The sequence below is a fragment of the Claveliimonas monacensis genome, assembly GCF_014982975.1.
Lineage (GTDB): Bacteria > Bacillota > Clostridia > Lachnospirales > Lachnospiraceae > Claveliimonas > Claveliimonas monacensis.
In genome coordinates, this window is the sequence record NZ_JADCKL010000014.1 from 1 (window position 1) to 57,671 (window position 57,671).

The following is a 57,671-nucleotide window of genomic DNA, read 5'->3' on the forward strand; positions in this document are numbered from 1 at the left end:
GCTTTCCTATCCCGTTATTTACTGTTGGCATCAGATCTTCGCTTTCGCTCGATCTGATTTCCGTTCTGAATATTTCTCTTAGAAATTTTCAGGGTCGTTGTCTATTGTTCAGTTATCAAGGTTCTTTTTTGTTTTTGCTGTCTCTCGCGAGTCAGCTTAAACATAATACCATTTGTTTTTCTCTGTGTCAATACTTTTTTTGAAGTTTTTTTCTTTTTTCTCAACACTCAATTGGTAGTATATTTATATATAGAAGAAACACAATATGTTCCATTGTTTTTCTTCCAGCTAAGGCAAACAAAAAACTACTGAGCCTCTCAGCAGTTTTTGCCTAACGGAGAAAGAGGGATTCGAACCCTCGCGCCGGTTGCCCGACCTACACCCTTAGCAGGGGCGCCTCTTCGGCCTCTTGAGTATTTCTCCAGCAGAAGTTATTATACTAAACCCCTGCTTGATTGTCAACGCATTTTTTTCTTATTCTCCAAAAACGTCTTCCGCCAGTAATATACAATGAATGCCACGGCTGTCAAAATCCATGTCACCGGGTAACTGAAAATGATCGCGTCGATAGTAGGTGATATCTCCATAGCGCCCACAAGCCACACAATCCGGAGCACGCAGATCCCAACCAGTGTGATGATCATGGGCACAAGTACATCTCCCACACCTCTCATAGCTCCTGCCAGCACTTCTATAAATACGTACACAATATACCAGGGTGTGATGAGCAGGACCATCTGGCTCCCTATTTCAATGACATTCTGATCCGACGTGAACATACGGAAAAGAGGTGTTCTCAGCGCGACCAGCACGATCACGATGACAGCTGACACGGCAAAGTCCATAAGAAGGCATATTTTTGTACTCTTTTTTACTCTTTCTCTTTTTCCTGCACCGTGGTTCTGACCTACAAATGAAGTGATGGCAATTCCAAAGGAAGTGCTGACCATCCAGAATACGGCATCCATTTTTCCAAAAGCTGACCAGGCTGCCGCCGTATCCGTTCCAAATGTATTGAGGGCCGCCTGGATGGCTATATTTGTAATGGCAAACAGGACAGACTCAACCGCAGTAGGTATCCCGAGCTTAAGCTGCGAAACAAGGATCGATCCTGTAAAGCGCATTCTTTTCCATGTGATCCGCAGCGGTCCCCTGTCTATTGCCAGCCTGATCGTGATCAGAACGGCACTGAGCGCCTGGGAAATGAAGGTAGCAATGGCAGCTCCGGCTACTCCCATATCAAGGCCAGCCACCAGTAATATATCCAGCACGATATTGGTAAGACAGCATACGATCAGATAATAGAGCGGCGTGCGCGAATTCCCTGCCGCCCGCAGTATGCTGGCTCCCATATTATATATGAAAGTAAAAGTAAGAGCCCCAAAATAGATGCGAAGATAGAGAACTGCATCCCCCATAGTCGCTTCGGGCGTATTCATCAAGGAGAGCATATGCGGCGTCAGTAAAATGCCAAGCACGGTCAGCACAATTCCCCCTGCCACAGCCAGAACATAGGCATTATGTACTGCCTTGCTGGCAGATCTTCTGTCTCTCGCCCCAAAAAAGTGTGCAATAATGACAGAGGCTCCTGAAGACAGCCCTGTAAAAAATCCCACAATGAGACTGGCGATCTGCGCTGAGGAACCTCCCACTGCTGCCAGCGCTTCTTTTCCCACAAACTGTCCTACTACCACTGTATCTACTGTATTGTAAAGTTGCTGAAAAAAGCTCCCCAGCATGATCGGAAAGAAAAAGATAAGGAGCTGTTTCCATATAACTCCCTCTGTGATCTGCCGGGAAGCATCTGTTTTTACAGACATAAAAATCCCCCATATTTTTAAATCAGATTGTAAGCCTTATGCATACTGACCGATGACCTCTTCGATCCGCCTTTTCACTTCCGCTGCGATCTCTGTGGTCTTCATATCCTTGTACTCTTCATAGTACATAGGCTTCAGAAAATGTACCTGAACTGTGACCGGGCTGATCGTATTTGTGTCAAAAGGCTTGAAAGAGTCGATGAGAGCCACCGGAACAATGGGACATTTTGCCTTTGTGGCAGATTTGAAACTGCCTCCCTTAAACTCCCCGGGATGATTGCCGTTCTTTGATCTGGTTCCCTCCGCAAAGATCAGATAATTCCGGCCCTTTTTCACTTCCTCTGTCACGTGGATGATGACCTGCATGGCCTGGCGCACGTCCTCCCTGTCCAGCATGTAAGCCTTCATACACGCAAACACCTGCTTCAAAAACTGGATGTTCGCGATCTCTTTCTTCGCTACAACGGCAAAAGGTTTTGGGCAGGCCTCGATAATGGCCAGCACGTCGTAAAGTCCCTGGTGATTGGGAAAAAACATAAAACCGTTTTCTTCGGGAATGTTTTCCACACCATAGGCCGCGATCTTCACATTTCCCCCTCTGTTCGCCCGAAGAGTAATATATTTCAGAAGGGCATACTGCTCCTCATCCGTATATTTTTCTGGGTGGGCTGCGTGATAGCAGAGTTTGCACCACGCATACGGAACGAGGAAAATGTTCCGGAAGATCATAAGTAATATCCTTTTCATCTCTGTAAGCTCCTTCTTGTGTTATTTCTGATATTCTCTGATGGCTGTCTCGTAGAGGTTATGACCCTCGCTGTCTATGACAACGATGACCGGAAAATCCTCCACCTCCAGGCGGCGGATGGCCTCTGTCCCCAGGTCATCGTAGGCGATCACCTCGGACCTTTTGATACATTTAGACAGAAGCGCGCCTGCTCCTCCCACAGCCGCAAAATAGACACATCCGTTCCTCACGATGGCGTCCATCACATCCTGTGTTCGCTTGCCTTTCCCGATCATGGCCCCAAGTCCAAGATCCAGAAGACGCGGGGTATATCTGTCCATACGGCTCGCTGTGGTCGGTCCCGCTGAGCCGATAGGGCGGCCTTCCCTTGCGGGGGAGGGCCCCATATAGTAAATGATCTGATCCTTTATCTCAAATGGAAGGTCTCTCCCCTGATCCAGGGTCTCGTCCATTCTCTTGTGAGCAGCGTCCCGGGCCGTGTAGATCGTTCCTGTAAGGTAAACGTAATCCCCGGACTTAAGGCCTGCTGCCTCCTCTTTTGTCATTGGCACATGCATATGTTTTTCCATATTTTAAGCCCTCCTATACTTCTCGCACAACATGCCGGTTTACATGACAGCATATGTTTACTGCCACCGGCAGTCCTGCAATGTGGGTCGGATACGTATTGACATTGACGGCAAAGGCTGTCGTGCTGCCTCCCAGTCCCCCTGGTCCGATCCCCAGACTGTTGACCTTCTCCAGCATCTCCTCCTCCAGCTCCCGCACCCAGGGGATGGATGAGTGAGATCCCGCCTCTCTTGTCAGAGCCTCTTTTGCCATGAGGGCGCATTTTTCAAAGGTGCCTCCCACGCCGACTCCCACCACCATGGGAGGACAGGCATTGGGACCTGCATCCTTTACGGCGGTCAGTATGGCATGTTTGACTCCCTCCAGTCCGTCTGCCGGCTTGAGCATAAAGACACGGCTCATATTTTCACTTCCAAATCCCTTGGGAGCTACTTTGATCTTCACTCTGTCTCCGCCCACGATCCTGGTATGGATGACAGCGGGTGTGTTGTCTTTTGTATTCTCCCGGAGAATGGGATCACCCACCACAGATTTGCGAAGATACCCTTCCGTGTATCCCTGGCGGACGCCTTCATTGACTGCATCCTCCAGAAGTCCTCCCTCCAGATGTACATCCTGCCCGATCTCCAGAAAGACCACAGACATACCCGTGTCCTGACAGATAGGGATCATATCCTTGGCCGCGATGTCAAGATTTTCCCTCAGCTGACCTAAGATCTGCTTTCCGAGAGGCGCCTTCTCTGTTTCCGCCGCCTTTTCCATAACAGCTTCCATATCTTTGGAAAGATAATGGTTTGCCTCTATACACATTTCTTTAATATTTTTTGTTATCTCACTTACCTGGACTGTCCTCATTGATTTCCTCCCATGTAAATAGTGTAATGGGCATCTTCTGCCCGCGCATTCCCTCACTAGTATACTGTCTTTATCCATATATTTCAATTCCAGTATTGACATTTTCCCTTCCCTGTGTTTCAATACATATATAGTTAATTACTCAAGTAACTAACCAATAAACCATAGCAGACAGCTGTAAGAGAAATATTTCTTAAATAACCGCAGAGGGAGGTGTCTATGGAGTGAATATCAATCCAGGCCAGGATAAACCTATTTTTATCCAGATCGCAGAGGGAATCGAGGACGGTATCCTCACCGGGGCTTTTCCGGAAGAGTCCCAGATTCCATCTATCACTGAATTTTCCGTAAACTATAAGATCAATCCGGCTACTGCCCTCAAGGGGATCAATCTTCTTGTGGACGAGAACATTATTTATAAGAAAAGGGGCGTTGGCATGTTTGTGGCAGAGGGAGCGGTACAGAAGCTTCGAAAGAAGAGACAGGATCAATTTTATACCAACTATATAAGCAGCCTTATAGACGAGGCCAGGAGACTGGGCATCTCAAGCGAAGATGTCATTGCCATGATCGAGAGGGGGTTTTCTAAATGAAAGGAATTGAAGTAAAAAATATATCAAAGTCATTTAAAGATACGCAGGCGCTTCGAAATGTGACCCTCACTTTTGAGGCGGAAAAGATCTACGGACTTCTGGGAAGAAATGGAGCCGGTAAATCCACTCTGCTGAATATCATCAGCAACCGCAAATATCCAAATGAGGGATATGTGTCCGTGGACGGCGTGCCCTCCGCAGAAAACGACGAAGCACTGAGGAAAATGTTTCTCATCAATGAGATGAACCTGTACCCGGAGAGCATGAAAGTAAAAGATGCCTTCAAAGTGACAAAAACATTTTATCCCTCCTTCGATGAGGCGAATGCTCTGAAACTTTCGGAAATGTTTGAACTAAATATAAAAAAGAAAATAAAAAGCCTGTCCACCGGCTATCAGTCTATCTTCAGAAATATACTGGCTCTTTCCGTAAATGTGCCCTATGTCTTTTTTGACGAGCCTGTCCTGGGGCTGGACGCCTACCACAGAGATCTCTTTTACAGGCTGCTGATCGAGAAATACAGTGAAGAGCCATTTACAGCAGTAATCTCCACCCACCTGATCGAAGAAGTGGCAAATGTCATAGAAGAAGTAATTATTATAAAAAAAGGTGAAATTTTGAAAAATCAGTCCAGAGACAGCATCCTGGAAAACAGCTGCACCGTGTCCGGAACAATCTCCCAGGTAGACTCTTATGTAGCGTCTCTCCCCGCCAAGGCAGAGGTCATTGGCTCGGATGTCATCGGAGGACTGAAGTCCGTCTACATCTGCGGCGACGACGGCGCGCGGCTGCCTGAGGGGCTGGAGAGGTCACCCATAGATCTGCAGAAGCTGTTTATCCAGCTCACCTCAATGTAATTGGATCTGAAAGGAGTGTGAAAGAGTATGAAAAAAATATTAAAATATCAGTGTTTTGACCTTGCAAAGGCGCTTGTCGTCTACTATCTTGTCATCCTGCTCATCATTTCTCTCGCCGTGATAGGGATGAATGTGGCAGGCGGCACAGAGAGGAGCGGCCTCGGATTCTCCTCCGAGTTCTTCTGTCTGATCGTGGGACTTTGCATGTTCCGGGAGTATTTCTACCTGTTTATGCAGAACGGTGTCTCCAGAAAGAAGATTTTCGCAGGCGCCTGCATGTGCCTTGTGATCCTCAGCGCTGTCATGTCCGCCATGGATGTGCTGGCTCTGTATATCCTGGAAGCGCTGCCCGCCGCCAATGTATCGTATATGACCATTTCCTCCACCCTCTACTCGGGCTATGTGAACAATGCCGGTCCTGTTTTGCGTCTGTTGGTGGAGCTGGTGATTTCCTTCCTTGTCATGTACGTCTTCTTTGTGGTAGGATATCTGATTTCCATCTGCTTTTACCGCTCTCCCAAACCCGGGAAGATCGGCATCGCAGTGGGGCTTCCTCTCCTGGTGGTCGGCGGCATGCCTGTGCTCATGGTCGCTTTCCCGGAGGTTTTTGCCAGGCTGATGTCCTTCTTCCTCTTTATCATGGGATATTCAGACACTTCCAGCGGCAATCCTTTCATCGGGATGGTGACGCTGATCGTCCTCTCCCTGGTCATCACAGGCCTCAGTTACCGGGCCGTGAAAGGCGCTCAGATCTGAGCTCTCACAAATACACACAGAAAGCCCTCCGTCAAGTGAAAGCCGGAGGGCTTTTGTGCGGTCTTATCTTCTATTCAAAATTTCTATGAAAAACCGGCATGTCTCATCGTTGCAGATCTCTGCCTGAGGACATTTCATATCCACGTGGAAGACGTGCTTCAGATCATGGGTCTCATTGTCGTAAAATCGGAACAGAAAGGGTACCTTCCGCTCCATGAGACATTCCGCCATGGCAAGAGCCTGGCTCTGTGTAAAATCACCGGAGGAGGTCATGAGGAACACAGGAGGATAGTTTCCCGTTATATGTGAAATGGAGCTGATCATATCCAGTTCTTCCTCCGTCCCTTTGCCCGGCAGATAGTCTTCCATCAGCGCCGGCGTATCTCCTCCCATGTCATTTTCTATTTTGTATACGCCGCAGTTCAGTGCCGCCGCACGGACAGAAATGCTGTCCTGTATCTGCAGCCTGCACTCTTTTTCCCATTTTTCTTTGAAAGATGCATTTGTGCAGGCAGCCAGGTAAAGCGAAAGGATATTGCCCCCCGCCGAGTCCCCCACGGCAAAGACCCTGTCCAGATCCATGCTATACGCCTTCCCATGCTCCGCCATCCATTCAAAGACCAGGTTGGTATCTTCCAGAGGGGCCGGGAATTTGTGCTCCGGCGCCAGACGATAGGAAAAATTCACCACCACAAATCCTCTCCTTGCCAGGTCCATACAGTAGAACCGATATCTCTCCTTGTCCCCGTACACCCATCCTCCGCCGTGGACGCTGACAATAACAGGAAGCAGTCCTTCCCGCCCGGCCGGACGGTACACATCCATCACCTGCATGGGATCTTCTGTCCCGTAGCGGATATCCCGGTATTTTTCCACATCTTCCGGCTCTTTAAGACCTGCGTCCCGGATATCATCTCCTGCTTTAAAGAGTTTTCTTATTTTGTCACTTGTCTCAGACATATACTCACGACCTTTTCTTTTTTATAGTATCATCTCTTCCACAGCCTGCTGTACTTCCCGGATCTGCTCCTCTGTGATCCCGTCCGTATGAAATCCCCCTGTACATACGACTACAGCATTTTGGGCTGCTGCCATTTTCTCTGCCAGATACCGGCACAGGTACTCGTCCTTGTGTCCTGTCACATTGATAACAGAGGCTGTGCTGCTGACCTTGCCGTCTCCCTTGAGGGAGGGCCGGGGGGTAGCCAGCACAGTACATCCTATATGTGGGCGATCTCCTCCTGCAAGGATGATGTGGTAATCATTTCCGATCTTTGTGATCTTTACAGTCAATTTTGTAAAGGAGAGGACTTTTTCTATGATTCTTTCTTCCATTTTCTTTTCCTCCCGCCCTAGTTTAGCTAGATTCCCTCCCAGCGGCGGTATCCCTCCGCTTCAATGCCAAAAGGCTCCACAAGTTTCGCGGCTATGTGCCGGATCATATCCTGCATACATTCCGGCTTCTGGTAGAATGTCAGCATAGGCGGAATGATGCGAACCCCCGGCATCTTTGAGAGCTCATAGAGATTTCTCAGATGAACCGGACTAAGGGGCGTCTCCCGGGCCGCCAGGACAAGAGGACGCTGCTCTTTGATCGTCACGTCTGCTGCCCGCAGGATCAGATTGTCCGCGTACCCGCTGCAGATCCCTGCCACTGTCTTCATACTGCAGGGAACAATGAGCATCCCGGCTGTCCTGTAAGATCCGCTGGCCGGACCGGCTCCTATTTCCTCCGGATCATATACCTGATCTGCCAGTCTTTCTATCTCCTCTTTTTTGCAGTCCATCTCATGTTCCAGCGTGAGCACAGCGCTCCTGCTCATAATGAGGACTGACTCATATTCCTGATCCTGCCGGATGATCTGCAGACATTCCTTCAAAATCGGAATGCCGCTGGCCCCGGTCGCAGCCACAACGATTTTTTTCTTTCTTATAACCTTATCTTGCATCTTTGGTCCATCTTTCCGGATCTACATCCATAAATCTTGCTCTCACAAACCGTTCCTTCTGGTCATAGGGAACCGTGCAGTCAAAAATGGTTTTGCAGGCAATGCCGTGATCCCTGATTCCTGGTGAACAGGAGGGGTCATTGGAGGGATCCAGCGGATGACATCTCACACCCGGTATGGTGATGATGTCCGCGTCTCCCTGGAACCTGGTGTTCATCGCCCAGAGTACGTCATTTATATCAAAACAATCCACATCCTCATCCACAATAAACACGTGTTTCAGCTCGCTGAAAGCTGAAAATGCAAGGAGGGCTGCCTGCCTCTGTCTGCCTTCATCGCTTGGTGAGAGCTTTTTGAACTGGAGGACAGCCATGTATTTTCCTCCTCCCGGCGAAGCACAGTATACATTCTGCAGCCTTCCCGGCATCGCTTTCTCGATCATACCGTAAATGCTGGCCTCTGTGGGGATGCCGGCCATGGATACATGCTCCTCGCTGGGTCCGATACAGGTCTGCATGATGGGATTTTTCCTGTGGGTCACTGCTGTCACCTTTATAAGCCAGCACTGATCGCTGGCAGGTCCGGTGTAGCCCGGGAACTCCGGCATCGCGTATCCTGTGTGGCTGTTCTGATCCTCCTGCACGCGGACATGGGGGACCACTTCTCCCTCAATGACATACTCTGCATTTGCGATGGCTTTCTCATTGACAGTCAGACATCTGCAGAGCTCTACCGGCTCATTTCTCAGCGCTCCTGCCACTGCCAGCTCATCATACCCAAGAGGGGTTGTCGGCGGTTCAAAGCAGGAACCGATCTCTATGGCAGGGTCTACTCCGATGCTGATGGAGATGGGGAGCCTCTGTCCCATCTGCTCCGCCCTCTCTGCCATGGCTCCAATGTGCCTTGCCCCCGGTGTAAAAAAGATGGAGAGCTCGTCCTTTCCCTGAATGCAGAGTCTGTGGATCGTCACATCGCTGCGCCCTGTGTCGGGGTGGGTAGCATAGCACATTCCCAGAGTGATATAGGGGCCTGCATCATCCGGCGTGTTGGTTGGCGCCGGCACTAATTTGTACAGATCAAAGTCCGGATCCTCTGCTCTGTGCACCACCTCCTGGCAGGGGGCTGATCCTTCTTTCAGGACTGGCGGTATGGGGTTGTCCACACTGTGCCAGAGCATTTTTCCAAGATCCTCCGGTCTGCCCCCAAGGAGGGCTGCCACTCTCTTTCTGCTGGCAAGCACACCGATAGCCACTCTTGCCCCCGGATGTCCTTTTACATTGTTAAAGATCATAGCCGGGCCTTCCTTGGTGGGGCGCATGACGGTCCCGCCTGCCCCCACGTGCCGGTACACGCCGGAGAGTTCCGCCATGGGCTCTACTTCCACATCTGTCTCGATGAGCTGTCCTGGCATGGATTTTAAAAGCGCAAGCGCGCTGCGAAGATCATTTACTTTATCTGCCATTGCATTTCCTCCTACTGTTCCTGTCTTTTTTCTCTCACTCTATTCTATCTTCTTTTTTGTTTCCTATCAATTCTAACTTTCTTTCCACGGAGAAACTTGTGCTGCCCTCCACACAGAAGCATTGTACTCTCTGATGGTGCGCTTTTCATCATCCTGCCGGGCTCTCCGGAAATACTGGCGAAGCTCATTTTCCACGATGCTCTCTGTGTAGAACCCGTCCGAGTAGTCCAGCTCTTCCACATGGATCTCGGCAAGGGCCGGCGCTGCATCATAAGAAGAGGTACTGATCATATATATGGCATCCGCCGCAGTCATCTTCTCCATAGTGCGGATATTATAGGAGGTTGCCAGATAATCAGGATGCAGAAATGACAGCAAAATGTATCCGAAGGAGACAGCAGCCGTCACAAACCTGAACAGCGAAAATTTTTTCTTATAGATAAAGATCACAACTCCTGTCATCATGACAAGATTCAAGATCAAAAACCAAAGTACGAGGATGCGCAGGAATGTCATATGATAGACACGGACATACATGAACATTCTGTACATGGCAGATATTGTCATGATAAATGTACATCCGCATATGACTGTCAGAATAATGTCCAGAATTCTATTTTTTTGGAATGAATATACAACTGAAATAACAAGTACAAAATTAATCATTCCTATAAACAGCAGCTGCCAGAAACCTTCCTGCGCATACCCGGCATACGTCATGCCTTCTGGAAGTCCCCCGTCATTTTTGAGAAAAAGAACGTACACCTGCACGAAGCAGTACAGAACATAGACGGCAGCGATCATGCCGGTAAATGTTATGCCTGTGACTGCTTCATAATTCCTTCTTTTTCCCTCTTTCGGGCAGCATTCGCCTGCAGCAAAGGCATAGAATACGCCGTAGATGATCAGGATCCCAAACAGGGTCATGCACACAATGACAACTACAGAACTGATATGCAGATTCTCCGGCATCTGGAATATGTTTTCAAAAATGGCCGCGAAAACCCGGTCTGAGCTTGCCAGAAGCGGAAAGATAACGATAAGCAGGACAAAAGCTATCACGATCCCCACAAGTACAGATCGCATTTTTTCTCTCTTTTCCTCTTCTTTCTCCCCTTCTCTTCCTCCTTTTTTCAGGTCCTTTAGGTTGAATATGTGGAAGGAAAAGACCACTGTTTTTATGCCCATCATCACGATCATCTTTAAGTAGGAAAAGAAGTTCCACTCTCCCTCCCCGCAGAAACATCGGACCATTCCCGCCATAAAAAGGAGCATGATCCCTGCCCAGTTAAAGACCACAAGAAATCCAGAGTCTGTCAGCACAGTGGAAATTCCAAGAAGGATGATGCCCGCCCCATATGGAAAGAATTCCCTATTGCAGGACATTCCAAGCTTCTTAAAAAAGAGGATGGCAGTACCCACTGTCATAGCTGTATGCAACACAAAAGTAATTCCATTTAGATTTTTGTAACAAAAGACTGTAAAGAGAACACCGTAGATTACACTAATTCCTGCAAAATAGCGATTATTTTCTACAAATTTCGATCTCCTTGTATCTGACCTGCTATTTTCCATATGCTCCCACCTTTCTGTTCCTCTATTTTTCTTCATCACTGTCTTTTTCTTCATCCGGCACATATTTTAAAATATCTCCCGGCTGACAGCCCAGTTCCCGGCACAGCGCGTCCAGAGTCGTAAATCTGACCGCTTTTGCCTTATTATTTTTCAATATCGAAAGATTGGCCATTGTAATATCTATTTTCTCTGCCAGCTCCTTTACACCCATTTTTCTCTGTGCCATGACCACATCTAAATCAATCACGATCGCCATGCTCCCTCACCTCCTGCTGTTTGCTCCGCATATATGTATATGCCATCTTCTTCTCCATCAAATTGTCAGATCGTTCTCCTCCTTATACCGGACCGCTTCCCCAAAGACCTGCGACAGGACCTGGCTGAACAGCGCCGCCACAAAAAAGATCACTGCGATCACCACTGCTGCGATCGTGGGTACAAAAAACATTTCCAATAAAAAGGCTGCTGTGATACAGAGACTGAACCTTGTCATCAGACGCAGGCTTTTTACATTCTCATAGACAAAACAGGATCCATTCACAACTGTCTCCATCATCTTTCGTAGCTGACTGACGATCAATATTCCGAATATTCCGGAAACTGCCAGTGTAACCAGCATGGGGATATACTGCTCCTGCAGAGTATCGTCATAATATCTTCCCGCCAGCTTCAGCGTCCAGGGAAGCGTCACAACCACAGCAATCCCTGAAAAAAACATAAAATCCAGCACTCCTTTTGTCGCTCTGATGATCTTTTCATTCCGCATACATCTATCTCTCCCTTCTCATTTTACGTTTCATTTCATTTTGTTCTTCTGCTATCTAAGAGGAATATATCATATTAAAAATCGTTTTTCAATATATATTTATCGTTTTTCAATAAATTTCAAGTTCAATTGAGCACACATTCCAACAATACAAGGGAGATGATACACAATAACACAGGTAAAACTGCAATTGGGGACGTAATATTTTTTCAAAATATTACGTCCCCAATTGCAGTTTTACCCCCTCCGTCCTATAATATCTACAAAAGGAGGTTTTTTCTATGAATACATCGATCGATATGGAGAAATTGAGGGAGGATGCCGTACATATTTTCAATTCCGGTTTTACCTGCTCTGAATCTGTCATCTATGCAATTAAGAAAAATTTTGAACTTGAGATGTCCGATGACGCCATTGCCATGAGTTCCGGATTTCCATGGGGCCTTGGAGGAGCGGGATGCATCTGCGGCGCTCTGGCCGGAGGGACCATGTGCATCGGCTACTTCTACGGACGCACAGAGCCGGGCGATCCGCGTAATCAGCTCTGCTTTAAGCTCTGCAACGAACTCCACGATTTCTTTAAAGAGAACTATGGAGCTGCCTGCTGCCGCGTGCTTACAAGAGGAATGGAGAAACAGTCACCGGAGAGAAAAGCACACTGCACAAAAATGGTTTCCGGCACAGTGGTAAAGACAGCTGAGATCATTCTGAACAACCTGAAAGACAGCAGATTTCAGGATGTCTGTTAAGTCCTCTCTTATGTACAATTTTAAGTCAGGAATATAAAAGGACTGGCACACCTCTTTCAAACAGCGTGTGCCAGTTCTTTTTATGGACTTTATTTAATTATCTGTATCATCTGTTTTCTCCGAAGACTCAGACTCTTCTTCTTCCTCTTCATCTCCCTTTCTCACCTTGGCGATGCTGGCAACTTTATCATTTTCCTGTAAATTGATCAGTTTCACACCAGAAGTTATTCTTCCAAGGATGGAGATGCTGCTGCACTTCATGCGGATCACAATGCCCTCTGTATTGATGATCATGATCTCATCATCTTCGTCCACAGCTTTGATGCCTACTACATTTCCTGTCTTCTCTGTGATCTTGTAGCATTTAACACCTTTTCCTCCTCTGTTCTGGGGAGAGAATTCTTCCATTGCTGTACGCTTGCCCATACCCTTTTCAGATACAGTCAGCAGGTGAGTTCCCTGGGAGGAAAGCTGCATGCCGATGATCTCATCGTGGTCTGTCAGATTCATGCCCCGCACGCCCATAGATGTTCTTCCTGTAGGTCTCACATCTGTCTCATGGAAGCGGATGCACTGTCCATACTTGGTAGCCAGGATAATGTCTTTCTGGTTGTCTGTATACTTCACTTCGATCAGCTCATCGTCATCCCGCAGGGTGATGGCGGCAAGTCCGGTCTTTCTCACATTCGCATACTCCTTCAGAGGAGTCTTCTTCACAAGTCCCTTTCTTGTAGCCATGAAAAGGTATTCCCCGTCACGGTACTCGTCAATTGGGATGACAGCTGTGATCTTCTCCTCCGGCTGCAGCTGGAGCAGATTAATGATAGCTGTTCCCCTGGCAGTCCTGCCTGCCTCAGGTATCTCGTATCCCTTCAACCTGTAGACGCGTCCTGTCGTAGTGAAGAACATGATATAGTGATGGGTATGTGTCATAAACAGCTCTTCCACATAGTCGGAGTCTATGGTCTGCATGCCTTTGATGCCTTTTCCTCCTCTGTGCTGGGACTTAAAGGTATCCTCAGACATGCGCTTGATATAGCCAAGTTTTGTCATGGTGATGACGACATTCTCCTTGGGAATCAGATCCTCCATGGAAATGTCAAACTCGTCAAATCCGATCTTTGTCCTTCTGTCATCTCCGTATTTATCTTTGATGACAAGGATCTCTTCTTTGATCACGCCAAGAAGGACCTTTCTGTCAGCCAGGATCGCCTTCAACTCGCCGATACGCTTCATCAGCTCATCGTACTCGTTCTCCAGCTTCTCTCTTTCCAGACCTGTCAGAGCTCTAAGACGCATATCCACAATAGCCTGGGACTGGGCGTCAGAGAGATCAAAGCGTTTCATCAATTCCGCCTTGGCATCCTGCACATTGGCAGAGCTGCGGATGATCTGGATCACTTCGTCGATGTGGTCAAGGGCGATAAGCAGTCCTTTAAGAATGTGGGCGCGCTCCTCCGCCTTATTGAGCTCGTATTTTGTGCGCCTTGTCACCACTTCTTCCTGATGCTGCAGATAGTAGTTCAGCATATCGAGAAGATTCATAACTTTCGGCTCATTGTTTACCAGTGCCAGCATGATGACACCAAAAGTATCCTGAAGCTGGGTATGTTTGTAGAGCTGGTTTAAGATCACGTTTGCGTTGGCATCTCTTCTGAGTTCAATGCACACTCTCATGCCTTCCCGGCTGGACTGATCACTGAGCTCTGTAATGCCATCGATCTTTTTATCCCGCACAAGCTCGGCGATCTTCTCGATGAGCCTTGCCTTGTTGACCATATAGGGAAGCTCTGTGACAATGATCCTGCTCTTGCCGTTTGGCATTGTCTCAATGTCTGTCACGGCCCGCACCCGGATCTTGCCCCGGCCTGTCCGGTAAGCCTCCTCAATGCCCCTTGTCCCCAGGATCGTAGCTCCTGTGGGGAAGTCAGGTCCCTTGATGATCTGCAGAATCTCCTCCATGGTGGTCGTTTCCTTGTCCGCGATCTGGTCATCGATGATCTTCACCACCGCGTCAATGACCTCCCGCAGATTGTGGGGCGGGATGTTTGTGGCCATTCCCACGGCAATACCGGATGTTCCGTTTACAAGGAGATTGGGAAATCTGGATGGCAGGACTGTCGGCTCCTTCTCTGTCTCGTCAAAGTTGGGCGTAAAATCTACCGTATCCTTGTTGATGTCCGCTGTCAGCTCCATGGAAATCTTGCTCAGTCGGGCCTCCGTGTACCTCATAGCGGCCGCGCCGTCCCCGTCCACTGAACCGAAGTTTCCGTGTCCGTCCACAAGAGGATATCTGGTAGACCAGTCCTGGGCCATATTTACCAGGGCTCCGTAGATGGAGCTGTCCCCATGGGGGTGGTATTTACCCATCGTGTCACCGACAATACGGGCACATTTTCTGTGGGGCTTGTCAGGACCGTTGTTCAGCTCGATCATGGAATACAGAATTCTCCTCTGCACCGGCTTCAGACCGTCTCTTACATCGGGAAGGGCTCTGGAAGCGATAACACTCATGGCGTACTCGATGTAAAATTTTTCCATTCTCTCCTTCAGGTCTACTTCCTGGACTTTATCAAAAATATTATCTTCCATTGTCTTCTACCTTTCTATACGTCCAGATTCTGCACGTATTTTGCGTTTTCCTCTATGAACTCCCGCCTTGGCTCTACTTTATCTCCCATCAGAGTCGTAAAAGTCAGATCCAGTTCGGACGTAGTCTCCTCGTCCATAGTCACTCTCATCAGGATGCGGTGGTGCGGATCCATGGTGGTTTCCCAGAGCTGGTCTGCATCCATCTCTCCCAGACCTTTGTAGCGCTGGATCTTGTTGTTGGTATCTCGTCCCACTTCCCGGAGAATGGAATCCAGCTCCTCATCGCTGTAGGCGTACCAGACTTTTTTATTTTTCTCCAGTTTATAGAGAGGCGGTTTCGCCAGATATACATAGCCCTGCTTGATCAGCTCCGGCATGAAGCGGTACATAAAGGTCAGAAGCAGCGTACTGATATGTGCGCCGTCCACATCCGCATCTGTCATAATGATGATCTTGTGATACCGGAGTTTGGAAATATCAAAGTCCTCGTGTATGCCTGTCCCGAAGGCTGTGATCATGGCCTTGATCTCCGCGTTGGCGTAGATCTTGTCCAGCCTTGCCTTCTCCACATTGAGGATCTTTCCGCGGAGAGGAAGGATAGCCTGTGTGGCCCGATCCCTGGCTGTCTTGGCAGATCCGCCGGCAGAATCTCCCTCCACGATATAAATCTCACAGTTGGCCGGGTCCTTGTCTGAACAGTCTGCCAGCTTACCCGGAAGAGACATGCCGTCCAGCGCTGACTTTCTTCTTGTCAGATCCCTGGCCTTTCTGGCTGCCTCCCTTGCCCTCTGGGCAAGAACGGATTTCTCCACTGTGGTCTTTGCGATCGTCGGATTCTGCTCTAAGTAGATCTCCAGCTGCTTGCTCACTACATTGTCCACAGCTCCCCTTGCCTCGCTGTTTCCAAGCTTCTGCTTTGTCTGTCCCTCAAACTGAGGCTCCTCGATCTTGACGCTGACGATGGCTGTCAGGCCTTCCCTGATATCCTCGCCGGACAGATTCGGCTCGCTGTCTTTCAGCAATTTATTTTTTCTCGCGTAATCGTTAAATGTCTTGGTCAGTGCATTCCGGAAGCCGACAATGTGGGTTCCGCCCTCCGGAGTGGTAATATTATTTACAAACCCGTAGGTATTGTCTGTGTAGGAATCGTTGTGCTGCATGGCCACTTCCACCTGCACATTGTTTACCATTCCCTCACAGTAAATGACATCCTCATAGAGAGGTGTGCTGCTCCGGTTCAGGTAGGTGACAAACTCCTTGATACCGCCCTCATAGTGGAACTCTTTTTTCACAGGTCCCTCTTCCGGCCTGTCATCTATGAGAACGATCTTCAGTCCTCTTGTCAGAAATGCCATCTCTCTGAGTCTTCTTTTCAGCACGTCAAAATCAAAGACTGTCTCCTCAAATATGGTGTCATCCGGCAGAAATGTGACTCTTGTGCCGGTCTTTTCCTCCTGGCAGTCTCCCACGATCTCCAGTTTGTTCATGACTTTTCCGCGCTCATATCTCTGTTTGTAAATCTTTCCATCATGGTAGATCTCCACTTCCAGCCAATTGGAGAGAGCGTTCACGACAGAAGCTCCCACACCGTGGAGACCGCCGGATACCTTGTATCCTCCTCCGCCGAACTTTCCTCCTGCGTGGAGCACAGTAAATACAACTTCCACAGCCGGGATGCCTGCCTTGTGGTTGATTCCAACAGGAATGCCCCGCCCATTGTCTGTGACAGTGACCGAGTTGTCCTTGTTGATCTGCACATGGATCTCATCGCAGAAACCTGCCAGAGCCTCATCCACAGAATTGTCCACAATCTCATAGACAAGATGGTGGAGTCCTCTTGCCGATGTACTTCCAATATACATTCCCGGGCGTTTTCTGACGGCCTCCAGTCCTTCCAGGATCTGGATTTCATCCGCCCCATACTCGTGCTGTACTTTTTCTGTACTCATAATCTCCTCCTAGTTTTCCATGATGACATGCCCCTGGTGGACATGAAATACTTTATTGATAGAAAATCGATGGTTTACAAATTCATCTACACCTGTACAGGTAATAAGAGCCTGTATGTCGTGAATACTGTCCAATAGATAGTTTTGCCTGTGTTTGTCAAGCTCAGACAGCACATCGTCAAGAAGCAGGATGGGCGTATCTTTTGTGAGCAGCCTCACAAGCTCTATCTCGGAAAGTTTCAGGGAGAGGGCAGCTGTCCGCTGCTGTCCCTGGGAACCGAATTTCCGGATATCGATCCCGTTTGTCATAAAACAGATATCGTCCCTGTGGGGTCCGCACCCGGTGCTCCTCATGCGAAGGTCCCTCTCCCGCCCTCTTCTCAAGGCTTCCTGGAGGGGCTCCCCCTTTGTGTCAGGCTCGTATTTTACCTCTATGTTTTCCAGGCCCCCGGTAAGTTTTCTGTGTATATCAGAAATGATATCATTCACCTGGACCATGAATTTTTTTCTGGCTTTTATGATCTTTTCACCGTAGCCTGCAAGCTGCATATCCCAGATATCAAGCGTCTCCGCAAGCGAACTGCCGCCCGACTCCTGACGGGCCAGATCCTTGAGGAGATGATTCCTCTGGTTTACAATGCGGTTATAGTTTGATAAATTGCTCAGATATACTTTATCGAGCTGCGAAAGCTCAAGATCTATAAATCTTCTTCTCTCGGAGGGTCCGTTTTTAATAATATTCAGATCCTCCGGAGAAAAGAAAACAATGTTTACGATGCCAAACAGTTCACTTGCCTTTCTTATCGGCATTTTATTGACTGCTATGCCTTTGGGACTGTTTTTCTTGAGATGCATATCGATCTGATATGGAATTCCCCTTTTCTCAATGACCGCTTCAATGTGGGACTCATCCTGCCCAAAGCGGATCATGTCCCTGTCCCTGGTTCCTCTGTGTGACTTTGTGGTCCCGCACATGTAGACAGCCTCCAGGATATTGGTCTTTCCCTGGGCATTGTTCCCGTAAAAAATATTGGTAGATCCGCAGGGCTCCAGCTTCAGAAGGTCATAATTTCTGAAGTCCTTAAGTTTTAAAGATCTAATTTTCAATTTTTATTTCTTCTCCGTTATAAGAAACGATATCTCCCGGGTAAAGCTTTTTCCCGCGCCTCGTATCTGTCTGGCCGTTTACTTTCACAAGCCCGTCCTGGATGACCTCTTTGGCCTCCACGCCGGACTCCACAAGGCCGGCCGCCTTCAGGGCCTGCCCCAGTTTAATAAATTCATCTCTGAGATGTAAACTCTGCATAAAATCACTCTCCTAGATCGCGTTAAAATTGACCGGAAGGATCAGATAGATATAACTCTCTGTCTCATCTTTGATAAAGCACGGAGCTTTTGCGTTCATAAGATAGAGATCCACTTCCTCATCGTCGATGACCCTGAGGGCATCGATGAGGAATTTCGGGTTGAATCCGATCATCAGATCTTTTCCTTCTTTTGTGATCATAATATCTTCGTTCATGGATCCAAACTGGGATTTGATCCGCAGCTCCATCACATCATCGCCGATATTGATGATAATAGGCTTTTTATCTCCCTCTTTTACCAGCAGAGTCGCCCTGTCTATACAGTTCAAAAAGTCTCTCTTGTTGATCCTTACTTTTGTCTCGTAGTCGCTGGAGAGCATCTGGTCGATCTTGAAGTACTCTCCCTCGATCAGACGGGACACGACCACGGTCCTGTCAAATTCAAATACAATATGGTTGCCGGTAAAGTACATGCTCACCTGACTCTCCGCTTCTCCGGAAAGGATCTTGCTGATCTCGGTGAGAGTCTTTCCAGGAACAACGATCTTGTGATCCTGACACTCATCCTTGAGTTCGATCCTGCGGATGGAGATGCGGTGTCCGTCCAGAGATACAACTCTGAGCATGCCGTTTGAAATTTCAAAAAGCTCCCCTGTCATCAGTTTGTTGCTCTCATTGTCTGCAATGGAGAAGATCGTCTGACGGATCACTTCTTTCAGTGTGAACTGGGAGATGGTGACGGTCTCTGTCTTTTCAATGACAGGGAGATAGGAGAAATCTTCCCCGGATCTTCCCATAATATCGAATTTGGCCTTCTCGCAGGTGATGGTCATCTGATCTTTTTCATCTGTCTCTATAACAATATCGCTGTCAGGAAGTTTGCGGACGATCTCTGAAAAGATCTTTGCGTCTATAGCGATCATTCCATGTTCTCTGATATCTCCGTCTATCTCTGTCTGAATGCCAAGTTCCATATCGTTGGCTGTCAGCTTGATAATGTCTACTGTGGCATCAATAAGTATACATTCAAGAATGGGCATTGTTGTCTTAGAAGGAACTGCTTTGGATACGATGCTGACTCCTTTTACAAGATCTGCTTTACTGCATATGATTTTCATAGCTGTGTATAACTCCTTTCGCGCGTCTGCAATAGATAAATATATAATAGATTTTCCGTCTTCTTCGTAGTAGGGCTTGGGAAAGAGTGGAAAAGCCTTCCAAAGCCAGTATTTTCAAGCCTCACACGATTTTAAAACACTGTGGAAATCATAAAATTTACATGTGGATGGGCATAGGAAAACTTTTTTGTGTTTTTGATAAAGGAATTGTTTATCTATCCTATGCACAGTCCGTCCACATAGTTTTTCACAACATTTCCACATGTTGTCCACATCCTGAAAGGATACTAAACAGGATTGATCTTTTTCTTTATTATATCAATGGTGTTGCTGAGGCTTTCGTTCTCCTTGATCTCAGCCTGTATCTTTTTGATACCGTGGTTGATGGTGGAGTGATCCTTTCCTCCAAGGACGATACCCATCACTTTCAGGGAGGCGGATGTCATGTCCCGGCACAGATACATGAATATCTGGCGGGGAATCGCGATCTCAGCGGTCCTCTTGCTGCTCTTAAGATCTGCGATGCTGATTCCGAAATGCTCGGAGACAACATCCAGGATCAGTTCCGGTGTCACCTCCCGGTTTGCCTGGGAAGAGATAATGTCCTTCAGGGCTTCAGCCGCAAGGGGGATGTCGATAGCCTCCTGGGTGTTTTGGAGCTTGTAGAGAGCGATCAGTTTGTTGAGAGATCCCTCCAGCTCACGGATGTTTGTCTTGACATTTGTGGCGATATATTCCAGTACATCGTCAGGAATATTGTATTTCTGCAGAGAATCCATCTCAATCTTCTTCTGCAGAATGGCCATCCTTGTCTCATAATCTGGTGCGGAGATGTCCGCTATCAGCCCCCACTCAAACCTGGTGCGGAGCCTTGCCTCCAGCGTCTCGATGTCCTTGGGAGGACGGTCGCTGGAGATGATGATCTGTTTTCCTGCCGTGTGCAGGTGGTTGAAGGTGTGGAAGAATTCTTCCTGGGTACTCTCTTTTCCTATGATAAACTGGATATCGTCGATCAAGAGTACGTCGTTGTTCCGATATTTATCGCGGAAATCCGACATGGAATTCTCTTTTGGGTTCTTCAGCGCCTGGATCAGTTCGTTCGTAAACGTCTCGCTGGTCACGTAAAGAACTTTTTTCTTAGGATTTTTATCCAGAATAAAATGAGCCACCGAGTGCATCAGATGGGTTTTTCCAAGTCCAACTCCTCCGTAGAGGAAAAGGGGATTGTACACTTCGCCCGGAGACTCTGCAACTGCCAGGGAGGCTGCGTGGGCGAAACTGTTGTTTCCTCCCACAACAAACGTATCAAATGTATATTTTGGGTTAAGCCCTGCCTTCTGAGCAGCAGTCTTTGTACGTTTCTTTTCAGATGCTTTTGAAGCCATCTCCATAATCTCGTCCAGGCGGTCGTCATCTTCCGACACGAAAACGACCTCAAACTCCTTTTCCGTGATCTCGGCAATGGACACCTTCAGAGGAAGCCTGTATTTTTTATCAATGTACTCAACGCTTGCATTCATATTGACAAGAATGAAAACCGTATGATCTACTACTTTATACACCTTCAGAGGTTTGATCCAGGTATTGAAGGACACGTTGAGGAGCTCGTGCTCCACTCTGAGGTGTTCTATGATTTCCGGCCATTTTTCTTCTACGATATTCATTACAAAATAACTCCTAATCTAACATACATTTCATGCATCGTATCATATGCTTATTCTTATCTATTTTACATCAAAATAAGGTATTAAGCAACGAAAAATCGGGGGGGATAAGTTTTGGAAAATGAGAAAGTGGCTAAAATAGTGCCTTTCAGCTTGGAAATCCACAGAAATTTTCCTGTTATCCACATAATTTTGAAAAGATATCCACATTTTGTTGATAACTTTTCTTCCTATATTATATGATGCCATGGGCGCAGCTGAGAGGAAAAACTTTATGAAATCATCGGTTTTGCTTGACTTCACGGAACTTATTGAATATAATCAAAACTGATGTCTAGGAAAAGAGCGGGAGTATTCCTGTGTAAAATATAAGGAGGTGGATATCTATGAAAATGACATTCCAGCCAAAAAAGAGACAGAGAGCAAAGGTTCATGGTTTCAGATCCAGAATGAGCACAGCAGGCGGAAGAAAAGTTCTTGCTGCAAGAAGAGCTAAAGGAAGAAAGAAATTATCAGCGTAGGCCGCATCTTTGTGGCCTTTTCTTCTCTTAAAATCAGGAGATGAAAATGAAATTTTCCGAATCACTGAAAAAAAACAGAGATTTTCAGCACGTCTATAAAAACGGAAGATCCCATGCCAACCGGTATCTGGTCATGTATGAACTTGACAATGGTCTGGATAAGAACAGACTGGGGATTTCCGTCAGCAAGAAGGTTGGCAACAGCATTGTCAGGCACAGGCTGACAAGATTAATACGTGAAAGTTATCGTCTGAATGAAGAATTGTTCCCATGTGGTAAAGATATAGTGGTCATAGCCAGAGTGGCAGCGAAAGGAAGAAGCTGCCGCGAGATTGAAAGTGCACTTCTGCATCTGGGGCGTCTTCACAAGATGATACAGATAAATCAATAAAGCGGAGTGATGTGTCGTGAAAAAGATTTTGATAGGTCTGGTGAAAATTTATCAGAAATATCTGTCGCCCCTCAAGGGACATTCTACATGTATCTATTTTCCTACATGCTCCCAGTATGCAGTGGAGGCAATTGAAAAGTACGGAGCGCTCAAGGGAGGGCTTCTGGCTGTCTGGAGGATACTCCGCTGTAATCCTTTTGCTAAAGGAGGCTACGATCCGGTTCCGTAGCAATGTAAAATATCAGGATAAAATGCAGGCCGGGGCGATCTGATCGTCTGATCGCGTAAACGGAGGAAAAGAAAATATGGAAGGTGTAGTATTGACAGCTGCAAACTGGCCGATCATAGGACAGATTGCGGATCTGCTCGGTATTGTCATGAATTTTATCTACGAGATATTAGATAAGATTCTTCCCTCAGATGTAGGTCTGGTGGGACTGTCGATCATCTTATACACGATACTTGTATATATGATCATGATGCCGCTTACTATCAAGCAGCAGAGAACATCCAAGATGACTGCGGTCATGAACCCTGAACTTCAGGCAATTCAGAAAAAGTATAAGAACAAAAGAGACCAGGCATCTCAGATGAAGATGCAGGAGGAAATGCAGCAGGTATATGATAAATACGGGACGTCCATGACAGGCGGATGTCTTCCCATGCTTATCCAGATGGTGCTTCTGTTCGCCCTGTACCCGGTTGTTTACCAGATGGAGGACTATGTTCCCGCAATCAAGAATGCACCGGCTGATGTACAGAAATTCCTGACCGTCCCGGATCTGTCTCTTTCACCGATGCAGCTGTTCTCTGACAGAGCACAGATTTCTGAGCAGTTTGGTGTGTCAGCAGTGGTTCTGGTCATCACAGCGATCGCTCTTCCGGCCATATCTGTTCTCACACAGTTCCTGAGTATGAAACTGTCACAGGCTCTCTCAGGACAGGCTATGGATAAGGATAATCCGATGTACAGCACAATGAGGACAATGAACATTACCATGCCTCTGTTTTCACTGTTCGTCGTTGTATCACTTCCGGCAGGTCTTGGTATTTACTGGATCATCAGTGCTGTGGTAAGATGTCTGCAGCAGGTATTTATCAATCGTCATCTGAAGAAGATCTCTGTGGATGAGCTCATTGAGAAGAATAAAGAGAAAGCCGCTAAGAAGCGGGAAAAGAGGGGCGAGAGGGCAGAGAAGATCAATGCTATGGCCCAGACAAACACAAGGAGCATTCAGAGCAAGGCAAAGACATCTGTACAGACTGACAAAGACAGAGAAGAGAAACTCCAGAAAGCTGTAAACAACAAAAACAAAGAAAAAGAGGGCAGCCTTGCCTCAAAGGCAAATCTGGTTAAAAAGTACAACGAAAATAATTAAAACACAGGAAGGGACTTTTTCTTAAATGGAGGAGTCCCTCTAAGTGGATATAGGGAGGGAGAACATAATGGAAGGCAGACGCGCAGAAGAGATTACAGTATCAGCAAAGACACTGGATGATGCCATCACAGAAGCTCTGGTCCAGCTTGGCGTGACAAGTGACAGACTGGAATATGATGTCATCGAAAAGGGAAGCCCTGGATTTCTCGGAATTGGCATGAAGCAGGCTGTGATCCGGGCCTGGAGAAAAGAAGAACCGAAAGAAGAGAGTGTGGATGAGATCGCGGAGGAGCTGATCAAAGAGGCAGTTCCGACAGACATCACTCTTGATACCAAAGAAGAAAAAGAGCCGAAAAAGCCCAAAAAAGAAAACAAAGAGCCCAAGAAGGCAGCTCAGAAATCCGGCAAAAAGGAAATAAAAAAAGAACAGAAGAAAGAGGCAAAACCGGAGGAGAAAACAGAGCCGCGGCATGAGACAGAGCTGGCAAAAGTGGAGGACGCCACTATAAAAGAGTGCGAGACATTCCTTCAGAATGTTCTCCAGGCTATGCATATGGAAGTGGAGCTTTGCTCCAAGGTCGACGAGGAGGGAGCACTCTCCATTGAGATGAAGGGCGACAATATGGGTATCCTCATTGGAAAAAGAGGACAGACCCTTGACTCACTCCAGTATCTGACAAACAGGGTTGCAAACAAGATGCAGGCCGGCTATGTGCGGGTGAAACTTGACACGGAGGATTACAGGGAAAGAAGAAAAGAGACTCTGGAAAATCTTGCAAGAAATATTGCTCACAAAGTGAAAAGGACAAGAAAGCCGGTTACTCTTGAGCCGATGAATCCCTATGAGAGAAGGATCATCCACTCTGCTCTGCAGGGAGACAAAAATGTGACAACGCACAGTGAGGGCGAGGAGCCTTACCGCCGCGTAGTTGTGACACTGGTGAGAAAATAAGAAAGGCAGAGGTTTTAACCTCTGCCTTTTTAACTCCGGGGAAAGGAGAGATATATATGTACAGCGAGAGCAGCACTATTGCCGCCATATCTACTTCCATGTCCGAGGCGGGGATAGGCATTGTGAGAATTAGCGGAGAAGATGCCTTTCAGATTGCGGACAGGATATACAGAGGGAAAAACAATAAGAGGCTTTCTGATCAAAAGTCCCACACCATCCACTACGGGTATATTGAGGAGAATGGTGAGACGATTGACGAAGTTCTTGTCATGCTTATGAGAGGACCACGCACATTTACAGGCGAAGATACAGTGGAAATCGACTGCCACGGCGGCGTCTATGTATTAAGAAGAGTGCTGGAGGCATGTATCCATGCGGGCGCCAGGCCGGCTCAGCCGGGGGAATTTACCAAGAGGGCTTTCCTGAACGGAAAGATGGATCTGTCTCAGGCTGAGGCTGTCATAGATGTCATACAATCTCAGAATGACTACGCCTTAAAAAGTTCGGTCAGCCAGCTCAGGGGAAGTGTAAAGAAAAAAATAGATGATATAAGAAACAAAATACTTTACCATACTGCTTTTATTGAGTCGGCCCTGGATGATCCGGAGCATATCAGCATCGAGGGCTATGCACAGGTCCTGGAGAGGGATGTGGAAGAGCTTAAGGGCAGGCTGGACAGCCTTCTGGCCTCCGCCGATGACGGGCGCGTCATGAAGGAGGGAATCAAGACGGTTATCGTTGGAAAGCCCAATGCCGGTAAATCTTCCATACTGAATATGCTCCTGGGGGAGGAACGAGCCATCGTCACAGACATAGCGGGTACTACCAGGGATATTCTTCAGGAGCATATGAACCTGCAGGGCATTTCCCTGAACATTGTAGATACAGCCGGGATAAGAAAAACCGATGACAGGGTGGAAAAGATCGGTGTGGACAGAGCCCTGAGCCAGGCTAAGGAGGCGGATCTTATCATCTATGTGGTGGACTCCTCCATGCCCCTGGATGACAATGACCGGAAGATCTTTCAGTTTATAACAGGAAAAAAGGCGATCATCCTTCTAAACAAGTCCGACCTGGAACGCAGGACCGGAGAGGAACAGATCCGGCAGATGTGCGCGGAGAGAGGGATGAAAGATACTCCTGTCATATCTGTCTCCGCAAAAGAAGAAGAGGGGATGGAGGAGATGGAGCACGCGGTAAAAGAGCTGTTCTATCACGGGGATCTTTCTTTTAACAGCGAGGTGTACATCACAAACGCAAGGCATAAGCATGAACTGGAAAGAGCATATGGAAGCCTTGAAAAGGTATTGGAAAGCATACGTATGGATATGCCGGAGGATTTTTATTCCATTGATCTGATGGATGCATATGAGTCACTGGGAAATATTACAGGAGAGACAGTAGGAGAGGATCTTGTCAATGAAATTTTCAGCAAATTCTGTATGGGAAAATAAAGACCAATATGACGTGGCTGTCATTGGCGCCGGGCACGCCGGATGTGAGGCGGCGCTGGCATGTGCCAGACTGGGGTTTCGAACGATCGTGTTTACAGTCAGTGTGGACAGCATCGCCCTTATGCCCTGCAATCCCAATATAGGGGGAACATCCAAGGGGCATCTGGTGAGGGAAGTGGACGCCCTGGGCGGTGAGATGGGAAAGGTCATCGACCGCACCTTTATCCAGTCCAAGATGCTCAATAAATCCAAGGGTCCGGCAGTACATTCACTTCGCGCCCAGGCTGACAAAGCCTTTTACAGCAGGACTATGAGGCAGGTGCTGGAGAGCCAGGAAAATTTGGAAATCAAGCAGGCGGAAGTGGTAAATATCCTGACAGAGGATGTAGATGGAAGAAAGAAAGTCACAGGTGTGCAGACATATTCAGGCGCTGTATTTCGCTGTCAGGCGGTCGTTCTCTGCACAGGTACATATCTGAAGGCGCGCTGCATTTACGGGGATGTGAGCACAAATACGGGCCCTAACGGGCTGCAGGCAGCCAACTATCTGACGGAGTGCCTGAAGGATCTGGGAGTGAAGATGAACAGATTCAAGACCGGGACACCTGCCAGGATTGACCGGAATACCGTTGATTTCAGTAAGATGGAGGAGCAGAAGGGGGATGAGAGGATCGTACCCTTCTCCTTTACAACTGACCCGGAGAGTATCCAGAAGGACCAGGTGTCCTGCTGGCTGACTTACACCAATGAGAGGACCCATGAGATCATAAGGAAAAATCTGGACAGATCGCCTCTGTTTTCGGGCATGATCGAGGGAACAGGCCCCAGATACTGCCCTTCCATAGAGGATAAGGTAGTGAAATTTGCGGATAAAAGCCGGCATCAGGTCTTCATCGAGCCGGAGGGTCTGGAGACCAACGAGATGTATATAGGGGGTATGTCCAGCTCTCTTCCCGAAGATGTCCAGTATGAGATGTACCGGTCTGTCCCCGGACTTGAACATGTAAAGATTGTGAGAAATGCCTACGCTATTGAGTACGACTGCATAGATGCCAGACAGCTTAGGCCGACTCTGGAATTCCGGAATATTGACGGCCTTTTCAGCGGCGGTCAGTTTAATGGAAGTTCCGGATATGAGGAGGCAGCGGCCCAGGGGCTTCTGGCAGGTATTAACGCCGCCAGAAAGCTGCAGGGAAAAGAAGGCGTGATCCTGGACCGGTCAGAGGCCTACATCGGTGTGCTTGTAGACGATCTTGTCACAAAGGAAAGCCACGAGCCCTACAGGATGATGACATCCAGGGCTGAGTACCGTCTTCTACTCAGGCAGGATAACGCAGATCAGAGGCTGACAGCCAAGGGATATGAGATAGGATTGATCGATCAGGAGAGATATGAGCGGCTCCTTAAGAAAGAAAAACTTATAGAGACAGAGATGGAGCGGCTGAAGAAGACTTATGTGGGGACGACAGAGGAAGTGCAGAAGCTTCTGGAAGAGAATGGTAGTACGCCCTTGACGTCAGGTTCCAATTTGGCGGAGCTGGTAAGGCGCCCGGAACTTTCCTACGAGATCTTATCGCCTCTGGATCATAACAGGCCGGAATTTCCGAATGACCTGAGAGAGGAAGTCCAGGAACAAGTTAACATAAATATAAAATATGAGGGGTATATATCCAGACAGAAAAAGCAGGTAGAGCAGTTTAAAAAGATGGAGAGCAAGAAGATTCCGGAAAATATTGACTATGACCAGGTGAAGAGCCTGCGGATAGAGGCTGTACAGAAGCTGAAAGAGTATCAGCCGGTATCTGTGGGGCAGGCATCCCGCATATCCGGCGTGTCACCTGCGGATATCTCTGTACTCCTTGTTTATATGGAACAGTTAAAAAGCAATAGATAAAGCGGCAGGAGATTTTATGGAAGAAAGAATATTCGATAGTAAGTTAAAACAGCTTGGGATTGTTCTGACAGATAAAATGAAAGAACAGTTTGACAGATACTTTGAGCTTCTCGTAGAGTGGAACAAGGTGATGAATCTTACAGGGATTACAGAGTATGAGGAGGTGAATGAAAAGCATTTCCTGGACAGCCTTGCCATTGTAAAAGTACAAGATATGGAGCAGGTCTCTACGGTCATCGATATCGGGACAGGGGCCGGATTCCCGGGTATCCCACTGAAGATTGCTTTTCCCCATCTCAAAGTTACACTGTTGGATTCTCTGAATAAGAGAATTAAGTTTTTAAACTGCGTCATTCAGGAACTTTCACTTGAGGATATCTGTGCGCTTCACGGCAGAGCAGAAGACTATGCAAAGAAAAGTGAGCACAGAGAGGCATATGATCTCTGTGTATCCAGAGCTGTGGCGAATCTGGCTACTCTCTCGGAATACTGTCTACCCTATGTGAAAAAGGGTGGTATGTTCATACCTTACAAATCAGGAGAAATAGAGGAGGAATTGCAGAATTCAAAGAAAGCGGTGTCGATCCTGGGAGGAAAAATTGAACAGGTGGAGAAATTCTGTCTTCCGGAGAGTGATATAGCAAGATCCTTTATAAAAATAGAAAAGAAAAAAAGTACACCCGGAAAATTTCCAAGGAAAGCCGGACTTCCAACAAAGGAACCGCTGCAATAACAGCGGTTCCTTTGTTGATTCTTTATATGATCGTTCACTACTCTATATTGAGACATATTTTAATCTGCTCAAGAAGTTTGTCTGGAGTTTCCAGCTGTGGCAGATATCCTGACTCAGTAATATGGAAGATCTCAATGGAAGGAAGAATCTTCTGATACTCTGCAGCCTCGCTTTTGTTTCTCTCATTATCCCCTGTTACTATGAAGATACTATTGGACAGATCTTTTAAATAGAGCATTATATTTGCAGTCAGGTAGTTTCCGCTGAGACTTGCAAAAAGATACTTTGAGGATGCATTTCCATAGTGGGCAGCTTCATAGTAAGTCATAATCTCTTCATGTTTGATTTTACTCTTGTCATAAAAGTAATACTCTCTGAAATGTTTTTCTATATTATCCTTTCGCACAAGTATATTATATAAAAGCGTTCCAATGAGAGGAAGAAGGATCAGTTTTGTCAGTATGCGGCTGCTGTTGGTTGGAATATGTGCTGTTGTATATATGTCAGCTGGGTTTATCATAACGATGTTGTCAATGATTTCTCTGTTATTCTGACAGGCTCCCAGGATAAAAGAGGAAGACTGTCCGGTTACGATCACGTCACTTTTTTCTTTTATGACATTTTTTATAAAATCATTGATAAGCTGTACATATAGATAGTTTGTATAGGTAAGGTTCGGCTTGTCCGAACGTCCACATCCAAGCAGATCCAGTGAGTAGACTGTCCGGGTTTTGGCAAGTGTTTTGATCACATTTTTCCATTCATACTCTGAACTGGAGGTGGTCAGATCATGTACAAGGAGAAGAGGAGTGCCTTGTCCCTGTTTTGTGTAAAATATTTTTCCAAACTTCCAGTCATAATAGGTTTCAGACGAAGAACTGAGCAAATGGTCTATTGTGGCTGAAATATGGATGGCTTTATTTATCAGATGTATACCGACGGAGGTTGCTCCCGTAAGAATTGTCGTAATCGTAAGGGCTTTTTTCCAACTCATAAGAAATTCTCCTTTCTGTAGGTTATACAAATAGTTTACCATATCTTGAATAAGAACTAAAGTAATATCTGCATAAAATGTTTCACGTGAAACATCAGAGTGAAAAAAGTGGACAAAAGAGAAATGTTTCACGTGAAACATTTAGGAAAAACAGAAAAAATATGTTTCACGTGAAACATATTCTGGAATATAAAAGAGAAAGGTGATATACTAGTAATAATCACTGAGAGAGGTAAAGTAAAATGGGAAGAATAATAGCAATCGCCAACCAGAAGGGTGGGGTCGGGAAAACGACAACAGCCATTAATCTTTCAGCATGTCTGGCAGAAAAAGGAAAGAAAGTGCTTGCAATCGATATGGACCCCCAGGGAAATATGACCAGTGGATTAGGCGTGGATAAAGACAGCGTTGAAAAGACAGTATATGACCTGATCATCGGAGAAGCCCAGATTGAGGAAATAATCTGCAAAGAAGTGTTGGAGAATTTGGATGTTCTTCCAACGAACATAGACCTTTCAGCTGCTGAAATAGAATTAATAGGCATTGAAAACAAGGAATACATTATAAAAAATGAAGTGGAGAAGGTAAAAGAAAACTATGATTTCATCATTATCGATTGTCCGCCTTCCCTGAGTATGCTGACGATCAACGCGATGACAACTGCAGACTCTGTGCTCGTTCCTATTCAATGTGAATATTACGCGCTGGAAGGATTGAGTCAGCTCATACATACAATTGAACTCGTGAAGGAGCGTCTGAACTCAAATCTTGAGATAGAGGGCGTTGTGTTTACTATGTATGATGCGAGAACTAATCTTTCACTCCAGGTCGTTGAGAATGTAAAGGACAACTTAAATCAGAATATCTACAAGACGATCATACCGAGAAATATCAGACTGGCGGAGGCGCCGAGCTACGGAATGCCCATTAATCAGTATGATCCAAAATCATCTGGAGCAGAAAGCTACAGACTGCTCGCGGATGAAGTGATAGAAAAAGAGGAATAGCAGAAAAACAGAAGGTGGAGGAAAAATATGCCGGTAAAAAGAAAGGGGCTGGGAAAAGGACTGGACAGTCTGATCCCGGAAAATAAATCTGCTAAAGTATCCAGCTCTGAGAGTAAAAAGACAGAAGAAACAGCCGAATTAAAAAGCGGCGAGCAGATGATGAAGATCAATATGGTGGAGCCAAACAGAGATCAGCCGAGAAGAAATTTTGAGGAGGATGCTCTTCTCGAATTGGCTGACTCTATCAAACAGTATGGTGTGCTTCAGCCTCTGATTGTCAGAAAAAGGAATGATTACTACGAGATTATTGCTGGTGAGAGAAGATGGCGTGCTGCAAAGATGGCGGGGGTGAAAGAAGTTCCTGTCATCATAAAAGAATATAATGAGCAGGAAATACTGGAGATTGCTTTGATCGAGAATATCCAGAGAGAAAACCTCAATCCGATCGAGGAGGCTATGGCTTTTAAAAAGCTGCTGGAGGAATTCAATCTCAAGCAGGATGAAGTAGCAGAGAGAGTATCGAAGAGCAGGACAGCCGTCACAAACTCAATGCGTCTTTTGAAACTGGACCAGAGAGTGCAGCAGATGATCATAGATGATATGATCAGTACAGGACATGCGAGAGCCCTTCTTGCCATCGACGATCCGGAACAGCAGTATATGCTGGCTAACAAGATTTTTGATGAAAAGCTGAGTGTCCGGGAGACAGAGAAGCTTATCAAAGAGATCAAAAATCCAAAGAAGCAGAAAGAAAAGAAAGTTATTGAAAATGCTTTTATATACGAAGATATAGAAGATAAGATGAAACAGGTGCTTGGCACTAAGGTGCATGTGGCATCAAAAGGAAAAGGAAAGGGAAAAATAGAAATAGAATATTATTCGGATAAAGAATTAGAACGTATGTTCGATATGATCATGTCCATAGGAAAAGGAGAACAGATTTAATGGAAAGTGCAATCTTACAAAGACTGGGAATAGATCCGGCATTTATTTTTCTGTTTATGCTGATACTGATCATTGCCCTCTTCGTATTGTATGTGAATGTCAGTATGAAGTACGACCGTCTGAAAAACAGCTACAACTCGTTTATGAAAGGAAAAGATGGAAAGACTTTAGAGGAAAGTCTTCTCTCAAAATTCTCAGAGATAGACGGACTTGCGAAGCTGACCAAACAGAACAGACAGGATGTCAAAGATATTTACCGCAAAATGGAGAAAGACTTCAAAAAGGTCGGTATCGTCAAGTATGACGCATTTAATGAGATGGGTGGAAAACTGAGTTTTGCCCTGGCCATGCTGGATGGAAACAACAGTGGATGGGTTATCAATGCCATGCACAGCAGAGAAGGCTGCTATACTTATATAAAAGAGATCGTCAAGGGCGAGAGCTACGTGGAACTTGCGGAGGAAGAGACAGAGGCTCTGGACCGCGCGATCTTCAGCGAGGCCTACAGCATGGATGTGAAGGAAACAAAGGAAAACAAAAAGAGAACGAATAAGAGTGAAAGGGATGAGGTGTAAAAATGCTTGATATCAAATTTGTAAGAAACAACCCGGATGTAGTAAAAGAGAATATAAAGAAGAAATTTCAGGATGAGAAGCTTCCTCTTGTAGATGAAGTTCTTGAGCTGGATAAGAGAAACAGAGAGATCAAACAGGAAGTGGAGGTCCTCAGAGCTGAGAGAAACAAGATTTCGAAAGAGATCGGCGCCTGCATGGCACAGGGCAAAAAAGAGGAAGCTGAGGAGCTGAAAAAGAAAGTACAGGCAAACGCTGACAGGGTGGAGAGCCTTTCAACAGAGGAAAAAGATGTGGAGGCAAATATCAAAAAGATCATGATGACCATCCCCAACATCATCGACCCGTCTGTACCGATCGGAAAAGACGACAGCGAGAACGTAGAGATCGAGAAATTCGGTGAGCCTGTAGTTCCTGACTTTGAGATTCCTTACCATACAGAGATCATGGAGAGCTTCAACGGCATCGACCTGGAGAGCGCCGGAAGAGTAGCTGGAAACGGCTTCTACTATCTGATGGGAGATATCGCAAGACTTCACTCCGCAGTCCTTGCCTATGCGAGAGATTTCATGATCGACAGAGGATTCACATACTGTGTGCCTCCTTTCATGATCCGGAGCAACGTGGTGACCGGAGTTATGAGTTTTGCGGAGATGGATTCCATGATGTATAAGATCGAGGGAGAGGACCTGTACCTGATCGGAACAAGTGAGCACTCCATGATCGGAAAATTCATTGATACTATGCTGGAGGAGGAACAGCTTCCCCAGACACTGACATCCTACTCTCCCTGCTTCCGGAAAGAAAAAGGAGCGCACGGCATCGAGGAGAGAGGTGTCTACAGGATCCATCAGTTTGAAAAACAGGAGATGATCGTTGTCTGCAAGCCTGAGGACAGCATGAAGTGGTATGACAAACTGTGGCAGAACACAGTGGATCTGTTCCGCTCTCTGGATATCCCTGTGCGCACACTGGAGTGCTGCTCCGGTGACCTTGCGGATCTGAAAGTGAAATCCTGCGATGTGGAGGCATGGTCTCCGAGACAGAAGAAATACTTTGAGGTGGGCAGCTGCTCAAACCTGGGAGATGCACAGGCAAGACGTCTTGGTATCCGCGTAAAGGGAGCAGAAGGAAAATATTTTGCCCACACTCTGAACAACACAGTAGTAGCGCCGCCTAGAATGCTGATCGCTTTTCTGGAGAACAACCTGCAGGCAGATGGCTCTGTGAGAATTCCGGAAGTGCTGCGTCCGTATATGGGTGGGCATGACAAGATTGAAAAGAAAAAATAATAGGTGACAGATGCATAAATATTTAAGGTCAATTGGTTATGGCTGTATTAAGTCAAGGACAGAGCTGAATAAATTTCTGAAGACAATAGAGAACGATTATACATGCCATGAACTGGTCTCTCTGGACGAGGAGGCAGACTTCTGTGAATATCAGAAGGAATGCGGGGCAGGCATAGGAGTTGCCGTGTGCGGGGATATGGATATGCGCGAGACATTTTACAGACAATACTACTATCCATATTTTATCGGAAGCGGCATCTCCTCCTACGCTGACATTATTGTCGAAAAAAGGATGGACCGGGAAGCCTACGTAGGCATATGCGAGGATGTGAAGGTGGGCGTCAGCCTGATCTTCCATCTGCAGAATACAGTGGAATATATAAAAGAAAAACAGCTCTCCGGTGACAGGCTGAAATTCGGCTCTGTGACCCTGGCGGGGCTGTGCAATTCCGGAACAGTCCTTCTTCCTGTTATGAAAAGCAAAGAGACAGAGCAGAGAAGAAGGGAGGAATCCCGGAACAGGATGATGCTCCTCAGTGCGGCCAGAAACGGAGATCAGGCTGCCATGGAGAGCCTGACACTGGATGACATTGATATTTATTCAAAAGTTTCAAAACGCCTTGTGACAGAGGATGTATTCAGTATTGTGGATACGTATTTCATGCCGTACGGGGTGGAGTGCGACAGATATTCGATCCTGGGAGAGATCCTGCATGTACATACTATCCAGAACCAGGAGACGGGAGAAGAGCTCTACGTCATGAAGCTGGATGTGAATGAGCTGGAGTTTGATGTCTGTGTGCCGGTAAAGGGCGTGTTCGGAGAGCCGGCCCAGGGACGCAGATTTAAGGCAAATATGTGGCTGCAGGGCAGAATTAATTTCTGATACTGAAAAAATGGCAGGGACAGCTTTGGAAAAGCTGCTTCCTGCCATGAAAATAAAAATAACAGTTGATTTTGAACTTACAAGATGATAAAATAATTAAGTACGAAATAAATATATTTATGTTCCCTTAGTAAAATGGATATTACGGATCCCTCCTAAGTGTTTGCTAAGCGAACACCTGAGGAAACAGGACAGAAGCAGAAAAAGGATCAAATCGGATCCGGTACGGAAACCATTTGAACGGAGCGGAGACAAGAAAAAGGTGTTTGCTCAAGTGTCAAAGGGATCAAAAAAATTGTTGGTTATCAGCATTGAAAAAGGCTGTTACCATAGAATCGGCTATCTGACCGAGAGGCTGAAAACCCAGTGTTTAAGCCAAAAAATCAGAGAATGTCTCGTTAGTTAAATGGATATAACAGGGTCCTCCTAAGACTCAATTATAGGTTCGATTCCTATACGAGACGGTAGATATAAGCGGGAATTATTAGCTGGAAAGGCTTTAATAATTACCCGCTTATCTCATTTTCTGAAGAAGAAAATTACCCTGAATGGGATGAAAATCCAGCTAATACACTGTCAAAAATTAGCGGATCTGGCTAATAAAAAAGCTTTGTGGCTAATAATTTTTTTCCAGGCAGATCAGCTAATAACAGTGCTCAGTTAAATGTCAGCCTGTATTTAAAATAGTAAAACATGGTAAAAGCGTGGTATGCGGACTGCACATTTTTCAGAGGTTCATCTGGAAGCCGATACAATATCAATTACATATAATAGTCAAACGGGAAGCTCGTTTGGATCAGATTTACAAAACTGATCTGAACGAGCTTTTTTCGTATCAGAGGAAAGGAGAAAAATTGGAAGAAAAAGAGAAAGTTATTGAAATTGAGATTGAGAGGCTTCGAGACTTTAAAGAGCATTCAGTTTGATGAGAAGAATCCCTACGCCGTTGCCGATCAGGGAAACCGCAAGGTGGAGTATGCCTCGAAGAAGGACATTATGGACGGCATCGTGAAGAAATACCGTCTTGACCTGTTAGCGCCGCCCGAACCTGCAGACGAAGGCAATGCATCCGGCGGTCAGGATCAGGCGAAGGACGAAAGCAGCCAACCACAGACGAAAAAACAGCAGACAAGGGATAAGAAGAAAACAGGCGGATCAAATCTGCAGACTTCCCCAAGAGCTCGCAGGACTCCGCCTCAAGAACCAAAGCCGGAGGTGAGTGCCAATGGGCAGACTTGATAAGCTATACAAAACCGATGTGCCGCATCGGGCAAAGCTCGTGTATATCTATCTCCATGACCGCATGGATAAGGAGCGAAAGGCGTGGCCGGGGCTAAACACTATCGCCTCCCACCTCTCACTCTCCCGTTCCACTGTTAAACGAGCCGTCAAGGATTTAGAGAAAGCCGGACTGATACGAAAGGAGCCGCACTGCCGTGAAAACGGCAGTGCGACCTCCAATCGATACTATCTGCTGTGAGCCGAAAAAAACAAATCTCGTCCGCCAAGGGAGAACTATGCCTAAACAGTGGACTGAGGGGCGGTTCATTTTGACCCGCCTTGAAGTACCCACTTTAAGAGAGAATACAGCAGAAAGAGAAAACACAGACTATTTGCTGTTACTCCTCTGTTAATGTTTTTCTCATAAAATATTTTGACAAGTCAAATTAAAGCTCGACTTATCAAATTGTTTCTGCTATAATAAATATATTCTGTTTATGAGGTGAACAAAATGGCGGTTCAGTACAATAAGCTTTGGAAGCTGCTGATAGATAAAAAGATAAAGCCTTCTGCTTTGTCGAAAATGACAGGGATTGCCCCCTCTATTATGGCGAAGCTGGACAGGGATGAATATGTGGCTCTTTCCGTACTGGAACGGATCTGCCTGACTCTGGATTGCGACATCGGCGATGTGGTTGAGATCGTAAAAGAACCCTAGGACGGGGGTGAAAACATATGAAACATCATTTTGTTTTTAACAAGCCGGCGATTCACTTTATCCTTTTGGTCGGCATTTTCACTTTTGTCTTTTTAGGTGCGGAATATCTGTTTGTCAATATGATCTCCCTGTCGGTGACGGAAGGGAAAACCGTCATTGCCCAGAACTATGCGCTGGGCGCCAGCGCCGTCGGCTTTTTCCTGTATCCGGCCATGGAACGCTGGGTTGGAAGGCGCTATAAAAGCGGACTGACCTTTATCCTGGCGCTGGGTGCGATTATCTGTACCTTCATTGTTCAGCAGCATATCTCCTATGAGGTGACTATGGCAGCCGGGATGGTGCTGTTTCTGCTGCTGGGCGTTTTCGGCAGCGCCGTCCACTATCTGGCTTCCGTCACCATAGATGGCGACAATGCATTGGCACGGCTGGCGGGGATCGCCTACGCTCTGGGAATTCTGCTCCAGTATGCAAACAACAACCTTGTCAACCTGGAGGTTGCGGAGGCGGCGTTTCTTTCGGTATTCCTGGCGGCTCTGAGCCTGCTGGTCATCCGAACGAGACAGGCCGGCCAAAGCCGCATCGAAATGACGGAGACTGCGGCTTTGGCCTCAAAATCAGAAACAGACATTTCCCTCACCCGGAAAAAACGGACGGCGGGCATTATGCTGGCGCTGCTGGTAGTGCTGATGGCATGTGTGTTCAGCACACTGGACAACGCCGTGACCCTCCGCCATGCGGGCGGGACGGATATCGGGCAGTGGCCCCGCCTGTTGCTGGCGCTCAGCGGCCTCGCCGCAGGCTTTGTCTTCGATATCCGAAAGCGGAAGTATATGGGGCTTATCATGTACTGCGTGATGATGATGTCGGTTCTGTCCATTGTGGTACTGAACCTGGGCGCTCCGTTCCTGATTGGACTGGTGGTCTTTTACCTGTCCTCGGGTTTTTTCGTTGTCTTTTTCACAGCGGGCTTTATGGAGCTTTCCCGGCATATGCGCCTGCCGTCGCTGTGGGCGGGCATGGGCCGCGCCATGAATAACGTGAGCGCCGCCCTGATCGCCAGCGGATCGGTGGCGCTGCTGTCCACCGGCAACAGCCTGGCCGCCATTGTCATCGCCCTGGTGCTGTTCGTGGCGGTCAGCGTTGTTATGGCTGTGTATACCGCCCGCATGAACGCCGTCAAAGAACCCAAGGAGCCGCCTGCTTCCCAAAAGTCGGACGAAGAGCGAAGGGAGGCGTTCATCGCAAAATACGGGCTGACCGAACGGGAATGGGATGTGTTCTCCAAGATGATTTCCTCGGACAGCAGCGCCCAGGAGATAGCCGACTGCCTGTTCCTGTCCAAGCGGACGGTGGAACGGCATATCTCCGCCCTGTACGAAAAGACAGGCACAAAATCCCGCATCACTATGTACCTGCTTTACCGCAACGATTAACATACTGGCTGACACCCTGCTTTCTCTCCGGAGAGGCAGGGTGTTTTTGTGTGCGGTAACGAATTGTCCTGATGAAAAATATCGTTTTCCCCATCTGAAAAATGAAATTTACGCCATTCGGCATCCGCGAAAGGAAAAATCAGGAAAGAAAAGCACACCTCATCCCCTACTTGGAACGATTAGAAGTTATGCATATATAAAGCCTCAAAATAGTTGCTTTGATTTATATAATATGCACAAGTGGCGGTTCACCGCCACCTGTTTTGATACGATTGGCGGGGTTTACGCATAGACAATCCGGCCTCTTTTCACCTAAAATGAGGACTTAGGAATCTACTTCTTCCCGGCGTCCGCCACGATTCCCCAAAAATTCAGGAGGAAAAGAAATGATGGAATACGTTCAAAGAGAACTTCCCTATGTGCGCTCCTATGTCCTGCGCTCGGTGTATGGTATGCTGCGGCAGGAAGGGATTGCTTTTGGGGAGGAAGCGCCGGGAAAGATTATTGCCGAATGCAGAGCAGACGGAACAGACGTCTCCCTTTCCATAACGGCGGAGGAAAAAGCGTTTGGAACTGAACTGACGATTTCACTGCGCCGCCCCTGCGATGGAATGCCAAAGCAAAATGATACTGCTTTTCGGAATCTTGCCGTGTGACTGATGGGTCGGCACTGCGGTGATGTGCAGGAGAAGTTCTCCGCTCTGTATGGCGATTAAAACGAAAGGAGAGAAACGGAATGCGTCAGGTGAAAAGGCTCCTTCCCTATGTCCGGCGGTATGTGCAGATGGCCGTTTACGATGTGCTGGACGCGGAGGGGGCGGAATACTGGAAGAATGAAAGCGGCGCGGTGGTCGCCCGGCTTTCGGTTTACGGGAACGTCAGCACCTTCAGCCTTTCGGCGGAGATATGCGACACGGGAACCGGACTGACGGTTTCCGTACGTGATCCCTGTCCCGGCCTGTCGGCCAAGGGAGAGGAACGGGCGGTGACCGCCGTAGCCGATATGGTTGCCCAGTACCTTGAGAACGAGCTGATGATCAACCGCCGCTGTTTCGTGCCGGACCGGCATTATGCCGTATAGGGAACCGCGGCCGGCCCCAAGCGTGAAATTCTGTCCGAAATGCAGGGCGCCGCTCTCCCGCAGAGCGCTCCAGTGCGATAAAGGGCAAAACGCCGTCTATATCGTTCTGCTGGTCTCCTGCGGCGTACTGGGAATACTGGGCTGCAGGCGGAAAAAGGTGGTGGTCGAGGAATAAGGCTGAGAGATAAAACAAAACCGGCAAAAGCGCCTGCAGGCGGGGCTTCATGCAAAACCTGTCCCGGGCAGCCGGCAGGAAAAATTTTTAGAAGGGGCGCCCCTTCTATCCTTTGCTTACACCAAAGGATAAACAATCTTATTTGACAAGGAGGAAACAATCATGAAGCGAAAATTACTTGCAGGTTTGCTGACGCTTTGCATGGCGGCGGGAATGGCCGTACCGGCAGCCGCAGCCACTACGCCTGCTGAACAGGAGCCGGGCGCTGACGGCCCGAAATACACACACGTAGACCACGTTTTGAATGAGGATACGCCTAGTACCAACATGGATATACTGGTTATGCCCGGCGAGAGTTTCACCGCACAGCCCAACGTGGACATTCACAAGGGCAATTGCGCGTGTATCACGGCGGACTATCAGTATTGGAAGTATGTAACTACGGTTCAATTCATGAATGCAGACCTGTATTTGGGATATGTTAATATTCCTAATTACAGTGCTCATGAACCGAGGTATGTAAGTGATGGCTATTTAACAACCAGCACGCCGGATTTGTCAAAGCTGGAACCCATAACAAAATATTATGACAATGCGATAAAGATTGCCTATGAAAACAAGTTATTAGAGATCGACCCATCAGCCTATGGGGAAGAAGAATATAGTAATTTACAGTCCGCTTTGGAAGCGGCATGCGAACTTCCGGGGCATACTTTCAATGCAGGATATGTTAACAATACTGGTTTACCCATGCTTTTAACAGCTTGTTATGCCGGCGGTAAAAAACTCGATGGCGAGGAAGTGGGCACAGAAGGCTGCGGACACGTCGGTCATGGGGCTGTACGATCGATGTATGGCGGAGGTTTCTCTGAGTTCTATGTTACCTTTTATGAGCCTTATTACAATATAAACTATGAAGGCGTGGAAAACTATTTTACCGAGGAAGAATTGGCGGATTTGCCTGACCGCTATTATATCCAGCGGGAAGAGCAGCAGATTGTTCTGCCAAATCCTGTTCGGCCCGGCTATCATTTTAAAAACTGGAGAGAATCAGGGTATGATATAATTATTGGTTATGGTGAAACAATAACGGTAAAAGACGGTAAAACCTTTATAACCTTTGATTTTGAAAACGGTTTAAAAAACGGGGCAGGGGACAAAAACTTGGCGCCAATCTTTACAAGAGGCTGTACGGTTACTTTCAATCCCAACGGCGGAGCATTGAAGGACGGGGAAAAAGCTATCCGTGAAATTGACGAGACAGGCACAGAAGACAGCAAGTTCTTCGATGTCAGCACAGTAGCTCCTGTGCGTGAGGGTTATACCTTTGCGGGCTGGTCTTTCTCGCCGTCTGGCGAACGTAACAGCATAATTGCAAACACCGCAAATTCTGACTGGTTTGCCGATTGGGAAAGCTATTACCGCAGCTTACAATACGGTGAAAACCCCGCTTCCACCAGTATCTATGACATACAGCTTTATGCTGTGTGGGAGAAAAATGTTACCGAACTGACCAACTCCGACACCAACGTTTCCATCTCCCTGACCGACGGTGTGCCGGAGGACGCGACCCTTTCCGCTGATACTATCGCGCAGGAAAGCGTACTGGAAAGCCGTCCGGAGCTGAAAGAGGAGCTGCCGGGCCTGCTGTCCATTTACGACATCAGCGTCCGCCAGAATGGGGAAACCCTTGAAATCAAGGACAATCCCATGACGGTGAAAATCCCGCTGAACGACCACCTGAAAGGCTACAAATACTATCAGGCGGTGTATCTGGGCGACCCATTGGAACGCTTTGACGCGGTGGTGGAAGGAGACTTCCTCGTGTTTGAAACCGACCATTTGAGCCAGTACGCAATCCTTGGTTCTAACCCCACCGACCCAACTGACCCCACTACTCCAACAGATCCCACCGACCCCACCGACCCAACTGACCCCACTACTCCAACAGATCCCACCGATCCGGCTGGGCCGACTGACCCGACCACCCCGACAGACCCCGCTGACCCGGCTGACCCAACCGACCCAGCCAAACCCGAACAGCAGGGCAAGCCTTCTGAGCAAACAGAAAGCCCACAGACCGGGGACAGCAGCGATATGGCGCTGTGGATCAGCCTGATGCTGGCCTCCTGCGGCGGATTGCTGGGGATGCTGTTCTACAAACGGAAAAAAACAGCGGCCGGGAAATAAGGCTTAAAGAAGGTTATTCGTTCCGCCCTGGCTGCCTGAACCGGCGCGCCGGGGAACGGATGGCATAGAACACAGAGAAAAAGGCGGTGACACACCAAAAAGAATGATCAAACCTGTATATTCACATAAAAGTTATCTTGAAAGGAGAAAAATCAATCATGAAACTAAAGCGCAAACTTCTTGCAGGACTGCTGACGCTTTGTATGGCTGTTGGAATGGCTGTGCCGGCGTTTGCGGAGAACGGCCCCTCGTCCGGGGACATGAGCGCCGCATGGGTGCAGCTGTATGATAGCAGTGTAGAAGAACCCGATGGCTATGTACTTTATAGCAACGGCGGCGAGGCTGACACGGTGGAGGGCGCTGTCTATGACAAGGCTACCAACACCATCACCCTGACAAACTACAACCACCCGGAAATGACCCTTGCCACCAACGAGATGGGCGACGATTTGAAGCTTCATCTGGTGGGTGACAATCATATCGCCGAACTGATTGTATGGGGCTTCGGCTGGGGCGGCAATCTGGAAATTACCGGAGACGGCTCCCTGACCATCAATGAAAACAAAACGTCTCAGACTGCGGCGATCCGCTTTATGGCCGAGGGAACACAGGGTCTGCTCAAGGTCGGCTCAAACGCTTCTGTGACAGCGTATAAGAGCGCAGGTGAAAACACTTATTCTGCGGCCTTTGTATCGACAACATCCTCAACCCTTCCCTTCACAGGTAATCTGGAAACAGAGCTTGCCCTGACCGCCAATTCCGGCATCGAGGGGGAGACCACCGAATGGGAAAATGTCATATATGAAAGTAATTATGTTGCTCAAGACTGGAAGGTTCTCACCAAGGGCGAGGACGGAAAGAAATACGGCGTTAGTTACGGAACAATCTACACCGGCAGCGATTTAACAAACGGCAAGCCTGTGGGCTATATCCACGAGCTGGTGAAGGTGGAAGGACTTCCTAGCCAAAAAGAATATCTTGCCGTTCAAATTGCTACCGTTGACGGACTTGAAAAGGACGCTCTGCCTGAGGGATATACCGACTCAGGGGAAACCATCAGCGCCAAAATAGGCGATATCAGCTCTATGACAGTGCTGATCAAGGACGGGCAGAGATTTTATTGGGGAGCAGACCCGAATCAATCCCAGTGGTTGGTCTATCAGACCGCCGTTGATGACGTAACTGCGGAGGATTGGGGTCAGACAATCCTGACAAAAATTGTAGTGCCTGTGGCTGGAGAAGGCGTCAGCGGTGCGACCGAAGAAGATATTCCGGCAGGCTATACCACCAACGTGGTAAAGACCGGCATGTATAGCTACTACTGCACCAATGATGTGATCAAAGTATCCCCGTCCGGGACTTCTACCGATCCGGGCACTGATCCTGGAACAAAACCTGGTGAGGATACTGGCGTCAAAGATCTGACTGCTTCCGAAACCGGCGTTTCCATCTCCCTGACCGACGGCGTGCCAGAGGGAGCAGAGCTTTATGCCGACACCATTGCACAGGAAAGCGTGCTGGGAAGCCGTCCGGAACTGAAAGAGGAACTGCCGGGCCTGCTGTCCATTTACGACATCAGCGTTAGAAAAGACGGTAAAGCTCTGGAAATCAAGGACAACCCCATGACGGTCAAAATCCCGATGAACGACCACCTGAAGGGCTACAAATACTACCAGGCGGTATATCTGGGTGACCCGCTGGAACGCTTTGATGCAGTGGTGGAAGGTGACTTCCTGGTGTTTGAGACTACCCATCTGAGCCAGTATGCTATCCTTGGCTCCAACACACCGTTTGAAACCAGCGAAAAGCCCACCGACCCCACTACTCCTACAGACCCTACAGACCCGACTGACCCAGCCAAGCCCGAACAGCCTGACAAGCCTTCTGAGAAAACAGAAAGCCCCCAGACCGGAGACAGCAGCAATATGATGCTGTGGATTGGTCTAATGTTGGCCTCCTGCGGCGGTGTTATAGGTATGGCGGTTTACAGCAAAAGAAAAAAACTGCATGCTAAATAACAGATGATTGAGATTTCATCTCATTGACAACATCAGTTACAGGCGGTGACGGCTTAAAAACCGCCACCGTCTTTTTTGTGCTAATTTAAGCGATGGAACTATTAACAATGAAAAAAATTATAATTGTGGCGGTATGCCTGATAATTGCGGCTTTATCTATTTATAAAATTTCAGGGTATTTGCTGGAAATGCTGGAAAGCCAAAATTTGAACGATTCACTTACGAAGGAAGCAGTAATGAAACTTCCACAGGACGCTGAAAGCAACCAGTCGGAACAAGAATCTGTACAGGAAACTGCGCCGATCATAGTAGATTTTGAGGTTTTACAGACAGAAAACAAGGACATCATCGCATGGCTGCACTGCCCCGATACCAAGATAAACTATCCGGTGGCGCAGAGCGAGGATAACAGCTACTACCTTCGTCGCCTGCTGGACGGCTCTTGGAACACGGCAGGGACCATTTTTATGGACTACCGCAACAGCGCAGATTTTTCAGACCGGCATACTGTGATTTACGGACATAATATGAAGAATGATACAACGATTTCGTTGTCCATCGCCATATCGAGAATGTTCTTTCGGGGATCAGTCATTCCGACCTGCTGTTCAAGTGCCTTGTCCAGTGTGCTTCGTACAATGGGGTTCTTGTAAAAAAATCCTCTCGACAATCCTGTCTTAGCAATCAGCTTCGGAATCGTTATTTTCTCTCCCTCATCCAGCATTTTAAAGATTGTCTTTTTAGCAAGTTCAATCTTGTCCGCACTGCTCTTTCGGTTACAGGCGACCATCTTTTCGTATTTGCTCATATTCATCCTCCCATCCGTCTAAGTTGTTTAATATTATCGCCGAGAGCTTCTGCCGTGCCTTTCGGGTTTCATCGGCAAGTAGTTGATTGCTCATCTTGCGATATACCAAGTTGTTTCTGTGTAAGATGATTTTTCTTTCTTAAATGCTTTAGTTTTTCTCCGAATGTAATCATAGTGATGTTTTCCCTTTGTCTACTGATTTTAATGATCTGGGTGCCGGTAATAAGCCGGCACCTGTTATAAATCTTTTTCTATTCTCCTGTACTTCCAAAAGCATGGGTTCCCCGCTTGTTACCGAGATTAAATACAAAGTCTGCAATGATCACGGGTGTGATGACAAGCTGCCCGATCCGCATGTCCTTTGAGATTGACTGTCTGAAATTACTGATATTGCTGATGATCGCATGGATCTCTCCGCGATATCCGGAGTCTATAGGAGGCAGCTCACAGACCAGTCCTTTTACTGCCATGCTGCTTCTCGGAAATACAAAGCCGGCATATCCGTCAGGAAGTTCCAAACCAAATCCAAGAGGCACTTTTATAATCTCCCCGGGTTTTAAAGTACAGTCAAAGGGAATATATACATCTGCACCTGCATCATTTGCGTGCAGCCTGAGGGGAGAATGTTCCGGAACCAATCCGAAGTCAATCAGCTTTATTTTCATTCTGTTTCACCTCCGGTCAGATATGGATAATCCTGATGAAGGATCTCATGAGGAAGGAGAAGTCTGCTGATCGGATGACCGCAGGACATTTTTCCTTCCAGGCATTTATCCCGCTGACAGTATGGACCTGTCAGAGCCGGGGCAAACAGAGGATTGCTGTATTCATAAAGCTCCTTCCAGACACGGAGCATGACAATCCGCGTTTCGTCTGTGTTTCTTCTGCATGAGCGCTGACCGATCATGTGCTTCCACTGATAAGGTGTGGCGCTGATGATCAGGATATTTCTTAATCCCTGAGGCGTGGCATAGCCTGCGGCGTCGTGCCCGATCCCTGCTCTGCACAGCCGGCCATAGCAGTCGAGGTCTGACCGGCAGCTGTCTTCATAAAGCATCTGTATCTCTGGGGAAGCTGTCAGTATTTCATAAGGAACTGCAAATTCTGCTTCGCCGGAATAATTGCTGTACTGCAGGGAGGCACTCATAAATTTTACTTCATTCTGATGCCGGGTGATCTGTGAGAGAAATCTCCGGCTGGCGCCGACCACAGCGACAGTAATGACAGTAAATTTCTGGATTGCAGGATGAGGAAGCTGACCGAGAGTTTTAACAGTTTCGTCCAAAAAGGATTTTTCGTACAGCTTCACTAAATCATCCATCGAATGGATCATATGTCCCCGCTGTGTAAGCCTTGCTGCAAAGACCATGTTTTTTTCCGCTTCCCTGACAGCGGAGCAGTTCAGGATTTTAGTTTCAATTTTGTTCATAGGGTGCCTCCTCTCTGATAATTGCTGCTAATAAGAAAAGATAATTCAGGCTGTCGGTAATCTTTTCTTCCCACATTTCTTTTTTAAATGATTCGTTTTTGGCATAACACATATCATACAGAGATACGATATGTTTTGCCATCATTCCCACCAGAGCGCGCTGGGGCGTGCAGCCCTGTAAGGAGGCGGCAATTTTAAATGCGGAGAGCCTGTCCAGGTTATCGCCGGTATACTCTTTTCTTTTGTTATTTAAAGTGGTCTCACATTTCATTACCTGATTGGCAAAGATCAGCTTAAATTCTGATTGTGTCATAATGCTTCTTCTTTCCTTTCTTTCTGTGATTTTTGATGTTCTGTTGTTCTTGGATGAATTATTTCTGTTTCCATAGCCTGGCGCCTGAGGATAGCGTCCACGTTGGCAGAAACGGTTTCTAATTCTTTACAATGGTTCTTATAGTTATGAATAACTGTTTTCTGGCTGTCGATGGTTTCCTGCAGTTTCTGCTTCCTCTTTTTTAGTGATTTCAGTGAAAGCATTTTCCCGTCAGGATAGAAATCTTTCAGCCAGTCCCGGGCTTCTTCATAAGCCGTGATCTCAGATACATGCTCGTTTCTGAAATTCTTCTTGTTTCCGGATTTTAAAAATTCTGCATAGATGCTTTTGGAAGCGAAGTATTGTCCGGTGTAGTGGATCTGCGAGTTGAGCACTTTCATTTTTTCAGTGAGCTCCCGCTTTTTGTCGTAAGCCTCTGTCAGCCTTTCCTGCGCCTTCGAAGTGACTGCACTCAGATCTTTTCTGGTATTGTAGCCATGCTCCTGTATGTAGATCAGGGTGTTTGCCATTTGCTGGAGATTGGTGATCTTTACTCTCTGCGCATATGCTTCGCTTTGCATAGCTTTTACATTTGTCTGCAGATCAACTACCAGACGAAGCTGTGTGCGATAATAGAAGATTGCAAGCGGATCTCTCCGATAATCAGTTTCCGGAGAATGATATGCTGTTGCTTTTTTCTCTGCACGTATCCCTTTTACATTCCGGGAGAAAAGTTCTTCCAGATGATCCCGTCCATAGTCCGTACCCAGAGCTTTTTCAGTGATACGCTGGCTGCGGTCCGGATGAAGATAGCGGTACCTGCCTCTCTGTGAGATCACCGAGATATTGTAATTCTCCAAAAGAAGGGATTGGAATTCTTCAAAATTTTTTGCTTCCCGGGAGCAATCTTTTATTGCCTTCCGCAGGAAATCTTTTTGCGTCTGGAATGTCGTTGCAGATGGCTTGAGCCCCTCAGCAGTAATCTTTTTATTGATCTTTTCCATCTTTTCCTGACCGCGTGACTTCGCACGGAACTCAGCCTCCGTTACTTTTTCGGGAGCGGGCGAGAGCAGATCGATCTGATGTAACCCTTCCCGTTCACACATAGCCATGACCTCTTTTTTGAAGTGTTCCATAAATTTGTTCGTAGATCTGTGCTTTCCTCCCGCTTTATAGTCACTTGCCTGAGTCATATAATCTTCTTTTTCCGTTTCGTTTGCTCTTACGCTGTTGATCACGATATGTGTATGTATGTTTCCGGAATGATTTTCGCCGTCAGTATGTGTAACCACAAGAGCCTGATGTCCCGGAAACATTTTTTGAGCTACCTCTAAAGATAACTCCTGAGCCTTTTCCCCGGTAAGACCGCAATCTGATGCATCCCTGGGATCGTAACTGATGATATAATGATGGCTTTTGATTTCGCCTGGCCGTCTGTTCTTATTGAATGTTCTATTAGTCCCGGAACAGTCAAGATCAAAAGTTTCAGGAGTACAGTTTAATCCATCTGCATAGAATTCTTCTCTGAGCATAGGCTGTCCATATTCGTTAAGGAGCAGTGTTTTTGTTTTTTCATCGTGCTGATAGAAGAGATAATTTATGGCATCTGTGTAGTTGGCATTTTTGCTTTTAATATGCTTTACGATTGCCATTCAGATCACCTGCCAATTTCAAAATTTCTTTTTTCAGAGAAAAAAGATCTGCCAGGCAGTGATGAATTTCTTCTTCCATCGCCATAGACCTTTCACCACCTGTATTAAAATATTTTGCAATCTGATTGAGGTTAGAACCGATTTTCCCGTACTGCATCAGAAGTTCACGAATGTCGTCACTGTTGATTACAATCTGATATTTTGCTGTCATTTTTTTATTCAGAATGAGACCGCGGATATATTCAGAACGAGATAAGCGTACTCCGTCAGCATGTTGATCGAGAATTGAAAGTTCGATATCGGTAAGTTTTACACACACAATATTTTTTCGTTTTTCGCTTTCTTTTTTTTCTCTGGGTGCCATTCTTCCTCCTTCCTTCTAAAGTCACAGGCTTCCGCAAAACTGAACCTCCACTACATCTGGCTGTCCCTTCCAGATATAGTGATGCGTACAACTTATGTTGGAAGCCAATTTGAATTTCATAGCAACTATCAATGAGAAGTCACAGGAGTTGCTGTGAAATTTCCGAGGGTATGGGGGTGCTGGATGTCCGGTGGACATCCGCTTAGCACGGACCGGAGCGGAGCGTAGACCGGAATCCCCATCAAGATCGCTACTAAGAGCAATACAGAGAAGTCAAGAATGACGATACTGTATTACTTAGTGGATCTTGCTCTTGTTATCCCGAATTCGGGATAACGCTATAAAAATCTAAAAACCCTCTCACTTAAACAAATGGAAAAACAGGAATATACAATCGTCCTTCAAAAATTCTTTAAAAAAATGTAAAAGAAATGGTGAAGGCAATCTCTGTCAAAAGAAAATAAAAAAAGTAAAATCGGGAGTTGTAAAGCCCCCTTTGAGCATTTGTTTAATATGAAGAGATTTTTTTCATTCAAAATAATTTACAGAAAGAGGTTGTGCGTTATGGCAGAGAAAAGATGTTACACGGTGCGCGAATTACAGGAAATACTGGGGATCAGCCGTCCGACAGTTTATAACCTTTTGAAAAAAAATGAGTTTCGCTGGATCCGGCTGGATGGCGGAAAGTACCGTATCTCCAAAAAAAGTTTTGACGACTGGCTTGATAATCAGCCGCCGGAACAGTAAAAATAATCCGTCGATATAGTAACGGTTTATGAAAATATCCGTTATCCTTTCTGTAAGAAGGGAGAGATTCTGATGAATAGAAAAACAGACATGACAGAAGAAGAATATCAGGAACTGGTCAGAAATATTGAAGAACACAGCCAGTACCAAATGAAACCTTCTTTGCCAAAGAAATGGATGACTGTTACCGAAATGGGAGATCTGTTGGGATTAAAGAAAACGGATCGTTACTGGCTTGTCCATAAAAATGTATTTGAATCAAAGAAGATTGCCGGAAAGATGCGGGTTAATATCGGCAGCTTTGAAAAATGGTACGCCAATCAGGTGAAGTACAGGAAAATTACCGGAGAGGAGCCGGGGCAGGAATTAAATGAATGGTCTTTTTCTGCCCGTGATATTGCTCATCTGTTGGGAATTACTGAAGCTGTGGCATATGACCTGATCAAGCGTGAGAAAATCGATACGGTTAAGGTCGATTATTGGAACAGGATACCTAAGGAAGTTTTCTGGAACTGGTACAATAATCAGTCGAGATATCAGACCGTTGAAGACCGAAAAGCGAAGAAAGACTTGTATAATGATGCGGGAAAAAGAATACAAAAATGGGAAACCTATGACACAAAAGCAGAAGCCCGCAAACGGAAAAAGGAAATTGAATATAAGCAGGAGCTGGGAACTTTTGTGGCCCCTAAATGTACTTATCTGTCTGAACTTCTTGATGAATATGTAATAATATACGGAACAAAGGCATGGGTAATGTCTACATATCAGGGGAAAGTCGGCCTGATAAAAAACTATATCAAGCCGATGATCGGTAAAGCGAAGCTTTCCGACCTGAATACGCATTTCATTGAGAAATATTATCAGACTCTTTTGAATACACCTGCTGTAGTCAATCCGATGACCGGGAAGGCAAAGAATGAATTCGTAGGGACGGGTACTATCAGGGAAATCCATAAATTGCTGAGAAATTGTTTTGAGCAGGCGATCAAATGGGAGCTGATGGAAAAAAATCCATGTCAGCGGGCGACTGTTCCAAAACATACGCCGATGAAACGAGAGATCTGGGGAGCGGATACCATGATGCATGCAATGGATGTATGTAAGGATGAGAAAGTTGTGATCGCATGCAATCTCATTTTTGCCTGTACATTGCGCCCCGGTGAGGTTACAGGGCTCACATGGGACTGCATGGACATATCGCCTGAAGCGATTGAAGAAGACAGAGCTTATATCATTATAAATAAAGAATTGCAGAGAGTGACAAAGGAGGCTCTAAAAGCATTGGATGGAAAAGATGTTCTTCTGGTGTTTCCGGAAACAAAGAAATCAAATAAAACGGTACGTATACTGAAAAAGCCCAAGACAGAGGATAGCGAAAGGAAAATCTTCCTCCCGAAGACAGTCGCTCTTATGCTCGTGGAATGGAAGAAAAAGCAGGAGCAGGAAAAGGAAGTACTGGGAGAAGAATACATGGACTTTAATCTTGTCCTCGCAACGGCTTACGGACTTCCGGTCGGAGAGGCGGTCATATTGAAGGGCTTGAAAAAACTGATCGCGGATAATAATCTTCCATCTGTTGTCACACACAGCCTCCGGCATACCAGCGTTACTTATAAGCTGAAGCTGAACGGCGGCGATATCAAAGCTACCCAGGGAGATTCCGGGCATTCTCAGGCGAATATGATACTGAATGTTTATTCTCATATCCTGGATGATGACAGAAGAAAAAATGCAGAACTGTTTGAAAAAGCATTCTATGAAAAGAAAGAACTCAATCCGGATATCCATCGGCAAATGCCGGAGAATATGTTACAGGTACCTGAAGGAGTGAATGCGGAACTGCTGGAGAAAGTACTGGCTAATCCGGAGATGGCGGCGCTGCTGGCGTCTATGGCGAAAACGTTGGAATAAGCAAGAAAGAGATAGACCTATTTTGAGTGCAGAAGTATAATGAAAATTAGAAAAGACAGATTTGGCAGATGCAAAAGGAGTTGTTTTTCATGGAGAATAAAATGATAAAAGTCGGACAAAGTAATATTATGGACAATTATGTTGAAACCGGGGATATATTAAGTGATATGTGCGGCATTATAGATGCTGCACAAAGAACTGCATATCAGGCTGTTAACACTGCGCTTGTACAGAGAAACTGGCTTCTTGGCCATCGTATTGCCAGTGAAGAAATGCATGGTGAAGACAGGGCTGAATATGGAGCCAAGATCATAAAGAAGCTGGCGAAGGAGCTGTCGGCAGAGTATGGGAAGGGCTTTACAAAATCTAATCTGTACAGTTTTTATACCTTTTATAGAACATATCCTGAGATTTTCCAGACAGCGTCTGGAAAATCTGAAAAACTGTTGTCGTGGTCACATTATGTTGCCTTGATACAGGTAAAAGACGAAAAGGCCCGCGTCTGGTATGAGAAGGAAGCTGTCAGGCAGGCGTGGAGTGTCAGAACCTTGCAGCGTAATATTTCATCCCAGTATTATTATCGTATGCTCAAGACGCAGCATGAGGAACTTGTGGAAAAGGAAATGCAGGACCTGACAGCAGAATATCAGAATGATAAGCTGGAGTTTATTAAAAATCCGGTGGTGGCAGAATTTTTGGGGCTTGCTTCCAACACAGATTTTACAGAAAGCGACCTTGAAAAAAGTATCTTGACAAATCTGCAGAAATTCTTAATGGAACTCGGCAAAGGTTATGCCTTTGTCGCAAGGCAGCAGCATATCCACACCGAAAAACAGGAATATTTTATTGATCTCGTATTTTATAATTACATCTTGAAATGTTTTGTGCTGATCGATCTGAAAACAAAGAAGATCACCCATCAGGACGTGGGACAGATGGATATGTATATCCGCATGTATGATGAACTAAAGCGCAGCGAGGGAGATAATCCGACTATAGGTATTGTCCTCTGTTCTGATACGGATGAGGATATTGCAAGATACTCCATACTTCATGGAAATGAACAGCTTTTTGCATCCAAGTATAAGCTGTATCTTCCCACAGAAGAAGAATTGCGGGCAGAAATAGAAACACAAAAGGCGATGTTCTATCTGCAGCAGCAGGAAAAAGAAAACGGAGGGGATTAAGGAAGCTGTAGTCGGAATTTATTGATTTTGACGGAGATTTCCGGGTAAATACGTACCGTCAGATTTCAAAAAATGTTGACGATACCAATGCGACTACCCAAACTACCCAAACTTCCGTACAAGCCAAAGATTACTGTTTTACAAATGAAGACAAAATGGTTCTGACGCTGCTGGCGTCTATGGCGAAAACGATGAAATAAGCAGGAAAGACAGTATTGTCATTACAGGAAAATGGCATACAATACTTTGCATTTATGCTTAAAGACAATAAAATATAAGAAAAACTGTAAAGAAGAGATATGTATGACTAAAAGAATGATTTTAGAACAATTAGTTAAAAAAAACCATGGGTATCTCCTTACTTCTCTGGCAGAAAAAAACCGGATTTCCAGGACATATGTAATGGAATAAGTGAAGGAGCATGCTATGGAGAAAGTTGCCCGGGGTATTTATATCACTGATGATGTTTGGCCGGATGAATTATTTATCCTTCAGACCAAAAATCCTACTGTTATTTTTTCCGGTGAAACTGCCCTTTATCTGCATGGATTGATTGACAGAGAATATACAGAAGTCTGTATTACAGTACCGAATGGATATAACGCTACTCGTTTGAAAAGTGCTAATGTCAGGGTGAAATATGTGACAAAAGAAATTCACGGTATGGGAGTCTGCAGCGTGCCTTCCATCAGTGGAAATACCGTAAGAGCTTACGATCAAGAAAGATGTATCTGTGAATTGATCAAAGACAGAAAAAAATATGAAGTACAGAATTTTCAGACAGCAGTAAAAGAGTATATGGCAGGGAAAGGGAAAAATTTATCCAGATTGGTGGAATATGCAGAAAAACTGAAAATCAGGGACGAAGTAATGAAATATGTGGAGGTACTGGTATGATTCATACATCAAAACAGTTGAAAGATAAAGTCCGTAACCTTTCAAATCTGGAAAAGTTATACAAAATATACACGAGCTCGTAGTCGAAAAATCGTAGACAAACCGGCCATTACACGGTATAGTATAGATAGTAAATCTGGTCAATTGAATATTGTTATCATTCCTGCAGGGACAGGTATGGTAGCCGATCCTATGTGCAGATGCTGACAGTAATACAAACACCTTTTATTAGCTGCAGCCAATATCCGGCTAATATTCACAGGTTATTTGGGTTTTACAGAGGCTGACAGCAATTGACCGGAAACGATTTGAACAATTGGAGAATAGTGATAAATTCTTATCTTGCGGGTCCTGGACTTGTCAGTGATTGACAGTGGGGCGCAGACCTCCTAAGGATCAAGTGCAGGTTCGATTCCTGCAGGGAACGGTATGAAGACAGCGTCTTTGCATTTGCAAGGGCGCTGTCTTTTTGTAACGGCGACGAGCCAAAGTCCGGGCTTGCCCTAGCCCAGTCTTTTTTCCAGTTCCCGGCACAGCCAGGGGATCTGGGACTCGAACTCTGCACCGTACCATCTGGCTTCACTGGAGCGGGAAGTGACCTCAATACACTCCACCACATAATCAGCTGCCAGTGAGAGGGCATCTCCCAGGGAGAGACCCCGCATCAGTCCTCCAAAGGCAGTGGAGGAGTAGAGATCTCCGGTTCCGTGGTAGCTCTGGGGACATTTTTTTGTAAAGTATGAGAAAGAGTTTCCGTCCTGGTCTAAGCTGGCGATGCCCAGTTTGTTTGGCTTATAGCTGACGCCTGTGAGGACGGCTGTCCGGCATCCCAGTTTGAGAAGACGCTGCAGGAGCTCTGTGATGTAAGAAGGGTCATATTCTGTCTTATATGGCATTCCGGTAAGGAGGCAGCCCTCTGTGATATTGGGCAGGATCACGTCTGCTTTGGCACAGACCTCTGCCATGGCTGACGGGAAATCCTGGTCAAAGGCCGGATATAATTTTCCATTGTCCGCCATGGCCGGATCGACCAGGATCAGATTGTCCCGGGTGCGGAAATGGTCAAAGAAATCTGTGATCTGTCCGCACTGCTGGCTGGAAGCCAGATAGCCGGTGTAGATCCCGTCAAAGGAGATGCCTTCCTTTTTCCATGCCTCAGAGATGGGCTGGATCTGATCAGACAGATCTACGCAGGTAAAATTTTGAAACATAGTGTGGGTGGAGAGAACAGCTGTTGGAAGAATGCCGCATTCCACGCCCATAGCAGAGATGACTGGGAGAGCTACTGTGGTAGAGCAGCGCCCCACGCAGGAAATATCCTGAAGAGTAACAATTCGTTTCATAGTGTCGTACCGCCTCCTGATCTTATGATTGTACTGGAAATATAACAGAAAGTGAACTGGTTGAAAACAGCCAAAACAGTGAAAAATGACCAGACCAGTTTGAAAAAGACCGTGCAGCTTCATCCCAGGTGCGGGCGGGCAATACCTGATTTACAGATTGCCGTCCGGCGCCAAACATGGTATATTATTAGTAAGTGTTGTATTTTTACACAAAAAAATAAAAAAGCAAGTAGTAGGAGTGGTAAACATGTATCAGGAAGATTACAAGCGTTGGCTGGAAGCGGATCTGGAAGATGCAGATCTTCATCCTGAGCTGGCCAGGATCGAGGGAAACGAAGAAGAGATCAAGGAGCGTTTTGCGGTGGCTCTGAAATTTGGTACAGCCGGACTTCGGGGTGTTCTGGGAGCGGGGACAAACCGCATGAACATCTATGTAGTCAGACAGGCTACACAGGGTCTTGCCAACTGGGTGAAGACGCAGGGCGGCACACAGACTGTTGCCATCAGTTATGACAGCCGTCTCAAGAGCGATATATTTGCAAAGAACGCGGCAGGTGTTCTGGCTGCCAACGGCATCAAGGTCAGGATCTACGATGCGCTCATGCCGGTGCCGGCGCTCTCCTTTGCGACCCGCTACTATAACTGCAACGCAGGTGTTATGGTAACTGCTTCCCACAACCCTGCCAAGTACAATGGATACAAGGCCTACGGACCGGACGGATGCCAGATGACAGACGACGCGGCTGCTATCGTGTACGAAGAGATACAGAAGACAGATGTGCTGACAGGCGCAAAATACATGTCATTTGCACAGGGCGTGGAAGAAGGATGGATCCGCTTTGTAGGCGACGACTGCAAGAAGGCGCTCTACGATGCTATCGAGTCCAGACAGGTTCGCCCGAGTCTTTGCAGGACAGCCGGCCTGAAACTGGTGTACAGCCCGCTGAACGGATCAGGACTGGTGCCGGTGACACAGGTGCTGAAAGATATCGGCATCACAGATATTACCATTGTCCCGGATCAGGAGTACCCCAATGGATACTTTACCACATGCAGCTACCCCAATCCGGAGATCTTCGAGGCGCTTGAGCAGGGACTGAACCTGGCAAAAGAGACAGGGGCAGACCTGATGCTGGCTACAGACCCGGATGCAGACCGGGTGGGCATTGCCATGAAATGCCCGGACGGCTCCTACGAGCTGGTAAGCGGAAATGAAGTGGGAGTGCTGCTCCTGGACTACATATGCGCAGGGCGCATTGAAAAGGGAACCATGCCTGAGAAGGCAGTGGCAGTGAAATCCATCGTGTCCACACCGCTGGCAGATGCAGTGGCAGAACACTATGGTGTAGAGCTCCGCAGCGTGCTGACAGGTTTCAAATGGATCGGAGACCAGATCGCGCAGCTGGAGGAAGCAGGGGAAGTGGATCGCTTCATCTTCGGATTCGAGGAGAGCTACGGATACCTGGCAGGACCTTATGTGCGTGACAAAGACGCAGTGATAGGCTCCATGCTGATCTGCGAGATGGCAGCTTACTACAGGAGCATCGGAAGCTCTCTGAAGCAGAGAATGGAAGAGATCTATGCGCAGTATGGACGCTACCTCAACAAGGTGGACAGCTTTGAGTTCCCGGGCCTGAGCGGCATGGACAAGATGGCCGGAATCATGCAGGGACTTCGGGACAAACCGCTGGAAGATATCGCCGGATACAAGGTGGCCAGCGTGACAGATTACACAAAGCCGGAGGAGACAGGACTTCCTTCTGCCAACGTGCTGATCTACAAACTGGAGAACAACGAGACCGTGATCGTCCGTCCCTCCGGTACAGAGCCAAAGATCAAGATCTACTACACAACGCTGGGAAAAGACCTGGCAGAGGCTCAGGCAGAGAAAGACAAGCTGGCAGAGGCTATGAAGTCTGTGATGGCATAAGATTGCATGAAAAAGAAATCGCTGCAGCGGCTGCGGCGATTTCTTTTTTTATGGCTATTCTCTTTTCAGGTACTCCCTGGCCTTTTGCTGCTGCTCTTCTGTCATGGAGATCTTTCCCTTGGTGATCCCCACAAGTCCCTCCTCCTTCAGCTTGCGGATGGTCCGGTTCAGCGTCTTTACAGAAATCCCGGTCTCCTCGTGGATCTCCTCCCGGGTGCGTTTTACAATGCTGGAATGGGATTCCTCTATGTACTGAAGGATGTAGGCCAGGAGAAGATGCTGAGGCGGGTAGAACAGACGGTTGCCACGGTTGTAGGAGGAACGGTACAGCTTGTAGGCCACCTTCTGGGATACAAGCCGGAGGAAGTGGATGTCCTTTGCGATCCAGTCCTCGAAATCTTTTCTGGTAAAATAGAGGACCGTGCACTCCGTGGTAGTCTCAAGTGTGACAGAAGTGCGGGATTTGCCGGCAAGGATGGCCACCTCCCCCACAAAGTCAATGGGATCGTTTCTCTCGATCATAAATACGTTTCCATTCTCAAATTCATTGATGACCCGGTGGTATCCCTCACAGACGATGCCGAAATAATCCAGCTCGGCATCTTTCTGGTGGATGATGGTCCCGGGCGGATAGGTGCGGATGGTGCAGCGGTCCCGCAGCTCGTCGGGCATATAGCGGATATACGTTTCCAATTCCGGTACTTTTATCAGTAATTCTGGCAGTGTCATGACAAATCTCCCTCTTTTTTTACAGTATACAACAAAAACAGCCCATTTTTCCTTTTTTTATACAAGTTATTCTTATATAATACGTGAATGTTATAAGATATTTTAATAGAATGAGGAGAAATGAGATGAAAAAGGAGACCTACGCTTATCCATCTACTATGGCCAGAATGAAGGCAGAGTACAAGATCTTTATCCTGGCATTTGTGTTTATCGTGATCGCGGACAGCATCGGACAGATCCAGGTGCCGCTGGGGCCGGGAACTCTGATCCTGTTTCCCATTTTTTACTCCCTGATCATGGGAGTGATCTCCGGCCCTGAGGTGCTGAAGATCTTTAATAAAAAGGAAGTAAAGGCGGCATCGAAGCTGGTCATTGTGGCCATCTGTCCCTTTATTGCAAAACTGGGGATCAATGCGGGAGCAAGCCTTGAGGTGATCCTGTCGGCAGGACCTGCCCTGGTGCTGCAGGAGATTGGAAACCTGGGAACAATCTTCCTGGCCCTTCCATTTGCCCTGCTTTTGGGACTTAAAAGAGAGGCTATTGGAGCTACCCACTCGATCAACAGAGAATCGAACCTGGCTCTGATCACGGACATGTTCGGGCCTGACTCACCGGAGACGAGAGGAAGCCTCTCCATCTATGTAGTGGGCGGTATGGTAGGAACGATTTACTTTGGATTCATGACAACTATGGTGGCAGCACTGCATATTTTCCACCCCTATGCCCTGGGAATGGCGTCCGGCGTGGGAGCCGGGATCCTCATGGCCAGCGCCACAGCCAGCCTGGCGCTGATCTACCCGAATATGGCGGCGGAACTGTCAGCCCTTGCAAGTACCAGCGAGACAATATCCGGCATTACAGGCATCTATGTGGCGATCTTTGTGGGAATTCCTCTGACAAAGAAGCTGTACCAGCTTCTGGAACCGCCCATCGCCAGGCTTAGAAGAGAGCCCAGCGAGGTGCTGGAGAGCCGGAAAAAAGAAATGGATGCAAAAGAGAACAATGCAAAGAGCAGGGAGGAAAGATAGATGAGATACGCAGAGTGGGGAATTTTACTTGGCATCTCCGCGGCAGCTGTGGTACTGAGTAAACTGGTGCCTTTGCGGCTTCCCATTGTGGCCTACTGCTCCATCATCGGCCTTCTGGTAGCCAGCCCTCTGTGCCCTGCCAGG

58 protein-coding genes and 2 tRNA genes (1 of these 60 running past the window's edge) are annotated in these 57,671 nt (G+C 46.9%); 33 read left to right on the forward strand and 27 right to left on the reverse strand.

Annotated elements, in window-relative coordinates:
* Window positions 1–335 precede the first annotated feature (335 nt).
* The 5 genes from INF30_RS12855 to INF30_RS12875 form a co-directional block, all read right to left on the reverse strand.
* Window positions 336–423, reverse strand: a tRNA-Ser gene (locus INF30_RS12855).
* 35 nt (window positions 424–458) lie between these two features.
* The gene (locus INF30_RS12860) at window positions 459–1,820 is read right to left on the reverse strand and encodes an MATE family efflux transporter (RefSeq protein WP_226395506.1); all 1,362 of its coding nucleotides are present in this window, start codon (window positions 1,818–1,820) and stop codon (window positions 459–461) included.
* 36 nt (window positions 1,821–1,856) lie between these two features.
* Window positions 1,857–2,567 (reverse strand): lysophospholipid acyltransferase family protein, encoded by a 711-nt coding sequence (locus INF30_RS12865; protein ID WP_226395507.1) that lies wholly within the window; start codon window positions 2,565–2,567, stop codon window positions 1,857–1,859.
* Window positions 2,568–2,588: 21 nt separating this feature from the next.
* Window positions 2,589–3,137: a Fe-S-containing hydro-lyase gene (locus INF30_RS12870; protein ID WP_076779806.1), complete on the reverse strand. Its 549-nt coding sequence runs from the start codon at window positions 3,135–3,137 to the stop codon at window positions 2,589–2,591.
* 13 nt (window positions 3,138–3,150) lie between these two features.
* Window positions 3,151–3,993 (reverse strand): fumarate hydratase, encoded by an 843-nt coding sequence (locus INF30_RS12875; protein ID WP_226395508.1) that lies wholly within the window; start codon window positions 3,991–3,993, stop codon window positions 3,151–3,153.
* Window positions 3,994–4,217: 224 nt separating this feature from the next.
* Between INF30_RS12875 and INF30_RS12880 the strand changes: the two genes are divergently transcribed.
* The 3 genes from INF30_RS12880 to INF30_RS12890 are packed head-to-tail and all read left to right on the forward strand — an operon-like array spanning window position 4,218 to window position 6,199.
* The gene (locus tag INF30_RS12880) at window positions 4,218–4,586 is read left to right on the forward strand and encodes a GntR family transcriptional regulator (RefSeq protein WP_076779809.1); all 369 of its coding nucleotides are present in this window, start codon (window positions 4,218–4,220) and stop codon (window positions 4,584–4,586) included.
* A complete protein-coding gene (locus tag INF30_RS12885; protein ID WP_226395509.1) occupies window positions 4,583–5,443 on the forward strand; it encodes an ABC transporter ATP-binding protein in 861 nt (286 codons plus the stop codon). Before INF30_RS12880 ends, INF30_RS12885 begins: the two co-directional genes overlap by 4 nt.
* A gap of 27 nt (window positions 5,444–5,470) precedes the next feature.
* Window positions 5,471–6,199 carry a hypothetical protein gene (locus tag INF30_RS12890; protein WP_226395510.1) on the forward strand — a complete coding sequence of 243 codons (729 nt, stop codon included), beginning with the start codon at window positions 5,471–5,473 and terminating at the stop codon, window positions 6,197–6,199.
* Between the two features lie 63 nt (window positions 6,200–6,262).
* Here the strand turns inward: INF30_RS12890 and INF30_RS12895 are convergent, their stop codons facing one another.
* From INF30_RS12895 to INF30_RS12925, 7 genes are all read right to left on the reverse strand, one after another.
* Window positions 6,263–7,159 (reverse strand): alpha/beta hydrolase, encoded by an 897-nt coding sequence (locus INF30_RS12895; protein WP_226395511.1) that lies wholly within the window; start codon window positions 7,157–7,159, stop codon window positions 6,263–6,265.
* A gap of 21 nt (window positions 7,160–7,180) precedes the next feature.
* Window positions 7,181–7,534 carry a prenylated flavin chaperone LpdD gene (gene lpdD / locus INF30_RS12900; RefSeq protein ID WP_226395512.1) on the reverse strand — a complete coding sequence of 118 codons (354 nt, stop codon included), beginning with the start codon at window positions 7,532–7,534 and terminating at the stop codon, window positions 7,181–7,183.
* A gap of 26 nt (window positions 7,535–7,560) precedes the next feature.
* The gene (locus tag INF30_RS12905) at window positions 7,561–8,148 is read right to left on the reverse strand and encodes a UbiX family flavin prenyltransferase (protein ID WP_226395513.1); all 588 of its coding nucleotides are present in this window, start codon (window positions 8,146–8,148) and stop codon (window positions 7,561–7,563) included.
* A complete protein-coding gene (locus INF30_RS12910) occupies window positions 8,138–9,610 on the reverse strand; it encodes a UbiD family decarboxylase (protein WP_226395514.1) in 1,473 nt (490 codons plus the stop codon). The genes INF30_RS12905 and INF30_RS12910 overlap by 11 nt, the downstream gene beginning before the upstream one ends.
* Before the next feature lie 72 nt (window positions 9,611–9,682).
* Window positions 9,683–11,053, reverse strand: coding sequence for a DUF4153 domain-containing protein (locus tag INF30_RS12915; protein ID WP_226395515.1), 1,371 nt, complete (start codon window positions 11,051–11,053; stop codon window positions 9,683–9,685).
* Between the two features lie 154 nt (window positions 11,054–11,207).
* A complete protein-coding gene (locus tag INF30_RS12920) occupies window positions 11,208–11,441 on the reverse strand; it encodes a helix-turn-helix domain-containing protein (RefSeq protein WP_076779825.1) in 234 nt (77 codons plus the stop codon).
* 57 nt (window positions 11,442–11,498) lie between these two features.
* The gene (locus tag INF30_RS12925) at window positions 11,499–11,951 is read right to left on the reverse strand and encodes a DUF2975 domain-containing protein (RefSeq protein WP_226395516.1); all 453 of its coding nucleotides are present in this window, start codon (window positions 11,949–11,951) and stop codon (window positions 11,499–11,501) included.
* A 281-nt stretch (window positions 11,952–12,232) separates the two neighbouring features.
* Between INF30_RS12925 and INF30_RS12930 the strand changes: the two genes are divergently transcribed.
* Entirely contained in the window at window positions 12,233–12,700 is a 468-nt protein-coding gene (locus INF30_RS12930; protein WP_226395517.1) for a C-GCAxxG-C-C family protein, read from the forward strand.
* Between the two features lie 93 nt (window positions 12,701–12,793).
* Here INF30_RS12930 and gyrA read toward each other — a convergent pair whose 3' ends face one another.
* The 6 genes from gyrA to dnaA form a co-directional block, all read right to left on the reverse strand.
* A complete protein-coding gene (gene gyrA / locus INF30_RS12935; protein ID WP_226395518.1) occupies window positions 12,794–15,292 on the reverse strand; it encodes a DNA gyrase subunit A in 2,499 nt (832 codons plus the stop codon).
* Between the two features lie 14 nt (window positions 15,293–15,306).
* Window positions 15,307–17,241 (reverse strand): DNA topoisomerase (ATP-hydrolyzing) subunit B, encoded by a 1,935-nt coding sequence (gyrB, locus tag INF30_RS12940; RefSeq protein WP_226395519.1) that lies wholly within the window; start codon window positions 17,239–17,241, stop codon window positions 15,307–15,309.
* Window positions 17,242–17,250: 9 nt separating this feature from the next.
* Window positions 17,251–18,348, reverse strand: a complete 1,098-nt coding sequence (gene recF / locus INF30_RS12945; RefSeq protein ID WP_226395520.1) for a DNA replication/repair protein RecF — start codon at window positions 18,346–18,348, stop codon at window positions 17,251–17,253.
* A complete protein-coding gene (locus tag INF30_RS12950) occupies window positions 18,338–18,547 on the reverse strand; it encodes an RNA-binding S4 domain-containing protein (protein ID WP_226395521.1) in 210 nt (69 codons plus the stop codon). Before INF30_RS12950 ends, recF begins: the two co-directional genes overlap by 11 nt.
* Before the next feature lie 12 nt (window positions 18,548–18,559).
* A complete protein-coding gene (dnaN, locus tag INF30_RS12955) occupies window positions 18,560–19,666 on the reverse strand; it encodes a DNA polymerase III subunit beta (protein ID WP_226395522.1) in 1,107 nt (368 codons plus the stop codon).
* Window positions 19,667–19,953: 287 nt separating this feature from the next.
* A complete protein-coding gene (gene dnaA, locus INF30_RS12960) occupies window positions 19,954–21,330 on the reverse strand; it encodes a chromosomal replication initiator protein DnaA (protein ID WP_226395523.1) in 1,377 nt (458 codons plus the stop codon).
* Window positions 21,331–21,716: 386 nt separating this feature from the next.
* Here dnaA and rpmH point away from each other — a divergent pair, with 386 nt between their 5' ends.
* The 8 genes from rpmH to rsmG all read left to right on the forward strand — a co-directional run bounded on the left by rpmH (window position 21,717) and on the right by rsmG (window position 28,654).
* On the forward strand, window positions 21,717–21,851 hold the full coding sequence (rpmH, locus tag INF30_RS12965; RefSeq protein ID WP_021859823.1) for a 50S ribosomal protein L34: 135 nt from the start codon (window positions 21,717–21,719) through the stop codon (window positions 21,849–21,851).
* Window positions 21,852–21,897: 46 nt separating this feature from the next.
* Complete coding sequence (rnpA, locus tag INF30_RS12970; protein WP_076779863.1) at window positions 21,898–22,242, forward strand: ribonuclease P protein component; 345 nt, start codon at window positions 21,898–21,900, stop codon at window positions 22,240–22,242.
* 16 nt (window positions 22,243–22,258) lie between these two features.
* Complete coding sequence (gene yidD / locus INF30_RS12975; RefSeq protein ID WP_076779866.1) at window positions 22,259–22,471, forward strand: membrane protein insertion efficiency factor YidD; 213 nt, start codon at window positions 22,259–22,261, stop codon at window positions 22,469–22,471.
* A gap of 76 nt (window positions 22,472–22,547) precedes the next feature.
* Complete coding sequence (locus INF30_RS12980) at window positions 22,548–23,621, forward strand: YidC/Oxa1 family membrane protein insertase (RefSeq protein ID WP_226395524.1); 1,074 nt, start codon at window positions 22,548–22,550, stop codon at window positions 23,619–23,621.
* Window positions 23,622–23,688: 67 nt separating this feature from the next.
* A complete protein-coding gene (jag, locus tag INF30_RS12985; protein WP_226395525.1) occupies window positions 23,689–24,573 on the forward strand; it encodes an RNA-binding cell elongation regulator Jag/EloR in 885 nt (294 codons plus the stop codon).
* A 56-nt stretch (window positions 24,574–24,629) separates the two neighbouring features.
* Entirely contained in the window at window positions 24,630–26,027 is a 1,398-nt protein-coding gene (mnmE, locus tag INF30_RS12990; RefSeq protein WP_226395526.1) for a tRNA uridine-5-carboxymethylaminomethyl(34) synthesis GTPase MnmE, read from the forward strand.
* Window positions 25,993–27,921, forward strand: coding sequence for a tRNA uridine-5-carboxymethylaminomethyl(34) synthesis enzyme MnmG (mnmG, locus tag INF30_RS12995; protein ID WP_226395527.1), 1,929 nt, complete (start codon window positions 25,993–25,995; stop codon window positions 27,919–27,921). The genes mnmE and mnmG overlap by 35 nt, the downstream gene beginning before the upstream one ends.
* A 16-nt stretch (window positions 27,922–27,937) precedes the next feature.
* The gene (rsmG, locus tag INF30_RS13000; RefSeq protein ID WP_226395528.1) at window positions 27,938–28,654 is read left to right on the forward strand and encodes a 16S rRNA (guanine(527)-N(7))-methyltransferase RsmG; all 717 of its coding nucleotides are present in this window, start codon (window positions 27,938–27,940) and stop codon (window positions 28,652–28,654) included.
* A gap of 37 nt (window positions 28,655–28,691) precedes the next feature.
* On the opposite strand, the gene INF30_RS13005 is transcribed toward rsmG, so the two are convergent.
* Window positions 28,692–29,648: an alpha/beta fold hydrolase gene (locus tag INF30_RS13005; protein ID WP_226395529.1), complete on the reverse strand. Its 957-nt coding sequence runs from the start codon at window positions 29,646–29,648 to the stop codon at window positions 28,692–28,694.
* Window positions 29,649–29,890: 242 nt separating this feature from the next.
* On the opposite strand from INF30_RS13005, the gene INF30_RS13010 reads away from it, so the two are divergent.
* The 14 genes from INF30_RS13010 to INF30_RS13075 all read left to right on the forward strand — a co-directional run bounded on the left by INF30_RS13010 (window position 29,891) and on the right by INF30_RS13075 (window position 43,186).
* Window positions 29,891–30,655 (forward strand): ParA family protein, encoded by a 765-nt coding sequence (locus tag INF30_RS13010; protein ID WP_076779881.1) that lies wholly within the window; start codon window positions 29,891–29,893, stop codon window positions 30,653–30,655.
* 27 nt (window positions 30,656–30,682) lie between these two features.
* Entirely contained in the window at window positions 30,683–31,600 is a 918-nt protein-coding gene (locus INF30_RS13015; RefSeq protein WP_226395530.1) for a ParB/RepB/Spo0J family partition protein, read from the forward strand.
* On the forward strand, window positions 31,600–32,175 hold the full coding sequence (locus INF30_RS13020) for a DUF4446 family protein (RefSeq protein WP_076779886.1): 576 nt from the start codon (window positions 31,600–31,602) through the stop codon (window positions 32,173–32,175). Before INF30_RS13015 ends, INF30_RS13020 begins: the two co-directional genes overlap by 1 nt.
* A 2-nt stretch (window positions 32,176–32,177) precedes the next feature.
* On the forward strand, window positions 32,178–33,464 hold the full coding sequence (serS, locus tag INF30_RS13025) for a serine--tRNA ligase (RefSeq protein ID WP_226395531.1): 1,287 nt from the start codon (window positions 32,178–32,180) through the stop codon (window positions 33,462–33,464).
* A gap of 10 nt (window positions 33,465–33,474) precedes the next feature.
* Window positions 33,475–34,350: a DUF3881 family protein gene (locus INF30_RS13030; protein ID WP_226395532.1), complete on the forward strand. Its 876-nt coding sequence runs from the start codon at window positions 33,475–33,477 to the stop codon at window positions 34,348–34,350.
* 392 nt (window positions 34,351–34,742) lie between these two features.
* Window positions 34,743–34,814 (forward strand) — tRNA-Arg (locus INF30_RS13035).
* Window positions 34,815–35,226: 412 nt separating this feature from the next.
* Window positions 35,227–35,589, forward strand: coding sequence for a hypothetical protein (locus tag INF30_RS13040; RefSeq protein WP_226395533.1), 363 nt, complete (start codon window positions 35,227–35,229; stop codon window positions 35,587–35,589).
* Entirely contained in the window at window positions 35,576–35,830 is a 255-nt protein-coding gene (locus INF30_RS13045) for a helix-turn-helix domain-containing protein (RefSeq protein WP_087163028.1), read from the forward strand. The genes INF30_RS13040 and INF30_RS13045 overlap by 14 nt, the downstream gene beginning before the upstream one ends.
* Before the next feature lie 252 nt (window positions 35,831–36,082).
* Entirely contained in the window at window positions 36,083–36,289 is a 207-nt protein-coding gene (locus INF30_RS13050; RefSeq protein WP_087163027.1) for a helix-turn-helix domain-containing protein, read from the forward strand.
* Between the two features lie 17 nt (window positions 36,290–36,306).
* Entirely contained in the window at window positions 36,307–37,722 is a 1,416-nt protein-coding gene (locus INF30_RS13055; RefSeq protein WP_226395534.1) for a helix-turn-helix domain-containing protein, read from the forward strand.
* A gap of 386 nt (window positions 37,723–38,108) precedes the next feature.
* Window positions 38,109–38,378 (forward strand): hypothetical protein, encoded by a 270-nt coding sequence (locus INF30_RS13060; RefSeq protein WP_226395535.1) that lies wholly within the window; start codon window positions 38,109–38,111, stop codon window positions 38,376–38,378.
* An 80-nt stretch (window positions 38,379–38,458) separates the two neighbouring features.
* A complete protein-coding gene (locus tag INF30_RS13065) occupies window positions 38,459–38,803 on the forward strand; it encodes a hypothetical protein (RefSeq protein WP_226395536.1) in 345 nt (114 codons plus the stop codon).
* Window positions 38,804–39,140: 337 nt separating this feature from the next.
* Window positions 39,141–41,168, forward strand: coding sequence for an InlB B-repeat-containing protein (locus tag INF30_RS13070; protein WP_226395537.1), 2,028 nt, complete (start codon window positions 39,141–39,143; stop codon window positions 41,166–41,168).
* 158 nt (window positions 41,169–41,326) lie between these two features.
* Entirely contained in the window at window positions 41,327–43,186 is a 1,860-nt protein-coding gene (locus tag INF30_RS13075) for an LPXTG cell wall anchor domain-containing protein (RefSeq protein WP_226395538.1), read from the forward strand.
* A gap of 514 nt (window positions 43,187–43,700) precedes the next feature.
* On the opposite strand, the gene INF30_RS13080 is transcribed toward INF30_RS13075, so the two are convergent.
* From INF30_RS13080 to INF30_RS13105, 6 genes are all read right to left on the reverse strand, one after another.
* The gene (locus tag INF30_RS13080) at window positions 43,701–44,000 is read right to left on the reverse strand and encodes a DUF6262 family protein (protein ID WP_311136023.1); all 300 of its coding nucleotides are present in this window, start codon (window positions 43,998–44,000) and stop codon (window positions 43,701–43,703) included.
* Window positions 44,001–44,245: 245 nt separating this feature from the next.
* The gene (locus INF30_RS13085) at window positions 44,246–44,659 is read right to left on the reverse strand and encodes a dUTP diphosphatase (RefSeq protein WP_089705374.1); all 414 of its coding nucleotides are present in this window, start codon (window positions 44,657–44,659) and stop codon (window positions 44,246–44,248) included.
* Window positions 44,656–45,423 carry an FAD-dependent thymidylate synthase gene (locus INF30_RS13090; RefSeq protein ID WP_204713202.1) on the reverse strand — a complete coding sequence of 256 codons (768 nt, stop codon included), beginning with the start codon at window positions 45,421–45,423 and terminating at the stop codon, window positions 44,656–44,658. Before INF30_RS13090 ends, INF30_RS13085 begins: the two co-directional genes overlap by 4 nt.
* The gene (locus INF30_RS13095) at window positions 45,410–45,736 is read right to left on the reverse strand and encodes a hypothetical protein (protein WP_089705367.1); all 327 of its coding nucleotides are present in this window, start codon (window positions 45,734–45,736) and stop codon (window positions 45,410–45,412) included. Before INF30_RS13095 ends, INF30_RS13090 begins: the two co-directional genes overlap by 14 nt.
* Window positions 45,733–47,388: a relaxase/mobilization nuclease domain-containing protein gene (locus INF30_RS13100; protein WP_226395540.1), complete on the reverse strand. Its 1,656-nt coding sequence runs from the start codon at window positions 47,386–47,388 to the stop codon at window positions 45,733–45,735. Before INF30_RS13100 ends, INF30_RS13095 begins: the two co-directional genes overlap by 4 nt.
* Window positions 47,366–47,752: a plasmid mobilization protein gene (locus INF30_RS13105; protein ID WP_204713203.1), complete on the reverse strand. Its 387-nt coding sequence runs from the start codon at window positions 47,750–47,752 to the stop codon at window positions 47,366–47,368. The genes INF30_RS13100 and INF30_RS13105 overlap by 23 nt, the downstream gene beginning before the upstream one ends.
* Window positions 47,753–48,316: 564 nt before the next feature.
* Here INF30_RS13105 and INF30_RS13110 point away from each other — a divergent pair.
* The 4 genes from INF30_RS13110 (at window position 48,317) to INF30_RS13125 (ending at window position 52,497) form a co-directional block, all read left to right on the forward strand.
* Window positions 48,317–48,499, forward strand: a complete 183-nt coding sequence (locus INF30_RS13110; RefSeq protein WP_204713204.1) for a helix-turn-helix domain-containing protein — start codon at window positions 48,317–48,319, stop codon at window positions 48,497–48,499.
* Window positions 48,500–49,069: 570 nt separating this feature from the next.
* Window positions 49,070–50,413, forward strand: coding sequence for a tyrosine-type recombinase/integrase (locus tag INF30_RS13115; RefSeq protein WP_226395560.1), 1,344 nt, complete (start codon window positions 49,070–49,072; stop codon window positions 50,411–50,413).
* 89 nt (window positions 50,414–50,502) lie between these two features.
* Window positions 50,503–51,600 carry a PDDEXK nuclease domain-containing protein gene (locus tag INF30_RS13120; RefSeq protein ID WP_226395542.1) on the forward strand — a complete coding sequence of 366 codons (1,098 nt, stop codon included), beginning with the start codon at window positions 50,503–50,505 and terminating at the stop codon, window positions 51,598–51,600.
* Between the two features lie 426 nt (window positions 51,601–52,026).
* A complete protein-coding gene (locus tag INF30_RS13125; RefSeq protein WP_226395543.1) occupies window positions 52,027–52,497 on the forward strand; it encodes a type IV toxin-antitoxin system AbiEi family antitoxin domain-containing protein in 471 nt (156 codons plus the stop codon).
* Window positions 52,498–53,000: 503 nt separating this feature from the next.
* Here INF30_RS13125 and INF30_RS13130 read toward each other — a convergent pair.
* A complete protein-coding gene (locus INF30_RS13130) occupies window positions 53,001–53,840 on the reverse strand; it encodes a pyridoxamine kinase (protein WP_226395544.1) in 840 nt (279 codons plus the stop codon).
* Between the two features lie 247 nt (window positions 53,841–54,087).
* Here INF30_RS13130 and INF30_RS13135 point away from each other — a divergent pair, with 247 nt between their 5' ends.
* Window positions 54,088–55,770, forward strand: a complete 1,683-nt coding sequence (locus tag INF30_RS13135) for a phospho-sugar mutase (RefSeq protein ID WP_226395545.1) — start codon at window positions 54,088–54,090, stop codon at window positions 55,768–55,770.
* A 54-nt stretch (window positions 55,771–55,824) separates the two neighbouring features.
* On the opposite strand, the gene INF30_RS13140 is transcribed toward INF30_RS13135, so the two are convergent.
* Window positions 55,825–56,499 carry a Crp/Fnr family transcriptional regulator gene (locus INF30_RS13140; protein ID WP_226395546.1) on the reverse strand — a complete coding sequence of 225 codons (675 nt, stop codon included), beginning with the start codon at window positions 56,497–56,499 and terminating at the stop codon, window positions 55,825–55,827.
* Between the two features lie 125 nt (window positions 56,500–56,624).
* Here INF30_RS13140 and INF30_RS13145 point away from each other — a divergent pair, with 125 nt between their 5' ends.
* Both INF30_RS13145 and INF30_RS13150 read left to right on the forward strand, forming a co-directional pair.
* On the forward strand, window positions 56,625–57,527 hold the full coding sequence (locus tag INF30_RS13145) for a DUF3100 domain-containing protein (RefSeq protein WP_226395547.1): 903 nt from the start codon (window positions 56,625–56,627) through the stop codon (window positions 57,525–57,527).
* Window positions 57,528–57,671, forward strand: partial view of a hypothetical protein gene (locus INF30_RS13150; RefSeq protein WP_226395548.1) — the beginning only. 213 nt of this gene lie beyond the right edge of the window; only the first 144 of its 357 coding nucleotides appear in the window; its start codon is at window positions 57,528–57,530; the stop codon falls past the right edge of the window.

Bases quoted from the DNA above. Each gene is read 5' to 3' on its own strand.
- jag (WP_226395525.1), top strand. From the start codon at position 23,689: ATGGAAGGCAGACGCGCAGAAGAGATTACAGTATCAGCAAAGACACTG.
- INF30_RS13090 (WP_204713202.1), bottom strand. From the start codon at position 45,423: ATGAACAAAATTGAAACTAAAATCCTGAACTGCTCCGCTGTCAGGGAA.
- INF30_RS13130 (WP_226395544.1), bottom strand. From the start codon at position 53,840: ATGAAACGAATTGTTACTCTTCAGGATATTTCCTGCGTGGGGCGCTGC.
- INF30_RS13005 (WP_226395529.1), bottom strand. From the start codon at position 29,648: ATGAGTTGGAAAAAAGCCCTTACGATTACGACAATTCTTACGGGAGCA.
- dnaN (WP_226395522.1), bottom strand. From the start codon at position 19,666: ATGAAAATCATATGCAGTAAAGCAGATCTTGTAAAAGGAGTCAGCATC.
- INF30_RS13050 (WP_087163027.1), top strand. From the start codon at position 36,083: ATGGCGGTTCAGTACAATAAGCTTTGGAAGCTGCTGATAGATAAAAAG.
- mnmG (WP_226395527.1), top strand. From the start codon at position 25,993: ATGAAATTTTCAGCAAATTCTGTATGGGAAAATAAAGACCAATATGAC.
- INF30_RS13020 (WP_076779886.1), top strand. From the start codon at position 31,600: ATGGAAAGTGCAATCTTACAAAGACTGGGAATAGATCCGGCATTTATT.
- gyrB (WP_226395519.1), bottom strand. From the start codon at position 17,241: ATGAGTACAGAAAAAGTACAGCACGAGTATGGGGCGGATGAAATCCAG.
- INF30_RS12865 (WP_226395507.1), bottom strand. From the start codon at position 2,567: ATGAAAAGGATATTACTTATGATCTTCCGGAACATTTTCCTCGTTCCG.
- INF30_RS12910 (WP_226395514.1), bottom strand. From the start codon at position 9,610: ATGGCAGATAAAGTAAATGATCTTCGCAGCGCGCTTGCGCTTTTAAAA.
- INF30_RS13125 (WP_226395543.1), top strand. From the start codon at position 52,027: ATGGAGAAAGTTGCCCGGGGTATTTATATCACTGATGATGTTTGGCCG.
- INF30_RS12895 (WP_226395511.1), bottom strand. From the start codon at position 7,159: ATGTCTGAGACAAGTGACAAAATAAGAAAACTCTTTAAAGCAGGAGAT.
- INF30_RS12870 (WP_076779806.1), bottom strand. From the start codon at position 3,137: ATGGAAAAACATATGCATGTGCCAATGACAAAAGAGGAGGCAGCAGGC.
- rpmH (WP_021859823.1), top strand. From the start codon at position 21,717: ATGAAAATGACATTCCAGCCAAAAAAGAGACAGAGAGCAAAGGTTCAT.
- INF30_RS12905 (WP_226395513.1), bottom strand. From the start codon at position 8,148: ATGCAAGATAAGGTTATAAGAAAGAAAAAAATCGTTGTGGCTGCGACC.
- INF30_RS13080 (WP_311136023.1), bottom strand. From the start codon at position 44,000: ATGAATATGAGCAAATACGAAAAGATGGTCGCCTGTAACCGAAAGAGC.
- INF30_RS13045 (WP_087163028.1), top strand. From the start codon at position 35,576: ATGGGCAGACTTGATAAGCTATACAAAACCGATGTGCCGCATCGGGCA.
- INF30_RS12980 (WP_226395524.1), top strand. From the start codon at position 22,548: ATGGAAGGTGTAGTATTGACAGCTGCAAACTGGCCGATCATAGGACAG.
- INF30_RS12930 (WP_226395517.1), top strand. From the start codon at position 12,233: ATGAATACATCGATCGATATGGAGAAATTGAGGGAGGATGCCGTACAT.
- gyrA (WP_226395518.1), bottom strand. From the start codon at position 15,292: ATGGAAGATAATATTTTTGATAAAGTCCAGGAAGTAGACCTGAAGGAG.
- INF30_RS12925 (WP_226395516.1), bottom strand. From the start codon at position 11,951: ATGCGGAATGAAAAGATCATCAGAGCGACAAAAGGAGTGCTGGATTTT.
- INF30_RS13110 (WP_204713204.1), top strand. From the start codon at position 48,317: ATGGCAGAGAAAAGATGTTACACGGTGCGCGAATTACAGGAAATACTG.
- INF30_RS13085 (WP_089705374.1), bottom strand. From the start codon at position 44,659: ATGAAAATAAAGCTGATTGACTTCGGATTGGTTCCGGAACATTCTCCC.
- INF30_RS13095 (WP_089705367.1), bottom strand. From the start codon at position 45,736: ATGACACAATCAGAATTTAAGCTGATCTTTGCCAATCAGGTAATGAAA.
- INF30_RS12890 (WP_226395510.1), top strand. From the start codon at position 5,471: ATGAAAAAAATATTAAAATATCAGTGTTTTGACCTTGCAAAGGCGCTT.
- INF30_RS13015 (WP_226395530.1), top strand. From the start codon at position 30,683: ATGCCGGTAAAAAGAAAGGGGCTGGGAAAAGGACTGGACAGTCTGATC.
- INF30_RS13135 (WP_226395545.1), top strand. From the start codon at position 54,088: ATGTATCAGGAAGATTACAAGCGTTGGCTGGAAGCGGATCTGGAAGAT.
- INF30_RS12950 (WP_226395521.1), bottom strand. From the start codon at position 18,547: ATGCAGAGTTTACATCTCAGAGATGAATTTATTAAACTGGGGCAGGCC.
- INF30_RS13030 (WP_226395532.1), top strand. From the start codon at position 33,475: ATGCATAAATATTTAAGGTCAATTGGTTATGGCTGTATTAAGTCAAGG.
- INF30_RS12920 (WP_076779825.1), bottom strand. From the start codon at position 11,441: ATGGCGATCGTGATTGATTTAGATGTGGTCATGGCACAGAGAAAAATG.
- INF30_RS13060 (WP_226395535.1), top strand. From the start codon at position 38,109: ATGATGGAATACGTTCAAAGAGAACTTCCCTATGTGCGCTCCTATGTC.
- serS (WP_226395531.1), top strand. From the start codon at position 32,178: ATGCTTGATATCAAATTTGTAAGAAACAACCCGGATGTAGTAAAAGAG.
- INF30_RS13055 (WP_226395534.1), top strand. From the start codon at position 36,307: ATGAAACATCATTTTGTTTTTAACAAGCCGGCGATTCACTTTATCCTT.
- INF30_RS13105 (WP_204713203.1), bottom strand. From the start codon at position 47,752: ATGGCACCCAGAGAAAAAAAAGAAAGCGAAAAACGAAAAAATATTGTG.
- rnpA (WP_076779863.1), top strand. From the start codon at position 21,898: ATGAAATTTTCCGAATCACTGAAAAAAAACAGAGATTTTCAGCACGTC.
- dnaA (WP_226395523.1), bottom strand. From the start codon at position 21,330: ATGAATATCGTAGAAGAAAAATGGCCGGAAATCATAGAACACCTCAGA.
- INF30_RS12875 (WP_226395508.1), bottom strand. From the start codon at position 3,993: ATGAGGACAGTCCAGGTAAGTGAGATAACAAAAAATATTAAAGAAATG.
- INF30_RS13140 (WP_226395546.1), bottom strand. From the start codon at position 56,499: ATGACACTGCCAGAATTACTGATAAAAGTACCGGAATTGGAAACGTAT.
- INF30_RS12860 (WP_226395506.1), bottom strand. From the start codon at position 1,820: ATGTCTGTAAAAACAGATGCTTCCCGGCAGATCACAGAGGGAGTTATA.
- rsmG (WP_226395528.1), top strand. From the start codon at position 27,938: ATGGAAGAAAGAATATTCGATAGTAAGTTAAAACAGCTTGGGATTGTT.
- INF30_RS13120 (WP_226395542.1), top strand. From the start codon at position 50,503: ATGGAGAATAAAATGATAAAAGTCGGACAAAGTAATATTATGGACAAT.
- INF30_RS13145 (WP_226395547.1), top strand. From the start codon at position 56,625: ATGAAAAAGGAGACCTACGCTTATCCATCTACTATGGCCAGAATGAAG.
- INF30_RS13075 (WP_226395538.1), top strand. From the start codon at position 41,327: ATGAAACTAAAGCGCAAACTTCTTGCAGGACTGCTGACGCTTTGTATG.
- mnmE (WP_226395526.1), top strand. From the start codon at position 24,630: ATGTACAGCGAGAGCAGCACTATTGCCGCCATATCTACTTCCATGTCC.
- INF30_RS13010 (WP_076779881.1), top strand. From the start codon at position 29,891: ATGGGAAGAATAATAGCAATCGCCAACCAGAAGGGTGGGGTCGGGAAA.
- INF30_RS13065 (WP_226395536.1), top strand. From the start codon at position 38,459: ATGCGTCAGGTGAAAAGGCTCCTTCCCTATGTCCGGCGGTATGTGCAG.
- lpdD (WP_226395512.1), bottom strand. From the start codon at position 7,534: ATGGAAGAAAGAATCATAGAAAAAGTCCTCTCCTTTACAAAATTGACT.
- INF30_RS13100 (WP_226395540.1), bottom strand. From the start codon at position 47,388: ATGGCAATCGTAAAGCATATTAAAAGCAAAAATGCCAACTACACAGAT.
- INF30_RS13070 (WP_226395537.1), top strand. From the start codon at position 39,141: ATGAAGCGAAAATTACTTGCAGGTTTGCTGACGCTTTGCATGGCGGCG.
- INF30_RS12885 (WP_226395509.1), top strand. From the start codon at position 4,583: ATGAAAGGAATTGAAGTAAAAAATATATCAAAGTCATTTAAAGATACG.